The organism is Pedobacter sp. AC163, assembly GCF_979258665.1.
This window is the reverse complement of record NZ_OZ409872.1, coordinates 3,575,632-3,633,302: the sequence shown is the minus strand read 5'-3', so window position 1 is coordinate 3,633,302 and position 57,671 is coordinate 3,575,632. Positions and strand designations below refer to the sequence as shown.

Genomic DNA, 57,671 nt, shown 5'->3' with positions numbered 1-57,671 from the left:
TCAACTGGTTCAGGATCATGAGGTGGCGCATACCTATTTTCCTTTTTTCATGGGCATAAATGAAACCCGTTATGCTTATATGGATGAAGGCTGGGCAACTACTTTCGAATATTTAATCGGCATTGCCGAACATGGCAAAAAAGCTGCTGATGATTTTTACAAAAAATTTAGGGTTAACAGCTATATTAACGATAAATCTGCAGAAGAAGATCAACCCGTAATTTCGATGTCTGACCAGGTTTCTGGTGCCGGGTATGGAAATAACTCTTACGGTAAGGCTTCGTTAAGCTATCTTGCATTGAAAGATATGTTGGGCGATGATTTATTTAAAAAAGCACTTCATCATTACATGAACACTTGGAATGGTAAACATCCCATCCCGTGGGATTATTTTAATTCAATGAATACAGGATCAGGCCAGAATTTAAACTGGTTCTTTCAGAACTGGTTTTTCACCAATCACTACCTCGATTTGGCCCTGAGTAACCCGCAAATTTCATCAGGAAAAGTAACGTTTGTAATTAAAAATGTTGGCGGTTTTGCTATTCCATTTGATATTCTGGTTACCGATACGGAAGGTAAAACAGAAACCATTCATAAAACACCAGCAGTTTGGAAAGTGAATCAGAAAGAATTCACTATGACGATTAACACCAACCGTAAAATAAAGTCGATTACTTTGGATAATGGTATTTATGTAGATGCTACTCCAAATGATAACGTTTTTGTTGTAAAATAATTAACCGTTTAAAGTTGGCAGTTTAAGAGTGAAAACGGCCAACTTTAAACTTTTCACTATCTACTTTATACTTTCCACTAAATACTAGCTATTCTCCGCTTTACAAACAGGCTGGTGTTTAACAGGAAAATTTAATGAGTTGGCGATAAAACACATTTTGTTCGCTTCTACATGCAACGACTCTGCCAATTCAAAATGTTCCTTATCTGCTATTAATACCTTTGGATGTAGGGTTACTTCCTTAAACTTACCACTTCCATCTGCCGATTCTTCCATTGTGCCAACAGCCTCATCTTTATAATCGATAACTACTATTTCGTTTTTAGAACATAGGTGCAAATACCAAAGCATGTGGCAACTGGAAATAGAAGCCAATAACAAATCTTCGGGGTTATATTTAGATTTATCGCCAAGAAAGGCAGAATCTGATGAACCAGAAATATCGCTTTTTCCTTGGACAGAAATAACGTAATCGCGATCGTAAGAGCGGTAATCCATTGTTCCAGAACCCTTATTGCCCGTCCAGGTTACGGTTGTAGTGTATAAATGATCTTTCGGCATGATATAATTTAGTTAGAAATTGTATTCCAATTTAGGAAATAAGGGTGGAAACTACGAGAAGAAATCGCAATTGTTTCTTAATTTAGAATCAAAATGAAAAAATTTCCCGCCCAAAATTAGAAATTGAATAGACTTAATCACATCCCATGACCAAAACTCACACCACTAACTATTTCGATACTTTTATTGAGATAGCAGAAGATTGTCCGGTTAGCCACGGAGAAATACCAAAACCAAAAGGAAACAATAAAACGGTTGCCGAATTACAGTTTGAAATGATCTCAAAAAAGCCTTACAAATACTCATCTGATGATGTGTTATTTCAAGTTTTCGCAGAAAGAAACGATATCAGCGAAGCAGAAAAAGATGAAGCCAACAAAAGCTTTTTCTCGAAAGGACAACCTTGTTTTCGTGCTTCACCTTTAACAAAACGATATGGCTTTGGCGTTCACTCCAACCACGAAGGCAAAATTGCTATTTATGGAATGGAAACAGAAGAATACACAAAGCTATCGTCCGATTCTGGAATTAAAACAGTAAAAGCCATGCGTACCTCAAAAAAATAATTCTAGAGTCTAAAAAGAAAGTCCCTCCAGTTTTTGAGCCAAAACTTCCGATATCTTGCGATAAGAATCGAAGGTCCAGCCGCCAACATGCGGTGTCAAAATCACTTTTTCATTTTTGGCCAGTTCTTTATACCAATCTTGCTCACCCAGGGCCGGAAATTTTTCAGTTTGTAATACATCTAGTCCAGCACCTAAAATTTTACATGATGAGATGGCATTTAAAACGGCTTTTGTGTTTACAATTTCCCCTCTGGCGGTATTGATAAAGAAAATGGGCTTTTTAAAATGGAAAAAATATTCATCATCAACCATCTGTTTGGTTTCGGCAGTGAGTGGAATGTGCAAACTGAGCACATCGCTGTGCTTGACAATTTCTTCCATACTTACTTCACGGGCGAACGCATCAGAAAAGCCAGTTTTATATTTATCGTAAGCCATTACATCAACCTCAAAGCCAGCCAGTTTTTTAGCGAAAATTTGCCCCATAAAGCCATAACCAATAATGCCAACTTTTTTTCCTTTTAATTCGTACCCTCGGTTTCCTTCTCGATCCCAAACCCCGTTTCTGATCTCCATATCAGCCCTGCGGAAGTTATTCATCAGCGATAAAAGCAAACCTGTGGCATGTTCGCCCACCGCATCGCAATTACCTTCTGGGGCGTTAATTAACTCGATACCTCGTTCGAAAGCAATTTTATCATCGATATTATCTAAACCAGCACCGGCACGGGCCACAAATTTCAGGTTTGGAGCCGCCGCGAAAAGCTCAGCATCAATCCTGAATTTGGTACGAACAGCAATACCGACGTAGTCTTTTATTTTTTCTAACGTCTGCTGTCTGGTAATTTCAGGTTCATCATCAACCTGATAGCCCAATGCCACCGCCTGCTCTTTAAAAGCGGGATGTAAATCATCAACGATTAATATTTTTTTCATCTCGAACAAAAGTAACAATTTAGATATTGGCCATTTATAATATTGTTCAATTGTTTTCCTGTTTCACTAACAGAAATATGCCTGGCAACTTAAATGTGGACAAAAATTGCTCACAAAAATATTACTATAAAATGGCTGTAATAAAATAGTTACGCCTCCTTAATTAAACTTAGTTGCCGTTACTTTGTCTCCCTTTACAAAAACACACAACAAATAATATATTTTAATGAGAATTTTTAAATCAAGGACGATACAAATTACCCTTCTATTCTTAAGTTTATCCTTTAGCCTTTTCGCCCAAACTGGAGGCAAGGCAAAAATAATCGGTGTACTTAAAGATGCCAAAACACAAGAAACCATCCCATTTGCAACGGCTGTTTTAATTGATAAAGCAACAGCTAAAAATGCTAAAATAGCTCAAACCGATGCAAATGGCGCTTTTGTAATGGCCGATTTACCTACAGGAACCTTTACTTTCAAAATTAGTTTTGTTGGCTACCAAACCATGGTACGCGATAACGTAAACATTACCTCAACCACCGGAACTTTAAACTTTGGCGATATTAAAATGAATACCGCAAAAGGAAATATTTTGAGCGAGGTTACGGTAACCGGACAGAAACAGGGTATGCAAATGGGCATTGATAAAAAGATTTTTGCTGTAGATCAAAGTGTAATTAGCGAAGGTGGTTCTGCCGGCGATTTACTACAAAATGTTCCATCCGTTTCTACAGATATGGACGGAAATGTGAGCCTACGTGGATCGAGTGGCGTTAGGGTTTTAATTGATGGCAAACCTTCACTTATTGCCGGTGGTAACGTGGCGCAAATTCTCCAGTCTATCCCAGCAAGTTCTATCGAAAGTGTAGAGGTAATTACCAACCCGTCATCTAAATATGATGCGGAAGGCCAATCTGGTATCATCAATATTGTGCTAAAGAAAAATACTAAACTTGGGTTTAACGGTTCGGTGGCTTTAACTGCCGGTAACCGCGACAACTACAATGGCAATACCAATTTAAGTTTTCAAAATAGTAAAGTAAACCTTTACGGAAACTACAGCTATCGTTACGGCAATAGAATTGGTGGTGGCTTCCAGGATATTACTTATAAAAGCCCAACCACTTCAACTGCTTTTGCAAACCAAAATACTTCATCCACTTCGTTGGATAAGGGACATAATGCTAAAGCAGGTTTAGATTATTACATCACTCCTAAAAGCATTGTAAGTTTATCGGGTGGTTTTAACTCAAGGGAAAATGACCGCGATGAATTTGTTGACATCAGACAATTGCGCTCTAATTTGAGTCCGGTTTTACTAAGCAATAGAAGCAATACCAATAAAGGTGATGGAAGCAGTTATGATTTAAATTTGGATTACGTTCAAAAATTTAAAAAACCGAAAGAGGAATTAACTTTCAATTTTGGTTACTCATATGGAACGAATAATAATGATCAGGCATACAGCACAACTTTTACCAACCAAAATGGAAATGCGGTAAACATCAATCCAAGTTTACAACGCATTTTTAATACTGGCGATAACACAAATTATAACATCCAGGCTGATTACACTTTGCCAGTGGGTAAAGCAGGTAAAATTGAAACCGGTTACCGCAGCCAAATTCGTTTAGGAGATAACGATCAATATGCAGATTCGATTTTAACCAATACTGAAATTTACATTCGTAATAACAAATTGATTAATGATTTTAACAGCAAAGATCAGGTTCATGCGCTTTACCTAAACTATCAAAATCAGATAAAAGATTTTGGTTACCAAATCGGCTTAAGAGCTGAAGATGCCCGTTTAGATACCCATCTGGAAGGATATAACGGCAATAACCTAGTAGCAAGTGAAGGAAACATCCATTACAAAAGGTTATATCCAAGTGTATTTTTAACGCAAAAATTAAAAGGTGAGCAAACCGTTCAGTTGAGCTATACACGCCGTGTAAATCGTCCTCGCCCATGGGATACCAATCCATTTTTAGATGTATCCGATCCTTTAAATTACAGAGCAGGTAATCCAAATTTATATCCGGAAGATGTACACTCTTTTGAATTGGGTTACAGCAAATATTTCAAAAAGGTAACCTTAACATCCAGCTTATATTTCCGCCAAACTAACGACGTTATTCAAAGGGTAAGAAGTGTGCCCGATGCGAACGGTATTATCACCACAACACCACAAAACTTAACCCGCCAACAAAATAGTGGTTTAGAATTAATTGGTCGCTTCGATTTAATTAAAGCGTTAAACTTTACTACGAACGTAAATTTATATCAACAGAAATTTGAAGGTGATGAAAGATTTAACATTGCCAGCAGAAGTGGTTTTAGCTGGAATGGAAATATCACTGGAAATTTAACTGTTGCAAAAAACGTATCTATTCAGGTTCGTGCCGATTACAGAGCACCAGAAGTGATGGCGCAAGGTAAACGGAACGCGATGTACGGTATTGATGGCGGAGCTAAATACGATTTCCCTAATAAAAAAGCCTCGCTTAGTTTCAACATTAGAGACGTCTTTAATACCCGCAGATGGAGCATGACTACGGATGATAACTTTACGTATATCGATTTTGCCCGACGCATGCAAGGAACAATGGGTAACCTAACGTTTTCTTACCGCTTCGGAAAAACCACATTCAATTTAAATAAAACTAAGAAAAAGGACGATCAGCAAGACAATCGTCCTGATGAAGGCTCATTTTAATTTTGAAAAAGGCGTTTAAAAAGATATTTTTAAACGCCTTTTTTATAAACGCTAACCAAACATTGAAAAAACGTCTCCCTAAATTTTGTCTTACTTTCTTGATTCTATTTTCAGGAGTCATGGCTTTTGCCGCCGAAAAAGGAACGATTAGTGGCAAAGTGGTAGAAGAAGTTGGTGGTTTATCTATTCCCTCAGCTATCATTTCGGTATATCTTGGAGATGCAGAACAACCTTTGATTACTTCTACAAGTGATGATGACGGTTTTTTAAGCATCAAAAATCTGAAAAGCGGAAACTATCGCATTAAAATTAGTTTTGTTGGTTATGCACCTTTGGTGGTAAACGGGATCATCATCACCGACAAAGATTTTGATAAAAACTTAGGATCATTAAAACTCAGCTCAGAGCAAAATTCACTGCAGGAAGTAACCATTACCGTACAGAAACCTGCAATAGAATTTGGTGCCGATGGTGTAACCTATAACGTCGGGTCCACTTTGCTAGCAGAAGGCAGCACTGCGACAGATGTGTTAAAAAATGTACCCATGGTACAGGTTGATATCGATGGGAATGCAACTATTGCCGGCAAAAAAAGCACCCGTGTTTTTATTGATGGAAAGCCATCTGATTATATGACATCGAACATTGCCGATCTTTTGAATGTACTTCCATCAGATGCAATTGAAAAAATCGAAGTGCTCACCAACCCACCTGCAAAATACAGTGGCGACGGGGAAGGAATCATCAATATTGTGATGAAAAAAGGGTTTAAGGTAGGGTTTAATGGCAATATCGGCGTAGCAGGTGGTGTGCAAGGAAATGGAAATGCCAATACGAATGCTTCCTACCGTGGAAAAAATTATGCTATTAATGGAAGTGCAGCCTATCGTTATAACGTGGGCAAGGGTGAAAATAATAGTTATAGAGAAAACTTCTTTCCTGATACAACATTTTATTACGATCAAAGCGGTGCCAACAAAAGCAAAAGCAGAGGTGCCAATTTTAGGTTGGGTTTTGATTGGGACATTACGCCAAAGCAAAATATTCGCTTATCAACCAATTATAACGACAATACATCTTCATCCAATTCAGCAAACGAGCTGCGCTATTTAAGTGATCAACTCATTGAAAAACGACTGCGCAACCAAGCCAATACAGGCGATGGGAACAGCAACAACTTCGTAATTAATGCCGATTACAAGCTACAGACTGATACGAGTGGCGGAAACCTATCGATTGGGTTAACATTTAATACCAATGGGAGTTCAGATCTTCGAACCTATAATACCTCCTATTTACCCATTGGTATTTCGCGAGCAACCTTGCAAAAAAACAATAATGATATTGGAAATAATGGCATCACTTTTAACCTTGACTATGATAAACCGGTATTTAAAAAAAGAGATCGTGTTGAGTTAGGTCTTGCTTATAACTACAGAAAAAATGACAACGACTTATTGGTCGAAAATTTCAATTTTCAAACGCAGCAATTTGTAACCAATGATAGGTTGAGTAATCAATTTTTATACAATGAAAACATTCTGGCTGGATATGCATCATACAATTATCGTAATGCAGGTTGGGGCGTAAAAACGGGGGTTAGAACCGAATTAACAGACGTGGCTTTCGATCTTTCGACAGGAGAAAACTATAATGTAAAGCCTTATCTAAGTATTTTCCCCAACCTTTCGGTTAATAAATTTTTCCGCAAACGTTATAATTTTGGCGCAACATACAGCGTTCGTATCAACAGACCAAGAGAAAACACCTTGAATCCACAGGTTAATAATGTAGATACGTTGAATATTTCTTATTGTAATCCGAACCTTTCGCCCTCCTACACACACCAAATGGATATTAGTTTCGGGGCATTTGGGCAGAAATGGTCTTTTACGCCCCGCATTTCTTATTCCACTAGTCAGGGTGTAATTGAAAGATTTAGAACAGTTACCTTAATTCCAGGTTCTACTTCAGCTCGATCGGAAAGCACTTTCGATAACGTTGGGACAAACAATTCTCTGGCTTTGATTCTAATTGGAAATTATCGTCCTACGAATAAAATATCAGCCAATGGGAATTTCAGTGTGATTCAGAGTAATTATACTTCAAAATTAAATTCGGCCTTGAATAGAGATGGATTAAGCATTAGGGGAACTTTTGGCTTTTCTATGCAACTTCCACAGAAAATTGCTTTCGAATCAAATTTAAATTATGCCAATAACGTAAGTGCCCAGGGAAGAAACAAGGGTTCGGTAACTTCGAGTTTCTCTGCCAGAAAAATGTTTTTTAGCAACAGATTAAATTTCAGGGTTACACTAAACGATATTTTTGGAAATCGAAATAACACCATTTATAACGAAGGTGAAAACTTTAGATTGAAGAGTTTTTCTACGAATAATACGCAGAATTTCATATTCAGCCTAAACTATAGATTTACGAAGATTGCAAAAAAAAATCCACCACCTCCCCCAGCAACACCACGATAAATTTTATTTAGGATAGGATATTTGTAATTTGCGTAATGGAAGAAAAAAACCCCTGGAAAACGCTGGAAAGTGACTTAAAGTATGACAACAACTGGATTAGTGTCACCGAACATCAAGTGATCAATCCATCGGGTGGAGAAGGAATTTACGGTGAAGTACACTTTAAAAACTTAGCTATTGGCATTTTGCCGCTCGATGAAGATTACAATACCTGGCTGGTAGGCCAGTATCGCTTTCCATTAAAAGCTTATAGCTGGGAAATTCCCGAAGGTGGGGGACCACTCGGCGAAGATCCATTAGAAAGTGCCAGAAGAGAACTGCTGGAAGAAACAGGCATGAGCGCAAGCAATTGGAAAGAAATTCAACGCATGCATTTGTCAAACTCAGTGAGCGATGAATTAAGCATCATTTACGTAGCTACGGGCTTAATTCAAGGCATTGCAATGCCAGAAGAAACCGAAGAATTAGTGGTTAAAAAAGTCTCGTTTGATGAGGCTTTCGAAATGGTGATGAAAAATGAAATTACGGATTCAATGAGTGTGGCGGCAATTTTAAAAGCGAAGCTGATGATTATGGAAAACCTGATTTGATGTTTATTTTATCATAAAATGTTCCTAACGGAACATGAAAAATCACATTTTTTTTTCTACCGAGGAGACATCCCTACGGGATATGTGGGCGCTTAGAAAAAAGTGAAATTTACATATCGATTTTATGGAGGATAACCAACCCCGATTCATGGCAATTCAAAAATGAAAATTATGGTTCGATAATTATATCAAAAATGGATTCAACTTTTTACCACATGTTCCGTAGGAACATTTCCTCGGTAGAACAATTATGCACCATACATTTTCGTTCCGTAGGAACGTTTCATGAAGATAAGCATCAAAATATTAACCACAAGCTATCATGAAATGTTCCTAACGGAACATGAAAAAATCATATTTTTTTTTCTACCGAGGAGATATCCCTACGGGATATTTGGGCGCTTATAAAAAATGAAATTTACATATCGATTTTATCGAGGATCACCAACCCCGATACATGGGCAATTTAAAAAATGAAAATTATTGTTCTATAATTATATCAAAAATGGATTCCAACTTTTTACCACATGTTCCGTAGGAACATCTCCCCGGTAGAAATTATGCACCATACATTTTCGTTCCGTAGGAACGTTTCATGAAAATAAACATCAAAATATTACCCCAAGCTATCATGAAATGTTCCTTACGGAACATGAAAAACCACGAATTCTTTGTATCGAGGAGATATCCCTACGGGATATTTGGGCGCTTAAAAAAATGAAAATTTATGCCTTGATTTTAATGATATATATCAAAACCGGATGTCACATGTTCCGTAGGAACATCTCCTCGGTAGAAAATATGCGCCATACATTTTCGTTCCGTAGGAACGTTTCATGAAAATAAACAACAAAATATTATCCCAAGCTATCATGAAATTGGTTATATTCATTAAAAAATGATATGCCAAACACCTACACCCAAATACACATCCAATTTGTTTTTGCGGTGAAATACCGAGCGGCACTAATTGGGGCAGAATGGGAGGATAATTTGCAAAAATATATCACCGGAATCTTCCAGAACAATAACCACAAAATGATTCAGATCAATAACATGCCGGATCATATCCATATTTTGGTTGGAATACGTCCACATCAATCTATTTCGAGCTTAATTCAAAACGTCAAAACCGAAAGTTCAAAATGGATTAACGATCAAAATTTATCTAAATCGAAATTTTCATGGCAAGAAAGTTATGGGGCATTCTCTTATTCAAAAAGTGACTTACCAAACGTAATTCAATATATCCACAATCAAAAAGAGCATCACAAAAAAGAAAGCTTTCTAAGCGAGTACGCTAAATTTTTAAAAGATTTCGAAATTGAGTTCGAGGACAAATACATCTTCAAGGAACCAGAATAATTTATATTATCTTTGTTGCTTTATTTTAAAACCAGATGAGCAAATTTTTCGGCTATATACTTACTCCAATATTTTACATTTTCTTTGGTTTAATGCTGTGCATTTTCCATCCCATTCAATGGATTTGCTATAAATTATTTGGCTATAAAGCGCACAAAACGTCGGTTGATATTTTAAATTTCTTCTTAACCTATTGCCAGATATTTTTATTTAATTCCATCAGTTTCAAGAATGAATACGATCTCCCAACCGATCGGCCAATCATATTTGCGGCTAACCATCAAAGCATGTACGATATCCCATCGTTGATTTGGTTTTTAAGAAAGTACAGTGCAAAATTTATCTCCAAAATCGAACTCACAAAAGGGATTCCATCTATCTCTATTAACTTACGTTTAGGTGGCGGAGCCAATATCAACAGAAAGGACAATAAACAAGCCATATCAGAAATCATCAAACTTGGCCGTAGAATGAAAGAAAATAACTGGAGCACGGTTATTTTTCCTGAAGGTACCAGGGCTAAAGACGGGATGGTAAAGCAATTTCAATTCGGAGGAATCGCGACCATTTTGAAAGCAGTTCCAAATGCATTAGTAGTGCCAATAGCCATCGAAAACTCGTGGAAAATTGTTCGCTTTGGAATGTTTCCTTTAACAACTGGCCATGCGTTAAAATGGACGGTTTTGAAACCGATAGAACCAGGGCTAAAAACGCCAAACGAAATTACGCTGGAAGCCGAGACAGAAATTAGAAAAATATTAAATCAATCAATATAACATGAAAATTGTGAGATACTTTTTTATTATATTTCTTCTCATTGGATTACAATCTTCTGCACAAACCAGCAAGCTTTCTAACTCTTTATTTTGGGAAATAACCGGAAAGGATTTGACAAAACCATCTTATCTATTTGGAACTTACCATTTTGCTGGCAAAGACTTTCTGGATAGTATGCATAACGTAAATAATAAGCTCGATGCTTCTGATATGGTTATTGGCGAACTACTTTTTACAGACAGCCTTTTGGCAAAAAAGCTGTCAAAATATATGTTAATGAACGGCAATACCTTAGATAAAATTTTGACTGAGCAAGAGTATAAACTTGTCGGCGATTATTTAATAAAAATTGCCAAAGTTGATATTAATAGTCTAAAGTATTTAAATCCAATGGCAGTGAAAGTGATGATATTGCAGTTCACGTCGCCGGTTACATTTAGTAAAGAAAATACTGCAATTGATGCTTATTTTCAAGAATATGGAAATTTACACAATAAAGCCGTTATCGGATTAGAAACTATAGAAGAGCAAGGCAAAATCCTTTTCGGAGCAAGTATCGAAAGGCAAAAAAAGCAGTTGCTTGATAATGTCCTGAATTACGAAAAATACAAAAAGCTAGCCGAAGAGGGTTTTGAAGCCTTTAAAGCGCAAGACCTGAATAAGATTGAAAAATCGTTCCAGGAAACTGACGAATTTACACCAGAAGAATTTGAAGTGCTGCTTAAAAATAGAAATATAGCATGGATTAAAAAGCTACCTTCCCTAATAAAAAATAAAAGCGCCTTTATTGCTGTAGGCGTTGGCCATTTGGTTGGTGAGTGGGGTTTAATTAATCTCCTACAAAAAGAGGGCTATACAGTAACACCAATTAAAACAAACTAAATATTCTTGTTGCCAATAACTCTGAAAAATTCATCGCGATAAGTGTCTCCTACCGGAATTATTTTGGTGTTAATGGTAATCCTACTGCGCTCTATACTTTCAATTTTATCAACAGCCACAATGTACGATTTATGTACGCGAATGAACTGACTCTGTGGTAAAGCCTCTTCCATTTTCTTCATGCTTTGGAGCGTAATGATGCGTTCATCTTTGGTGAAGATCGAAATGTAGTCTTTCAACCCTTCGATATACAAAATATCGTGAAGGTAGATTTTCTGAATTTTATGCTCTGTTTTTACAAAAATATAATCCTGAACGGGATTGGCTGGAGCAGAGAAAGCTGCCGGGGTAATAATTGGCTGTGCTACACTGGCAGGCGCTTCTACTGGTTTATGCTGTTTGTGAACCTTCTCCACTGCTTTGTAAAAGCGATCGAAAGCAATAGGTTTCAGCAAATAGTCAGAAACATTTAAATCGTAGCTTTCTAACGCGTACTGTGGGTATGCTGTAGTTAAAATATAGTGGCATTTAGTCCCTGCGATTTTTAAAAACTGAATCCCCGTTAGCTCTGGCATTTGAATATCTAAAAACACCAGATCAATACCCCCACCCTGAACAACCTGTAATGCTTCAATTGGATTCTCGCATCGCTTCACCATCGTTAAAAACGGAACTTTGGAGATATAATCTTCCAAAATATCAAGCGCTAATGGCTCATCATCAACAACAATACAGTTTAAGTTCATTTTTAGGTTTAGTTTTAATTCAAGGATTCAAAAATGGTCAATTCGTCAAAGCCGGTTGGCAAATTAAATATCGATCATTAGTTCACAGGTGTAATGAGTAGCCGAATTTACAACATTTAATTTATATCTGTCTGGATATACCAGCTGTAATCGTCTTTCTACGTTAGGCAAACCAATTCCGCCTTGAGCATCCTTATTCTGCTGATTTTTCTTATTGATCACGCTAAAGTGTAGGATCTTTTGGTTCGCAATGATATTAATTTTAACCGGGTTTTCCGGATCATTCACCACGCCATGTTTAAACGCATTCTCTACAAATGAAATCAGCATCAGCGGCACTATTTTTTGATCGTCAATTTCTCCATTTAGGGTAAGTTCGATAAAAGCACCATCCTTAAATCTTATTTTTTGCAGTTCTATGTAGTTCGTTAAATAATCAACCTCCTTGCTTAAAGCTACCGTTGGGGTATTGCTTTCATAAATCATGTAACGCATAATCTCCGAAAGCTTCATAATCGCATCTGCTGTCTTATCTGATTTTTGATAGGCCAGTGAATAGATGTTATTTAGGGAGTTGAAAAGAAAATGCGGATTAAGCTGCGATTTCAAAAACTGCAGCTCCATTTCCCGACGCTCACTTTCCAGGTTACGTTGAATGCGTTCGTTAGAAAACCAATCAGCAGCAAATTTAATGAGGCAACTTGAGACCAAGAAGAATCCACACAAAAACAATTGTGCGAAAAAGTATTGATCTGCCTGCAGTGTTTTCGGCTTTCCTTCCATGATGTAATCCATCATATCTTTAGGATTTAAAACCGCTACAACAGTTTTAATTAATGCCGCAGCGCCTAACAAAAGAACAAACGCCAACATGTATAGAAAATATTTCTTCCTTTTTTTAATGAGCTGGGGAATAAGGATTAAATAGTTTATATAAAAGAGGGAAATATTTATTATACCAAATAGCACAAGGGAGAGTAAAAAATGTTTAACACTTTTTACCTGAGAATCAAAAAAGACATCTAACGCAATTATTAATATTATAAATGCCCAGAAAATTCCGTGAAGTATTAATGGTCCTTTGCTTTTTTTCATTTAATATACTTTGAAAGAGGAAGCAGCTTATTGCTAATCTTTCCGCATCCAAAATAAATAAACTTTCTTTTTAAACCGCACACAATCTACCAACAGGCATTTTTTTTCTACCAACAGGCAAACAGCCAAATTTTATCGACAAACTCCAAATCTCATCGATAAACGCCAAAAATGCCTGTTTATCTAGAATCTTGAACACTTGGTATAATACATTTTAGCAAGCAATTCGAATGCTGTTCCTTTGAATCATCAAAACGAAAACAAAATGAAAAAGTTAGTAAACACCTCGCCATTTTTACTTTTATTAGTTCCAGTATTCATGATGATTATTTTAACGCTTACGGTAAATACAAATCAAAATGATGCTGAAGTTGTGGTAAAACCTACATCAAGCACTAATACTATCGCAAAACAAGTATCAGCGGTTTTCAAATAAGGTAATGAGTAATTATGCAATCGAAACTGTAGGCTTAAACTTTAGCTTTGGTAACCAAACCATTATAAAAGATTTATCCTTACAAGTACCAAAGGGTAGTATTTATGGTTTTTTAGGCCCTAATGGTGCTGGTAAAACCACTACAATAAAAATCCTGCTTAATTTATTAAAATCGCCGGCAGATCAGGTTTTTATTTTTGGGAAAGAAATCAACAGTAATCGCATTGCCACACTTAAAAAAATTGGAGCCTTGGTAGAGCAACCTGCTATCTATGGCCATCTTTCTGGTAAAGAAAACTTAATTAATCGCTGCCTCCTACTCAGGATTCCAAAAAGCAAAGTCGCAGAAATGCTGGCTTTAGTAGGCTTAACCGATGCAGGTGATAAAAAGGCTGGTAAATATTCTCTAGGAATGAAACAACGTTTGGGCATAGCCCTGGCCCTGGTTTCAGACCCGGAATTACTACTGCTTGACGAACCAACCAATGGCTTAGATCCCAACGGGATTATCGAAATTAGAAACCTGATGATCGAATTAGCCACCAAACACAACAAAACTATTTTAGTATCTAGCCATTTATTGGCTGAGATTGAAAGAACTGCTACTCATGTAGGCATAATTAACAAAGGCCAATTATTATTTCAAGGCACGATTGATGAACTTCATCTGCTAAGCAAACCGATGGTCGAAATAGAAGTAGATCAAATTGAGAATGCAAGTGCTTTTTTGATTAAAGCAGGCTATGAAATCGCTTCCAAAACAGATAACAAAATAACCGTTCCTTTTTCTTCACCTGCCGATAGCGGAAAGCTCAATACACTACTCATCCAAAATGGATTCACAGTAAGCAGCCTCTCCAAGCAACGCAAAGATTTGGAAAACCTTTTTCTTGATATTACCAAAAACAACTAAAATGCGCTCCATCTACATTTCATTAGTTTCCGAGTTTTATAAATCCAGGAAAACCCTTGCCTTTTGGGCCGCAATTTTACTTCCGGTTGTAATATGCAGCTTGGTAAGTTTTGGTTTTTATTCAGGTGCTGATAAAATTCTGAAATTAAACGCACCCGGCATGATGCTTTGGATAAGATACGCCGGTGCCACCCTGAACGTTATGGGGATATTGGTAATGCCTTTTTATGTAATGTTTATGGCTTTTTCGGTTAATAATATAGAGCACAAAAACGATACATGGAAAAGCCTTTTCGCCCAACCGTTAAACAAATTCTCTATCTATACCGCTAAATACCTATTTGCGATTACGCTGATATTCATTTGTTTGTTTCTTTTTGCTACGCTAACCTATGGTTTCGGCCATCTATTGCAAGTTTTAGTTCCAAAATATACGTTCAGTCAATACAACCCATCCAACTTCCTCATTAACTCTTATAGCAAGTTATTTTTGTCATCCCTGGGCATTTTGTCCCTTCAATTTATCTTTAGCTTAATCTGGGGCGATTTTCTTAAACCCATTGGCATCGGTTTCGTAGGCACTATTATGGGCATTGTAGCAGGCATGGTTAACTGGACGTACGCCTATCTTATTCCATACAGTCTGCCTGCCTTGGCTTTGCAAGTTACACAGGTAAAAAAAGGAAAAGATCCATTAGATTTTGAAATTTTCGCTAGAGAAATTTGGGTAAGTCTAATTTATGCAGGGGTATTATTTATCGCGGGTTACTTTATTGTAACCAGAAAAAGTATTAAATAATATTTTTGAAAAGCAATAGCTGCATTTCATTTTAATGTTAGTCCTTCTTTACACTACAAGTCCGTTTCAAAAATTTTGTGCTTAGGTAAGGCATATGCATCGAAACCTCTATTAGTTCTCAATTGGAATACGGGCTTTCCGTTTCAATAAGGTTTAGATAATTCAGGCTGTTACTCTCAAGTTTGGCAACTGTTATGCCGCAAAAGCCCTTTGTAAAAATATCGGGAGATTCTAATTGTAGAAAAGCTAAAATGTAATTTAGCACTTAAACCAACCTACTTCTTAAAATGATCAAAAGATTTACAATCACAGCAATGGCTTTTAGCCTTTGCTTTTCTGCGTTTGCGCAAGATGCACCAGATGCTGCCATAGTACAAAAAATACGCAAGGCTGGCCTGGAGAATTCAAAAGTGATGGATATTGCCTTCAACTTAACTGATGTTTCCGGTCCTCGTTTGTCTAACTCTCCTGGTTTAAAACGAGCGCAAGACTGGGCAGTAAAACAACTTACGGAGTGGGGTTTGAAAAATGCACACCTCGAAGCCTGGGGAACATTTGGCAAAGGCTGGCAAGTAGATAAATATTACGCTGCAACCACCGCTCCTTTTTATCACCCGATTATTGCCTCTCCAAAAGCATGGACCCCAGGAACAAATGGCCCAATAAAATCAGAAGTAGTTTTAATCAAAGCAGATAGTGTTGCCGATTTAGCGAAATATAAAGGTAAACTCGCGGGCAAAATTGTAATGATGGATCAAGGTGCTCCACTTACAAGCGGATTGAAGCCAGATTTTTCACGATATGCCGATTCTACGCTGGCGCAGATGGCAGCGGCAAAACCTGCAACTGGCGCTCCTCGTCAACGTGCTGCCACCGGGCCAATGGCCGATCGTATGGCGCAAATGATGAAAATGCGTGAAGTGCGTGCAGCCATGAGCGCCATGTTAGTCGAAGAAAAAGTGGCTCTGATCTTAACTTATGCCCGCGGCGGACAAGGAACTTTCTTCACCAGCAATGGCGCCTCTTATGCCTTAGATGCTAAACCAGTTTCTCCTGAACTTGAAGTTGCTGCCGAAGATTTTTTACGTATTTTACGTTTGCTTCGTGCTGGCAAACCAGTAGAGGTAGAAGCTGATATCAAAACTTCATTTTATGCTCAAGACCCTCAGGGCTACAACGTAATAGCTGAAATTCCGGGAACCGATAAAAAATTAAAGGATGAAGTGATTATGATTGGAGGCCACTTCGATTCGTGGCATGCCGCAACTGGCGCTACCGATAATGCCGCTGGTTCTGCCGTAATGATGGAAGCCATGCGAATTTTAAAAGCCATCGATTTTAAACCTAAGCGCACCATCCGCATCGCACTTTGGAGTTCTGAAGAGCAAGGACTATTTGGTTCAAGAGGTTACGTAGCCAAACATTTTGGCGATCCGAAAACGATGGCTTTAACACCAGATCAGAAGAAAATTTCGGCTTATTACAATTTAGATAACGGTACAGGCAAAATTCGCGGTATTTATTTACAAGGAAACGCAGCAGCCGGACCTATATTCCAAAGTTGGCTAAGTCCGTTTAATGATCTTGGAGCTACAACGGTAACGATTAACAACACTGGCGGAACCGATCACCAGGCCTTTGATGCAGTGGGCATTCCGGGTTTCCAATTTATACAAGACCCCGCCGATTATAATACCCGTACGCACCACAGCAACATGGATACTTATGACAGATTGGTGGAAGATGATCTGAAACAATCGGCAACTATTGTCGCTTCTTTCGTTTATAATACTTCCCAACGTGATGCACAAATTCCAAGAAAAGAATTGCCAGTAGCACAAGCCGCAAAACCATAATTAATTAAAATGCAAAAGCCTGCTAATTTGACCATAAAGTCAAACGGCAGGCTTTGCTTTTTAGAGAGAGGGTGCGTTAAATATGTATATTTTAATCTTTAGTAAGATAATATCCGCTGCTTAAATGCCCACACAATAAGCTGATACGAGTTTCGCAGATCTAGCTTTCTAACCATGTTCCGCCTGTGTGTATTTACGGTATGCTCGCTAATAAAAAGCATATCGCCTATTTCTTTGCTGTTATAACCTTTTGATAATAGCTTTACTATTTCAATTTCCCTTTCCGTTATCAAGTTATTGCTTTCTTGAAGATGGATGTTGTTTGTCATTGTAAATTAAATTGTAGGGTGATCATTAATTCATCACAAAGAAGACTCCTGGTTACCCCGCAAAAATTCGGGATCTTTTTATTATGGGATAGACAACTTTGGGATGTGCAACACTAAATTCTCATTCTTTATTGCATTTCAAAAGTATGTCGACGTACCTATATATGAGTAGTATGTTTTACCCTAAATAAAAAGGTGTTTTTACGGTATTAAAATTCATAGTGGCTATTGCCAGAAACTATCTAAATAACGACTTTAGAAGACCAAAATCAAACCTACTGTAATAATGAGCAAAAATTCGAATTTCCAACCTATTGATAAGAAGGTTGCACAAGATATGGTTAACGCATATGCCGAACAGGCTAGCAAAGATCCAAAATCTTACACCAAAGCAATCTGGTTTCCTGCAGCACAAATCTTAGAAATGGCCAAAACAATTGCCGATGGAAAACACGATGGTTTGCGAATTTATAATGCTCAATACACAGCCAATTCCATAGAAGGATTGCCAAAAGAATATGAAGGAAGAAACACGGTATTACTAGTGCCAACCTTTGCTGCTGGCTACAGCAACCCACTTGGCGAATTAACCGAAGAACATGAAGATGATTTGGAAGATATTGAAAACAGAGGCGAACTTTGTCCTAACGTATGCCAGGGAACCGGACTTTAAAGAATGAATTTTACATCACCGATAGTTATAGCCGAAATAATGTGCCTTATAGGTGCAGTTATATTTTTAAGAAATGATAAAAGCATTTTTTGGAAATTAAATATTGCCTATCTTCTTCTGGCGTTATTAACGGAAGCTGCAGGAAGTTATATGTCCTCTAAAAGAGAAAACAATCTTTGGTTATTTAACTCTTTTGTGTTTTTCGAAATTAGCTTCATTTTTATTGGCATCTGGCATTGCCTGAAAAATTATTTAATCCCTAAGCCTATTATATATGTAGGGCTAGGGATCGTCTATTCGATTTATTTTGGCTTTATTGCCAAAGATTCGATTATGGTGTTTAACTCGACTGCTGTAACAGTAATGTCGGTAGTTTTTAGCCTCTACTGCCTTTATTATTATTATCTCCTGTTAAATGACGAAAAATTTATTGAAATCAAATATCATCCAGAATTTTGGTGGATAACAGGTGTATTGTTTTATTATTTTGGTGGAACGGTTTGTAATTTATTAAGTGATGTATTTGATGTTCGTTTCGGCAAAAGTTTCACCCTCAGGTACGCTATTACCATAGCATTGAATTTCATTTTATATAGCGTTTGGACTTATTCTTACTTATGCAGAGCGAAACAACAAAAATTGCGATCTTAGTTGTTCTTGCAACTTTGATTTTCTTACTAATGCCTGTTTTTTTGATTATGTACATCCGTTCGTATAATCGGCATAAGAAAAACCACATTTTAGAGAAACAACACATGCAACAGCAGTTTGAGGCAGAGATGCTTCAAGCCAGAATTGAAGTGCAAGATAATACCATGCAAGCTATTGCAACAGAACTGCATGATAATGTAGGACAACTATTAAGTTTAACCACATTGACCCTAAATTCAATTAATCTTGATCATAGCGACAAAGCCACTGTCAAAATAGAAAATTCCTTATCTCTGGTCAACAAATCTATCAAAGAGTTAAGAGAACTTGCCAAACTTTTACATGGTGAGCAAATAGTAGAAAACGGTTTAGGCAATGCTTTGCAACAAGAAATAAACTGGCTGGAAAAAACAGGTAGTTACGAATTGCAGGTGAGCAATCAACTTCATAATCTGCAGGAAAACTCCCCAGATAAAGACTTAATTATTTTACGCTTGCTACAGGAAATCATCAACAACATCATCAAACATGCAAACGCTACTTCAATCAGTTTTAATGCATACTATGAGGATAAAAAATTATATTTAAATGTTGAAGAAAATGGAGTAGGTTTCAATTACGAAAAGGCTAAAGCAAATAAAGCAGGGTTGGGATTAAGTTCTATTTCAAAGCGCATTGAAATGATAAATGGTAAATTGGCTTTAAATTCAACTCCAAATAAAGGCACTAACATCCTAATCGAAATCCCATATCCCTAAATCATGTTACCTCAACCTATATCCATTGCCATAGTTGATGATCATACCCTATTCCGTTCTGGATTAGCCAGCTTATTAGACGAATTTGACGAAATTAAGGTGGTATTTGAAGGGAAAAATGGTCAGGATTTACAACATAAAATTGTAAATCATCCAGATGTTAAACTCCTATTAATGGATATTAATATGCCAGTAATGGATGGATTTGCAGCCACCAAGTGGGTAAAGGAGCACCATCCTAATATAAATGTATTGGCATTGAGCATGCTAGAAGATGAAAAAGCCATTATTGGAATGCTAAGGGCTGGCGCAAGCGGATATATGCTTAAAGAGTCAACACCTAACGACCTTCTCATGGCCATTAAAGCTGTTGTTGAAAAAGGGTTTTACATCAACGACCTGGTATCGGGCAGGCTTTTGGTTGCTTTAAAAAATAGCGATTCAGGCCCAATCTTCAGCACAAGGGAACTTGCATTTTTGCAACATTGCAGTACCGAACATACCTACAAAGAAATTGCCGACATGATGAATGTAAGCCCGCGAACTGTTGACAACTACCGGGAATCATTATTTGCCAAACTCAATATCCGATCTCGTACAGGATTGGTGGTTTATGCGATCAAGAATAACCTAATTACCATATAATCAGCACCGCTGAAAATCTTTACCTATTAAAAACTTGATAAATAATTTGCATAACTAAATAATTAGTTTTAACTTTAGTTAAGGCATTTGCCTAAAGCTTATCTCTATTTATTAAATATTATGGAAATTAAAGATCTAACCAAAGCAGAAGAACAGCTTATGCAGGTATTGTGGCAGTTGGAAAAAGCATTTGTAAAAGAGGTTATCGATGAACTTCCCTTGCCAAAACCCGCCTATAATACAGTTTCAACAATTATCAGAATTTTAGAGACAAAAGGTTTTATTGGCCATGAGGCCTTTGGAAAAGCCCATCAATATTTCCCGCTCATCAGCAAAGAAGAATATAAACGCCACGCCACCGAAAAGTTACTCGGCAACTATTTCGAGAATTCAGTAGAAAGTATGTTTTCTTTCTTCGTGAAAGAAGAGAAGTTAGATTTAAGTGATGTGGATGAAATTTTAAAAATGATTGATAAAATTAAACATAAGCCAAAATGAGTTTTGCGCACTACCTACTTCAGGTGAACTTATACTTAATTGTTTTTTATGGCTTTTATAAATTACTTTTAGATAAGGAAACCTACTTTTTACTCAACCGAATTTACCTGGTAAGTGCTGGTGTATTATCATTATCTATTCCATTTATCCGACTGGAATGGCTTACTGAGCAAAAGGCGGCACAGCAGGTTTATACATCGGTAAATTGGGAAGCCGTATTGGAAAAAGCTACTATTGTAAGCGATAACAGCAATGGCTTTAATTGGGGTAATGCGTTTGTGTACATCTATTGTGCAGGTATAATCTTCTGCTTAGGCAAGCTTGCTTACAATTTACTCTCAGTACAGAAGCTGATAAAAAATGCGAAATCGGGTTCTGCTTTTTCTTTTTTTAGTAAAAAAGTCGTCGATCAGAATTTGCCACTAATGGCGGTGATTGATGTACATGAAGAAGCCCATATTAAACAATGGCATACCGCAGATATTTTGTTTTTTGAGATTATTGGAGTTTTTACCTGGATAAATCCAATCATTTATTTCTACAAAAAATCCATTAAAAATATTCACGAATTTTTAGCAGATGAGCATGCTGCAGCATTTCAAGGTGATAAAGCTGAATATGCGATGCTCATCTTAAGTCAGTCGTTCGGAATTTCTCCCAATCGCCTTACCAATGGTTTCTTTGATAAATCACTCATCAAGAAACGGATCTTTATGTTGCAAAAAGAAAGATCAAAGAAAATAGCCATTTTGAAGTATGGCTTCTTTATTCCGCTTTTTGCAATTCTCATTATTTTCTCCTCAGCAACGGTAAGAAAAAATGAAAAGCTGATTTCGATTAGCAATCAAATACCACTGGATAAACCTATTGAAATGGTTCAGGAAATAATTATTCCTGAGCCAGCATTTGCTCCAGAAAAATTATCTACCACTGAGATCATTCCTACAGCAGAAAAAGTAGCCGGAAATTGGAACAACTTTTACGCCTTCATGGCCAGATCGATAAAATATCCATCCGAAGCTCAGAAAAACAACCTTCAGGGCAATACTCAGATAAAATTCACCCTTCAAAACAATAAGGTAACAAACGTAAGCAGTGTTTTGAATTTGGGCGACGGCTGCGATGAAGAAGTAATGAAAGCCATTTTGTCATACAGAAAATTTGAAAATCTGCCTAATGGTAAATACACGTTGAAAGTAGGTTTCACGCTTTCCGGAAATAAGGCCCCGCTTATAAATAAAGAGACCATTAAACTGGCTACCTACCAAAAACTTTCTAATATTAATATTATTGGCTATTCTTCGCCTATAGAAAGTGGTAGTGAGGAGGATAAGTTAGACAAGGTTTTTGACTTCGTTTCTATAGAGAAACAGCCGGAGTTTCCCGGAGGGATATCTAAGTTTTATGAGTATTTAAGCAAGACCATAAAGTATCCAAAATCAGCACAAGAAAATAATGTACAGGGAAAAGTTTTTCTATCCTTCATCGTCGAAAAAGATGGTTCGCTTAGCGATGCTTTGATAACCCGCGGCTTAGGCAGTGGATTAGATGAGGAAGCCTTAAGGGTAATAAAAAGTTCACCAAGATGGAATCCTGGGATAACGGATGGTAAACCCGTTAGGGTAAAATACCACATCAACGTGAATTTCACACTAAATGTTGATGATGAGGTGAAGAAAGCAACTCGGATTAAAGGCCTTTCTACGAGCAACGTTTTTAACAACTCGAAATTTGATGGTGTTGTGGTATTAAATGGAAAAGTGAGCCAAAACGGTTTTGATTTTACCAAGATTGATAATCGCAATATTCAATCGGTTTCGGTACTAAAAGATGCTGCAGCAACAAGTTTATACGGAGATAAGGGAAAAAACGGCGTGCTCATCATTACGACAAAAAATAACGATTTTAGAAAAGCAAGTGACACGGAACTTAGGTTAGATACCAACACACCGACTCTTAAAATAAGATAATTAAGATCAACGGATATGAAAAGAATATTAACGATTGTTATAGCGCTGAGTTTGGCCTATAGTGTAAAGGCACAAACGAAACCTGATAGCACCAAAACACCAAGCATTACTTTACGTGGTACAGCTACATCTGTTACGGAGCCCCTTATTGTAATTGACGGAAATAAGCAATATCAACGGGGAACGGCATCGATGGCTGGTGTGGATCCAAATAATATCGAATCGATAAATATTTTGAAAGATGCTGCATCAACCACTAAATATGGCCCTGACGGATTTGCCGGTGTTATTGAAATTAAAACTAAAAACGGTTTAGCAGGAATTTATAATAAGAACATAGATTCAAATAGCGTCGGCCTTAAGGGCAAAATTACCGGACTAAGTTTTCGCCCGAATGCTACAGGTGTGATCCGAAATTACAAGAGAAAAGATTCTGACCCAAAAGTGATTATTAGAAATCTGTTGCAAAAAGATTCCGACCCAAAAGCTAATCCAATTTATGTGGTTGATGGCAAGCAAGTAGACGACATAGGAACACTTGACCCAAATACAATTGAATCAATTAATGTACTGAAAGATGCTGCTGGAAAATCACAGTATGGTGAATCAGGCGCAAATGGAGTAGTTATTATTACTACAAAAGTTCCTAAAAAAGAAGTTCAAAAGAAAAACTAAATAAAAACTTTAATACTATTTAACCATGAGAAAGCTAATGATTTTAGCCCTAACGAGCATTGCCATGCTTACCAATTCGGTAAAAGCACAAAAAATTTATGATTTTGTTTCTGTTGAGAAACAACCATCATACCCGGGCGGGATGGTAAAATTTTATGACTACTTAAGCAAAGAAATTAAGTATCCTAAGGTTGCTAAAGAACAAAAAACACAAGGAAAGGTCTTTTTAAGCTTCACAGTTGAAAAAGATGGCAAACTAGCTGATGTGACTGTTGTTAGAAGCCTATCAAAAGAAACGGATGCAGAGGCCGTAAGAGTGATTAAAAATTCTACGAACTGGAATCCTGGCGTACTTGACGGAAAGCCAGTAAGAGTGAAGTACAACATTGCTGTTAACTTCAATTTTTCGGAAGATAAAACAAATCAAAAAACAAGCAATAAATCAGGGTTGACACCTGAATTTCCTGGGGGAACAGAGAAGCTTTATAGCTATTTGGCTAAAAAAATTAAATACCCAAAAGAAGCACAGAAAAATAATGTCCAAGGAAAAGTTTTTCTTGAATTTAACGTAGAAAAAAATGGAACCTTAACAGATATTGTTGTAACCAGAGGGCTATCCAAAGAAACTGATGAAGAAGCATTGAGGGTAATGAAAGCAGCCCCAAGGTGGAATCCGGCAATTGGTACAGATGGCCATCCTGTTAAAACTAAATACCGCATGACGGTGAATTTCACGTTGTCTTAACATTTTATAACGCTCTCAACATCGCAAAGTCTTAATTTCAACATTAAGATTTTGCGATTTTTTATTTGTTATGAGTGGAAGAGATATATTTGCAAATGAAAAAATTCTCGTTAACGCTAATCACATTCATTTGCTTTGTAACCGCAGCATTGGCACAGCAAAATCAGCCTCCCGATCAAAATTTATTGTTTTTGGTTGACGGAACATTCATGAGCAAAAATGAAGCGGCAAAAATTAACAGAGATAGTATAGAAACACTCACTGTAATTAAAGAAAAACAGCATAAAAAAGTATTTGGTGTTAATGATGAGGGCGGGCTTGTAATCGTAATTACAAAAGCAAAAATTAATAGCGCTGAAAATGTATTGATAAAAGAAAAAATTTCTAAAATCGATTTCAAGACAACATCCAGTATAGTCAAAGCTCCTTCACTAGCAAAACCATCCAGAGACTCTATTCCTAATGGTGTTTTTGATTTTATTTCGATTGAAAAGCAGCCCTGAATTTCCTGGTGGATTAAAAGCATTTTACAGCTTTTTAAATGAAATATCAAATACCCTAAAGAAGCAGCAAAAAGGCAAATTCAAGGACGAGTATTCTTGTCTTTCATTGTTGAAAAAGACGGCAGCCTAACTAGCATTAAAGTAATTAGAGGTTTAAGTTTTGACATTAATGATGAAGCTGTAAGGGTGCTTTCATCCTCACCAAACTGGAATCCAGGTATTCATTTTGGAGTGCCTGTGAGGGTAAAGTATAACATCAATGTGAACTTTAGTCTTTGATTGGTGAACCAAATCTATTAACCACAAAACCCCAGCTAAAATAGTCGGGGTTTTATGTTTTCTCTCCTGTCTCGGAACACTAAATTTATAAAATATTTAATGTATATACAAATAATACAAAATAAAATTTCTAATTAGATATTTTTTTAATATGCTAACATAGAATATTTGCAACTTTAGCAAACTTTTATTTTGATGATCACATCCCATTTAAGAATTCGCCTCTTCAAATTTTTTACTCGTGCACCGCAGCGCACCGAAAATAATCGAATCTAATCAAGTTCTATCTTGGCAAAATTTACAAAATAAAAAGCCCCCATAAATATGGAGGCTTAAGAATCCGGTAACTAAACCGAACGCACAGTATAATTTTAAACCGTTTCTTCTGAAACAAATTTTGCAGATGCAAAATCACGATTCATCAAAGCAATATTTTCTAAAGAGATTCCTTTAGGGCATTCCGCTTCACATGCACCTGTATTGGTACAATTACCGAAACCTTCAGCATCCATTTGTGCTACCATGCTTTGTACACGACGATAACGTTCTGGCTGGCCTTGTGGTAATAACGCCAGCTGAGAAATTTTCGCAGAAACGAACAACATTGCCGAAGCATTTTTACATGTAGCCACACAAGCGCCACAACCTATACAAGCTGCCGCTTCGAAAGCAGCATCTGCTTTCATTTTTGGAATCGGTAAGTTGTTAGCATCTTGTGCGTTTCCTGTGTTTACAGAAATAAAGCCACCAGCTGCAATCACTCTATCAAATGCAGAACGATCTACAGTCAAATCTTTTACCACTGGAAAAGCTGCTGCTCTCCAAGGCTCCACAACGATAGTATCACCATCTTTGAATGAACGCATGTGCAATTGACAGGTAGTTACCAAGTCTTTCGGACCATGCGGACGACCGTTGATGAACATCGAACACATTCCGCAGATACCCTCACGGCAATCGTGGTCGAATACCACCGGCTCTTCACCTTTAGTAATCAGATCTTCGTTTAACACATCGAACATCTCCAAGAAAGACATATCCGGAGAAATACCAGACAATTTATAATCGACCAAAGCACCTTTGGTTTTGTTATTTTTCTGACGCCAAACTTTTAGCGTTAAGTTCATATTTCCTGTACTCATGATATTGAGATTTTAGGTAGTTAGTACTTAGTAGTTAGTATTTAGAAGGAAGTTATCTAAGTACTAAATACTAATATCTAAATACTATTTATAACTTCTTTGTGCTACTTTAATATTTTCAAACTTTAATTCTTCTTTATGAAGTTCAAAGTTTACACCTTCTTTAAATTCCCAGGCCGCCACGTAAGCAAAGTTTTCATCGTCACGTAAAGCCTCGCCCTCTTCTGTTTGATACTCTTCACGGAAGTGACCACCACAACTTTCGTTACGGTTTAAAGCATCAATACACATTAGTTCGCCCAATTCGATGAAATCAGCAACACGGCCTGCTTTCTCTAACTCCGGATTTAATTCTTCTGCTACACCAGGTACACGAACATTACTCCAGAATTCAGCACGTAAAGCTCTGATTTCCTCAATAGCTTCTTTCAGGCCTTTTTCATTACGAGCCATACCACATTTTTCCCACATGATGTGGCCCAAACGTTTGTGGAAATGATCTACTGATTTGGTTCCTTTAATGTTGATCAGCTTGTTAAGAATTCCTTTCGCTCGCTCTTCTGCTTCTACGAATGCTGGATGATCTGTAGGGATAGCTTTTACAGAAATCTCTTTAGATAAGTAAGCACCAATCGTGTATGGAAGCACGAAATATCCATCAGCTAAACCTTGCATTAAAGCAGAAGCACCTAAACGGTTCGCACCATGATCGGAGAAGTTAGCTTCACCAGTACAATATAAACCAGGTACAGAAGTCATTAAGTTATAATCAACCCAAAGCCCGCCCATTGTGTAGTGAACCGCTGGATAGATACGCATTGGCGTTTCGTAAGGATTCTCACCGGTAATCTGAGCATACATATCAAATAAGTTTCCGTATTTCTCTTTAATAACGGCTGTTCCTAAACGCATACAGGTTTCTTTATCAGGATTATGAATACCTGATTTAGAAGCTTCGATTCTACCGTAGCGTTCAGTATTCGCTTTAAAATCTAAATAAACAGCCAGTTTTGAAGCACCTACACCATAACCTGCATCACAACGCTCTTTTGCTGCCCTAGAGGCCACATCACGAGGCACAAGGTTACCAAAAGCAGGATAACGACGCTCTAAATAATAATCTCTTTCATCTTCAGGAATTTCTGAAGCTTTACGGTTATCATCTTTCTTTTTAGGAACCCAGATACGTCCATCATTACGTAAGGATTCAGACATCAGGGTTAATTTAGATTGGTGATCACCAGAAACTGGAATACAAGTTGGGTGAATTTGAGTGTAACACGGATTGGCGAAATAAGCACCTTGTTTATGTGCTTTCCATGCCGCCGTAACGTTACTGCCCATTGCGTTTGTAGAAAGGTAAAAGACGTTACCGTAACCACCTGTTCCCAAAACAACTGCATGACCAAAGTGACGCTCAATTTCGCCAGTGATTAGGTTACGGGCGATAATACCACGAGCCTTGCCATCAATTTTAACCACTTCAAGCATTTCATGGCGGGTATACATTTCTACTTTACCCATACCAATCTGGCGTTCTAAAGCAGAATAAGCACCTAATAATAATTGCTGACCAGTTTGACCGGCTGCATAAAATGTGCGTTGAACTTGCGTACCACCGAATGAACGGTTATCTAACAAACCACCGTATTCGCGAGCTAAGGGAACACCCTGAGCCACACATTGATCTATAATGTTAGCACTTACCTCAGCCAGGCGATGCACATTCGCTTCGCGGGCTCTGTAATCGCCACCTTTAATTGTATCGTAAAACAAACGATAGGTACTATCACCATCATTCTGGTAATTTTTTGCTGCGTTAATACCACCCTGAGCCGCAATAGAGTGCGCTCTGCGTGGTGAATCCTGAAAGCAAAAACACTTTACCTTGTAACCCATTTCAGCTAAAGTTGCAGCTGCAGAAGCACCCGCTAAACCAGAACCTACAATAATTACTTCAATAGTTCTTTTGTTCGATGGGTTAACCAAAGGCACAGAAGACTTATACTTGGTCCATTTGGAGGTTAATTCGCCTTCTGGAATATTTGAATTAATATCTGACATATCTCTTTTGTGCTAAAAACTTAATCAATTAAATGAGTATATACTGCAATCGGCATCAAAGCGAAAACAAGCGATATAATAATCGAATACCAAACACTTGTGCTTTTAATAATGCCGTTGTATTTTGAATGATTCCATCCCATAGTTTGAAATGCCGAAGCAAAACCATGAAGTAGGTGATAACACAATGAAATCATTAACAAAACATAGGCAACTACACGTACAGGATCCTGGAATTTTTCTCTCATTACCGCATAAAGATCTTCGTGACCGTTAGCATCTACCGTTGGAATACCCGTAAAGCGAGAAACTACCCAGAAATCTTTCAGGTGAATTACAAGGAAAATCAACAACAAAGTACCTAGCAAGCCCATAGAGCGGCTATACCATTTACTGTTGGCGCTTCCATTATAAACAGCATAGTTTTCTGGTCTTGCTTTTCTATTTTGAATAGTCAAGTTTACCGCCTGGTAAATGTGAACCAGTAAACCTATAAACAATATGTACTCCCCAGCTCTGATAATCCAGTTTGTCGCCATAAAATGGGCTCCAATATTGAAAGTCAAACCATTATCGTCAAGAAATATCAACGAATTAATACCAGCATGTACAATTAAAAAGAGTATCAGGAATATTCCTGTAACACCCATAACGTATTTTCTTCCTATTGATGAAGAAAGCGCATTTCCGAAACCACTCATTTGATTAGGATTTATATCTAAATTTCTTGCAAAAGTATCTAATTATGAGTTTAATTTATAAACGATTATGACAAAACGCCGATAAAACATTTATTTAGAAACATTCTAAAAGCATTGTAGATTTTTCTTCGGAAATTCAATAACAACTATCCTCACATCATTATCGGATAAGCAAAATTAATCCATCTTATAATTTAACAAAAGCTACAGCAAATAATCAAATCATCATTCTAAAAGAAATGTCAACGATTTTTTATCGAGAATCATTTTTTACCGCTAGATTCTTATATTCATTCATAAAATGTTTTTTTTATGAAACGTAACGCCATCTTGTTAGCTCCAATTTCTTTGATTTTATTCTCATGCGGAAGCATGAGGAAGCAAACAACGAATCCTCAGGCATTTAAATACAATTATTGTACTCCTACGCGTCCATACATTAATTCCACTGGATTTTTCGAGGAAAAAACGGCCACTGATCTATCTGCTATAGAAGCACTTTCTAAACACGATCAATTGCTGTGTCATTTGCTTGGCTTAAGTAATGAGATCAATGTGCTTCTACGCCTGAAAAAAGAAGGGACAAATAATGGCGATTATCTCAGGTTAAAACAAAAAATAAATAGCCGTATTGGTTTAGCGCAAGCACAACTAACGGCTGTTGCCGCAGAACTTGATTGTGAAGGCGAACGATCTGATATGGCAGCAGACTATCTGGATGGGCTAAACAGTAAACGAAATCGGCAGCTCACCGTCGGTTCGGTGGTTATAGGTGCCCTCACTACGGTTGTAAGTGCAGTAGCAAAGAATAATACGCAAACTATTGTGGGCATAAGTGGAGGCTTAGTTAGCGCTGGTCTTGGTGCAATGACTATTAATCCAAAGGGGAAAAAGGTGGAGTTTTACCATGAACATAACCTTTTAAGAACCATTTGGCGGGATGGAGAAAAGAATACTGATTACCCGGATTTTGTATGGAAAATGCTCAATGAAAAGCAATTCAGCTCAAGCGGTAACGTGACTTTAATTAATAGTATTAAAAACCGCTGGCTAAAGTTCGAGTTTAATGGGGGCGTAGATGTCGATGAAGAAAAATTGCTGTTTGGGGATGGTGGGCTTTACGGAGCTGATGATTTACACACACGCTCTGCGATGATTAACCAACTGCAATCTACCATAAGATCAATCCATCAGGATTTTATCAGCCTAATGAGTTTGGTCGATTCGATATAAAAACAAGAAGAAACAATTAATCCTCAAAGATCAATCCACCTTCCTGCAAATTATTTTGCACAAAAAAAGTCCTGATTTTCATCAGGACTTTTTACGATTTATGTGTTCGAGTTTTCTTAAGCTACTTTTACATTTACCGCGTTTAGGCCTTTTCTACCCTCTTCTACATCGTAGTTTACGGTATCATTCTCGCGAATGTTGTCAATTAAGCCTGAAGCATGAACAAAAATTTCGGCATCGCCATTAGATGGAGTGATAAATCCGAAACCTTTAGTTTCATTAAAAAATTTTACTGTTCCTTGTTGCATTATATTGTATTTTAATTTGTTTCAAAGATAATGTTAATTACCTATAAATCAATTTTTTATTTTTATTTATTCAAATAAAGCTAATTATATTGATTCATTGCTATTTAAACCACTATTTGGATGCATTAGCCTATTCAATCATTTGCCATATTTTCCATTTCAAACATCTATATCAACTAAAATAGCCTTTCAGATAATCAAATAGTTTGTTTTAACTGCACACCAGCTCATGCTTTTCGCAATAATCGATCCTTACCTCTTCAGTCATTTTGATCTTAAATATAGAATTGGATTTGCCTGCCGTTTCCTCACTCAAAACCAGCAGTTCATTATCAATCTCATGCAATAACATTTTTGGGCTAGTATAGGTTAATGAAACCACGTGAGCAGCCTTGTTTAACAAATCTGAATCTATTATTTCAAGTTCAGCCCATTCAAATTTGATTGCATTTCCATCTTCATCTTTTAAAATTGGAATCTGATGTTCTAATTTCTCAATAACATCCATTACCGAATAGTGGAGCTTCTGATGTAAGTCTTTGGCTTTTTTATTAGCCAAAATCATTTGAGAAAACGTATTTAACCGCTCGCCAGAAGTATATGGTTTAGATTTTTCTTGAAATTCTTTATAGGTATCGTGAAAAATTCGTCGTTCGAAATCCGATCGGCACATAAAATTAAAATACTGTTTAGCACTAATGTTGATATAAGCCAAAGCCATAATTATTCGGTTTTAATTCTGGTCAAATATGAAATCATAAAAATCTGATTGCTACAAATACTCCTTATTAATCGGTATATGCGAAACTAAATAGCAAAAATGAATTTAAAATGAACTGTCATTAGCTAAAACGAATAATCATTACTATTCGCTTCAATCATAAAAATAAAAATTCGAAAAGCAGGTTTCTATGCCTTTGGATAAGAATAGTCCTGCCATCCGCTTTACTCACCCGAAAAAAGGGGTTCGTGTTCGCTCTTGTCAGGTTTAGAAAACATAAAACAATACAATAAACCAAAAATGTAAGCTACAGAATGGCACTTTCACCACTGCAAGAGCGAATAGACATTCCGTTCTGCTAATCCCATTTTTATTAAAACTCTTTATATCCTCATGGGTTAATTACATACAATAATAGCTAACCAAAAAAATATGGAAACGAGAAACAACCACGCATTAATTCAGGCCTTATTAGATTGCGCTATGGCATGCGAACATTGCGGTTCTTCAAGCCTGAAGGAAGAGCAAGATATTGCAATGATGGTAGATTGCATTAAATTGAATAGAGATTGTGCGGACATTTGCACCCAGGCAGCACGATTGCTTCAACGCGATTCGGTAATCGGTAGACAATATCTTTTGTTATGTGAAGAAATTTGTCGTGTATGCGCAGAAGAATGCAGCAACCACGACCATGAACATTGCAGACAATGTGCGGTTGCTTGCGAAGAATGTGCCGATGCCTGCCATGCTAACCACCAACCTATTGAGCAAGATTAATTGCAAAAAAAAATGTCCCGATGATTAAATCGGGACATTTTTTATGTATCGCTCTGCCTGAATTATTGAGCTGGGAAACTAAAATTATAAGTTCCTTGTTCGCCCACACCAGAAATACTAATCATATTATTTCTACCCTGAGGTAGCGCCTTCTGAACATCGGCAACCGAATTTACTGGCTGACCATTCACTTTCGTAATGATTAAACCTTTTTCTACTCCGATGTTATCAAATGCCTTACCGGTAACAACCGATGTTACCACCACCCCGCTATTAATTCCAAACTTGGTTTTTTGAGCCTGGGTTGCCGGAGCAAACGTTGCACCTAACTTAGAAACCTCTACATTTTTAGTAGCTGCATTATTGGCTGTTAATCCGATGCTAGATTCCCCTTTTAAAGTAACGGTTATATCTTTCAAGGAACCATCTCTTAAAACACTTAGCTTCACTTTGTCTCCAGGATTCATACGGCCAATTCTTTCCTGCAAATCAGGAGAATCATTTATAACAACACCATCTACTTTTTTAATGATATCGCCTTTTTTAATTCCAGCAGCAGCACCACCGCCACCAGCTACCACATCACTTACATATAATCCGCTTACTTCTGATGTTGTAATACCTTCTGGTTTTTCATCACCACTTAGAGGGTAAAAATTAACACCAATGTATCCACGTTTTACCATTCCATATTTCATAAAATCATCAACGATTTTACGGGCTAAATTTACAGGAATAGCAAAGCCATAACCTTGATTGTATCCACTTTGTGAAGCAATTGCAGAGTTAATACCTACTAATTCTCCATTTGCATTTACTAACGCTCCGCCACTATTACCTGGGTTAATGGCCGCATCGGTTTGAATAAAAGATTCGATACTGGTGTTTGCAGGCGCCTGTGGCCTTTTACCAGTACGTTGATATTCGCGATATTCTTCTTCGGTAATCTCATTACCTTGTTGCTCACGACCGATAATGCCAATACTTCTATTTTTTGCACTCACGATACCCGCCGTAACTGTTGTCTGTAAATCGAGAGGGAACCCTACTGCCAATACCCATTCTCCTACCTGAACATTATCAGAATTACCCATTTTTACAACAGGTAAACCAGTAGCATTAACTTTAATTAAAGCTAAATCTGTGTTAGGATCGCGACCAATCACTTTGGCTTCTACTTTACGTCGGTCAGTTAATACTACCTCAACCTTCGATGCATTTTCTACCACGTGATTATTGGTAACAATATAACCATCCTGACTAATAATTACACCAGAACCTGATGCTGCTCGTGGTTGGCGTTGCATCTGGCGACCGCCGCCTCCAAAGAAATCATCGAACATATCAAATGGCGATGAGTTTCTCGATCCACCACCACTTTTGGCTTCATAAGTTGTTTTAATGTGTACCACTCCTGGTGCAACCGCGGCTGCAGCCTGGGTAAAATCAGCTGTGCCAGCCGATGATACTTTAAGTGGGTTATTGGCGAAATATAAATTCTGCTTTTCAGAAATCGTACTGCCAGTTTGATTGCGTTCAAATAGTTTGTAACCTCCAATTGCTGCTGCCCCACCTATAAAAGCAGCCAACACCGTAATACCTAATATTTTTTTCATGTGTTTGTATATTGTTTTTAATGGTCATGAAGCTATCAAAAGCAATTAATTACTTTTTTTATTCGTTTAGCTTTTGATGGTTTCATGTGTTTGTATATTGTTTTTTAAATCCCCTGATTATTACAAGCATTAATGCTAGCTAATTGTTTGCTTATAACATTCGTTGTTATTTTTAATGGTTGCTAGAGCAATATTCACTTTGTTTTAAGCAGATTGCCCCGGCAGTTTTTATCTGCTCAAATTTTCTTTAACAAGTTTATTCAAATTTAATACCATATAAACGATATTTGTATCAGTTAAGCACCACAAGCCATGTTAAAAAATGTTAAAACCTTTAACCCAGGCTTTGCGGTTACTAATTGCATCTCAAATATTGCATAAAAAAATGAAGGTTTCATGAAAATTAATTTCTTTAAATACCAGGGAGCGGGCAATGATTTCATTCTGATAGATCATACCATGAAACAATTAGAAGATATTGATAATGAGTTGATTGAACAACTTTGCGATAGAAGATTCGGCATTGGCGCAGATGGATTAATGTTTTTAACCCAACATGATGATTACGATTTTGAAATGCATTATTTCAATGCGGATGGTAAGTTAGGTAGCATGTGCGGTAATGGCGGCAGGTGCATTGTGGCATTTGCCAAACAACTCGGTATTATTCAAAATGAAACAAACTTTTTGGCAGTAGACGGACCGCATTATGCCAGAATTTCAGAATCAGGAGATTGGGTAGAGTTACAAATGATTGATGTTGACAGCATTACCAATGATGGTGAAGCATTTGTTTTAAATACCGGCTCTCCACATTACGTTGCTTTACAAAGTGATTTAAAAAATTTCGATGTTTTTACACAGGGAAAAAACATTAGATACAATGAAGTTTATAGCGAAAAAGGAATTAATGTAAATTTCGTTGAAGATAATGGCGATCATTTATTTGTGAGAACTTACGAACGTGGCGTGGAAGATGAAACCTATGCGTGCGGTACCGGCGTAACTGCTGTTGCAATGGCTATGGCGAAATACAAAAACCAAACCGGCCATATCAAAACCAATATAAAAGTTTTGGGTGGAGATATCAAAATAGAGTTTGATTACGATGGAAATGAATTTACAAACGTATTTTTATGCGGGCCGGCAAAATTGGTTTTTGAAGGAGAAGTTGGATAACGCCAATCGATTGATAATAACCTTTCGGGCACTAATCTACTCGCACTAGAGTAACCCGATTTTTCTAAAGTGTATATTTCACACTAAGGAAATAAAATAATGACTGTTTTTCCAAACAAAATCTTTAACAATTCTGCTAATAGAAGAGGGTTATTTAACATCGGTTAACATCTGTCTCAAGATATTTACACAATAATTTCGAAGAGAAAGTAACGATATCCCGCTTAAAAACAAGCATTTAACACCCAAAATAGCCCTTTGCAAATAAAAAATAAATCAATCGATTGATTAAATGACAGAAATTGGACAGACTTAAATTCTTTTAGGCTTTATTTTTGGGCAGAAATCGGCAAGTTGAAAACCACCATTCACTGCGCTTTCAAATCCGGAAATTAAAATTTAAATACACACAAAAATAGTCCATGAGAAAAGTAACAACTCTCGTTTTTGGCATGAGCATCGCTATTGTTTTAGCATCATGCGGAAATAATGATGAACAGAAGAAAGCCGCAGCAGCAGCAGCGGCTGGTCCCCAAGCCTACCCTGTTTTTACGGTTAACGCACAAACCACAGAACTAAATTCAGATTATCCAGCAACCATCGAAGGAATTCAAAATATCGATATCCGCCCTAAGGTTGATGGTTTCATTCAAAAAATATTGGTAGATGAAGGTGCAGTTGTTAAAAAAGGGCAATTACTTTTCACCATAATGGCACCACAATATGAGCAAGAGGTTAGAACGGCGAGAGCTGCGATTAGCAGTGCAGAGGCTGATGTAAATGCAGCCCAACTCCAGGTTAATAAAACACGCCCTCTAGTGGAGAAAGACATCATTAGCAAATACGATTTAGATGCAGCGCAGTTAACCTTGCAAAGTAGAAAAGCAGCGTTAGCGCAAGCAAGAGCTGCGTTAGCAAATGCTCAGGTAAATTTGGGTTATACTTCTATCACAAGCCCTGTTGATGGCGTGGTTGGTAGCCTTCCCTTCAGAACCGGAAGTTTAGTGAGCAGCTCAAGTACAGAGCCTCTTACTACAGTTTCAAATACATCTAAAGTGTATGCTTACTTCTCACTTAATGAAAAACAATTATTAGATTTTTCTAAAACATATAAAGGGAGCACATTGGCACAGCAGATGAAAAACATTCCGGCAGTTAGTTTGGTATTGGCTGATGGAACTGTTTATGCGCAAAATGGTAAGATCGAATCTATCAATGGCCAAATTAATACAGCTACCGGTTCTGCAAGTTTAAGAGCTACTTTCCCCAATCCAGTTTCTTTATTAAAAAATGGTGCAAGTGCTTCGGTTCGTGTACCGCAAAAAGTTGAAAATGCAATTCTTGTTCCTCAAAAATCAACAATCGATTTACAGGGAAAAAAATTCGTTTACGTGTTAGGCGATTCCTCAAAAATTATCAGTACCGAAATTCAGATTATGGATTTAGCTAAAGATAAATTTTATGTGGTAACGAAAGGTTTAAAAGCTGGCGATAAAATCGTTCTGGAAGGGTTTCAATCTTTAAAAGATGGAGCTAAAATTAAACCAGAAGAACAAAGTGCCGATTCAGTTTATGCTGATATAAAAAAATAAAGATATCATCACTGCAGTCAAAATATCAGTGTAATCAATATTAAATATGTTTAAGAAATTTATAGAAAGACCAGTACTATCTACGGTTATATCCATTATCATCGTTATTCTCGGTGTTTTAGGTTTAGCTACTTTACCGGTTTCGCAATATCCAGAGATAGCACCACCTACAGTACAGGTTTCCACTTCGTACCAAGGTGCCAATGCAGATGTGGTAATGAATAGCGTTGTTGTTCCGCTTGAAGAGCAAATTAATGGTGTGGAAGACATGACGTACATGACTTCAAGCGCCAGTAACGATGGTACTGCAACCATCACAGTTAATTTTAAATTGGGTACAAACCCCGATTTGGCAGCAGTAAACGTTCAAAACAGGGTGGCAAGGGCAACCAGTTTGTTACCTGCCGAGGTAACCCGATCGGGTGTAATTACAGCCAAAAGACAAGCGAGTAACGTTTTGATTTTTGGTTTGTACAGTGATGATCCATCTTATGATCAAAAGTTTTTACAGAATTACGCCAACATCAACATCATTCCGCAAATTAAGCGTATTAACGGTGTTGGTGATGCCAGCGCATTCGGAACGTTGGATTATACCATGCGTATTTGGTTGAAACCAGATATTATGGCCACTTACGGGTTAGTTCCAAGTGACGTAAATACGGCTTTGGCCGATCAAAACGTGGAAGCCGCTCCAGGGCAATTTGGTGAACAAGGCGATCAGGCTTTTCAATACACACTAAAATATACTGGCCGTTTAAAAGATGAAGCACAATTTGGCAACATCATTATTAAATCGACTGCCAGCGGACAAATTCTTCGCTTAAAAGATATTGCAAGAATTGAATTAGGTGCTCAAAGCTATGCCAGTTCTGTAAAATTTAATGGAAAGCAAGCTTTAGGTATTGCCATCAACCAAACAGCAGGATCGAATGCGAAAGAAGTAATTGAAAACTCCATTAAAACTTTGGATGAAGCTCAAAAATCTTTTCCTAAAGGGGTTCATTATTCTACCCTGGTTAACGTAAATGATTTCTTGGATGCCTCGATTGAAAAAGTAATCCACACGTTGATTGAAGCTTTTATCCTGGTATTCTTAGTGGTATTTATCTTCTTACAAGATTTCCGTTCTACATTAATTCCAGCGATAAGTGTTCCGGTAGCCATTATTGGTACCTTCTTCTTTTTAAGTTTGTTCGGTTTTACCATTAACTTACTTACGCTATTTGCACTCGTGCTCGCCATCGGTATTGTAGTGGATGATGCGATTGTGGTGGTGGAGGCGGTCCACGCCAAGCTTGATGAAGGTTACACTGATGCAAAAAAAGCCACGGTTGATGCAATGGATGATATTAGTGGTGCCATCATTTCCATCACATTGGTAATGGCTGCAGTATTTATTCCGGTAAGTTTTATACAAGGCTCATCAGGAGTATTTTACAAACAGTTTGGTTTAACACTGGCCATTTCGATTATTTTATCAGCTGTAAATGCGTTAACCCTGAGTCCGGCATTGTGTGCTTTGTTTTTAAAACCACACAAAGACGATCATGGGAAAAAGAAAAACTTTTTAGAGCGTTTTTATGCTGCATTTAATACTTCCTTTGATGCCGTTACCGGAAAATATAAAAAGTCTGTTAGCTTTCTATCCAGAACAAAATGGCTGGTTGGCGTAGGTATTTTGTTTTTCACAGGTCTTTTAATATGGACAATGAATACTACTCCAAAAGGTTTTGTACCAAATGAGGATTTGGGAACAATTATGTCTGATATTTCATTGCCTGCGGGAACTTCTCAAGAGGAAACCAATATTGTGATTGCAAAAATCGACAGCATCGCACATAAAATCCCTGAAATCAAAAACACTTTGAGAGTAGTTGGCCGAAGCATGATTAGTGGTTCTGGAAGTTCGTACGGGATGGTAATTTCACGATTAACCCCTTGGGATGAACGTAAAGGGCGTGATGTTAAAACCATTATTGGTGAATTATTTGCTAAAACGGCTACGATTAAAGGTGCTAAAATTATTTTTTTCGCACCGCCAACCATTCAGGGTTTTGGTACCAGTGGAGGTTTTGAGTTCCAATTGCAAGATAAAACTGGTGGTGATATTAAAAAGTTTAATGAAGTTGGTAACGGATTTTTAGCGGCTTTAAGTCAGCGTCCGGAAATTCAATATGCTTCTACCTCCTTTAACCCTAACTTCCCACAATATCAAATTGATGTTAACGTGGCAAAAGTAAAACAAGCAGGCCTGAACGTGAGTGATGTGTTGGGCGTAATGCAAGGTTACTATGGTGGGGTTTATGCATCAAACTTTAATAAATTTGGTAAACAATTTAGGGTAATGTATCAGGCTGAAGCGGCGTATCGTTCAAATGAACAAACGTTAACGCGTATTTTTGTTCGAAATCCTTCTGGCCAAATGGCACCAATTTCGGAGTTTATTACCCTTACCAAAGTTTACGGGCCACAAGCAATTTCCCGTTTCAACTTGTTTACATCAATTGCTGTTACAGGGAATCCAAATGCAGGTTATAGTTCTGGAGATGCGCTTGCAGCCGTTCAGGAAGAAGCTGCGAAACATTTACCTGCAGGATATGGATATGAGTTTTCGGGGTTATCTCGTGAAGAGATGAGCAGCGGTAGCCAGACCATATTCATTTTCTTACTGTGCGTAATTTTCGTTTATTTCTTGTTGGCAGCCCAATATGAAAGTTATATTTTACCGTTGGCAGTATTAATATCACTCCCAATCGGTTTGGCGGGAACCTTTATTTTCGATAAAATTTTCGGTATCGATAATAACATTTATACCCAAATTACACTCATTATGCTCGTTGGTTTGTTAGCGAAGAATGCAATTTTGATTGTAGAATATGCGGTGGATAGACGACGCAAAGGCATGAGTATTGTAAATGCGGCTATTGATGGCGCAACCGCTCGTTTACGGCCAATCTTGATGACTTCATTTGCATTTATCCTTGGATTACTTCCACTAATGCTTTCATCTGGTGTTGGTGCATCAGGAAATAAATCAATTGGAACGGGTGCCGTTGGGGGAATGTTAATCGGTACCATTTTCGGTATTTTTGTAATTCCGGCATTGTTCATTGTCTTCCAGTCGTTGCAAGAAAGAGTAAGCAATAAATCTCCTTTTGACGAAGGAATTGAAAAAGAGCAAACTCCTGAAGAATACGAATTAGCAACCGCTAACAGTAAACATTAATTTAATCCGAACATGAAATTCACATATAAGTATTCCTTTTTAATTGGTATTTCCATTCTTACCTTAAGCGCTTGCGTAACGCAAAAATACGAACGTCCGCAGGTTAAGAATGAAGGTTTATACCGGGATAATAATACAACAGATACAACAACCATGGCAGATTTGCCATGGAAAAGCCTATTTTCTGATACGACCTTGCAATCGCTGATTCAGCAGGGAATCAATCAAAATCTGGATCTTAAACAAGCCATTGAACGGATCAAAATTTCTGAAGCTACCTTACGTCAAAGTCGTGCAGCGTTTTTACCCAGCTTACAAGCTGATGTTTCCGTTACTGATGCAAAACAGTCTCAAGCGGCGCTGAATTTTCCAGCGGGAATCAACATTAACTTAGAAACCCAAACATACAGAGCTGCTTTAAGCACGGCCTGGGAAGCTGATATTTGGGGCAAACTGAGTAGCGCAAAACGGGCTGCCTTTGCAACCTTACTACAAAGCGATGCGGCAAAACGTGCCGTTCAAACGCAGTTAATAGCCACTATCGCAAATAACTATTATACTTTATTGGCTTTAGATAAACAATTGGCAATTACGGAGCAAACGATCAAAATCAGAACGCAGGATGTAGAAACCATGAAAGCGCTAAAAGAAGGCGCTGTTGTAAATGGTGCGGCTGTAGTTCAAAGTGAGGCCAATCTTTATGCCGCTCAGGTAACACTCCCTGATTTAAAAAGAAGCATTAAAGAAGCCGAAAATGCTTTGAACATTGTTTTAGCACAAGCACCTGGAACAATTAATCGCACCAATTTAGATCAGCAAATTCCTTATACCAATTTGCAAACTGGTGTTTCTGCGCAACTCTTGCAGAACCGTCCGGATGTTATTGCAGCAGAATTCGGATTTAGATCTGCATTTGAAAATACCAACGTAGCTAAAACTTATTTCTATCCGGCTTTAACTTTGACGGCTACAGGTGGCTTAACGAGTTTACAGCTGAGCAATTTTTTCGATAATTCTATATTCTATAATTTAGTTGGAGGATTAACCCAACCCATTTTTGCTAAAGGTGCCAATAAAGCCCGCTTAACAACTGCACAGGCAAATCAGCAAATAGCATTTTATGCTTTTCAGCAAGCACTTTTAACTGGTGGACAAGAGGTTTCAAACGCTTTGTATGCTTACCAAACTGCTGCTGAAAAAGAGGAAACAAGAGCAAAACAGATTGCTTCATTAACAAAAGCAGTTGATTTTACTAAAGAGTTATTGCGCTACAGTTCTGCAACAAATTATACCGACGTTTTGACCTCAGAACAGAGTTTGTTAACTGCTCAGTTAAGTGGAATAAATGATAGATTACAAAAACTTCAGTCTGTAGTTAATTTATACAGAGCATTAGGTGGCGGTTGGAAATAACCGATTGATTCTGGGTTTAAGAATTACGACTTAGATTTTCGAAAGTCTGCAACAATCGTAATTCTTAAACCCAAAATCTTAAATTAAAGGTTTATAAAAAGCGAAAAGGTTAAGCAATTGCCTATCATTCGTAATTCGTAAATCTAAAATCGTAAATCAACGATACATTCCTTTGCCATCAATAAAATCAATCACCTTATCTGGCAAAAAGAATTGAACGTTCTTTCCTTCTTTAATTGCTTTTCTGATAAATGTTGAGGAGATCTCCATTAAAGGTGTATCTGTGAACGTGATTGATGGATGATTTATCCACTCGGTAACATCAGCCCCCGGACGCGGGTAAACGTAAATCTGGTAGTTTTCCAACAGTACTTCGTAATTCTTCCATTTCTTAAAAGAAACCAGATTATCAGCTCCCATAATCAACACAAATTCTTTTGTTGGATAACGTTCATGCAAATAGGTTAACGTATCTATGGTATATGAGGGTTGCGGTAAGGAAAACTCAATATCGCTAACGCGAATGTGATCTGTATTTTCAGTAGCTAATTGTGCCATTTCCAAACGATCATACATGTTGGTTAGGCCTTTTTTATCTTTTAACGGATTATGTGGAGAAACCACTAGCCATACCTCATCAAGACCTGAATGATTAGCCATGTAATTGGCAATGATCAGATGCCCAGTATGAATAGGATTATAAGAACCGAAAAATAGGCCAGTTTTCAATTTGCAGTTTTCAGTTAGAGGGTTTACCAAATCGTCATTTTGAGACAGGAAGCAATTTTACCCGAGCATTTAAATTTAGGCCGTCAAAAGAGATTGCTTCGTTCCTCGCAATGACGACCGAAGATAGAGTTCGTTAACTCCTTATAAAATCGCCCACCAATTTCTCAGCCTCGGCACATGCTGTAGCTAAATCGTAATTTTTTAGTATCACATCGAACTTATCAGCGTAGGTTAATTCTTTTTCTGCTTTAATAAAACGCTCTTGCAGCTTTTCATGGCTATCCGTTCCTCTTCCGCTTAAACGTTCTTTCAATACTTCTAACGATGGTGGTTGAACAAAAATAGCCAATGCATCTTCCTCATATTTACGCTTTAAACGAATGCCGCCTTCTACATCAATATCAAAGATAACGTGCTTCCCATCATTCCAGATACGCTCAATTTCGGAGCGTAAGGTACCATAAAAAGTACCATTGTAAACTTCCTCAAACTCCACAAATTCCTGGCGTGCCACTTTATGCAAAAACTCTTCTTTCGAGATGAAGTAGTAGTCGTTTTCATGGGTTTCAGCACCCCTTAACTCACGTGTTGTTGCAGAAATTGAAAAGCTTAACTCCGGAAACTTGCTTAATAAATGGTGTACAATAGTGGTTTTGCCGGCTCCAGATGGCGCTGAAAATATGATTAATTTGCCTTGTTTCATGTTGTAAGCTGAAAGCAAAAAGCTGAAAGACCAAAGCTGCTTTACGCATTAGTCTCTAGTCTTTCTCCTTATAATACGTTTAATAACTGTTCTTTAATTTTCTCTAGCTCTTCCTTCATACCCACAACGTATTGCTGCATTTGAGCATCGTTTGCTTTTGCACCCATTGTGTTTATTTCTCTTCCAATCTCTTGTGAAATGAAACCCATTTTTTTTCCATTTGCTTCTTTACTTGCTAAAGTTTGCAAGAAATAATCGCAATGACTTTTCAAACGTGTTTTCTCTTCGGTGATATCAATTTTATCAATATAGTAGATCAATTCCTGTTCAAAACGATTTTGATCGATGTTTACCTTTCCAACTGCGTCGTCTAAAAACTGGGAGAATTTATCGCGTATGGCGGCAATTCTTTTTGGTTCCAGTTCTTCAACAGATTTGAAATAAGAAAGAATATTTTTTATCCTAAGCTCTAAATCGGCTTTCAAAACTGCTCCTTCATCTTCTCTAAACTTGTTGAAGTTAGCTAAAGCTTGATTAAAGATTTGATAAAGGTTGTTCCATTCATCCTCACTCACACTCTCCTCTTTATATGAAATTACATCAGGAAAGGTTAAAGCAGTTTGAAGTAGATTGGTACTGTTGGCTCCTAACTCGGTATTAACGGAAGTGAGTTGATTATAGTAATGCGCAAGTAATGCAGTATTAATAGTGGCACCAGTCACTTCCCCGTTGGCACGTTCTACATTAATACTCAAACTCACTTTGCCACGTTCGATATCTTTACTGCAAACATTGCGCAGTATTAATTCTTTATCAGAAAAAGCTTTAGGATATTTTAAGTTAAGCTCAAGAAATTTACTGTTGAGCGATTTGATTTCGACACTGTATTTTGCATTTGCATAATCGGCTGTTGCTAAGCCGTATCCTGTCATGGATTTTATCATGCGCAAAGATAGAAAAATTAGTTTAGAGTTTGCGATTGAGGTTTATGCTTTAAAATCATGACAATTAATTCTCAATTTTTTCTATTGATTTCGCCTTAACGTTTATTTAACAAATTAAAGGTTAACAAATGTTAATTTTACAAAAAATATCCAGTCGATGAAAGCATTCCTCATTCTACTTTCAGCATCCATATTCATGGCGATCGGTAGTAGAATCTATGCACAAGATATTTTAGTTAAAGGGGTTATCATAGAAAAAGGCACTAACATTCGGATAGCTTTAGGTGTTATAACTAATAAAAATACCGGCAAAGCAGTCGGCAGTAACGATTTGGGTTTTTTCGATATCAAAGCAAAATCGGGAGATACATTATTAATTGAAAAAAGAAATTTTGTATCCCAGCAATTTGTGGTTAATTACAATAAAGATGTTTTAATTTACTTAATCAGGGCGAGCACTACCCTTGAGGAGGTAACGATAAAGGGGAAAACAAAAATAGAAGACATGCAGGAAATCAGAAGAGAATTTAAGCGACAGGGATCTTTTTATGAAGGCAAACCTCCCTTAGCATTGCTTAACCCTTTAAGCGGAAGTCCGCTAACTTTTTTTTATGAGTTATTCGGCAAAACACCTGCGAAAGCACGACGTTTTAAACGTTATTATGATAATGAATTGAAATTGATGCAAGTAGATCATTTTTTTAATAAAACATTAATCAACAAGTATACTGATCTTGAAGGCCGAAATTTAGATAAATTTATACTTGATTATTTACCAACAGTTGAAATGATTAAAGGCTGGAACAATTACGATGCTGCAAACTATATAAAGCTATCTGCCAAAAAATTTACAGATACTTTGAAAAATTAATACCAATGAAATTTATAAAAATTAATGTCTTCCTAATATTTTTAATACTGATCAACTTTAGTGTAAAAGCACAAGACTTTATTGTTAAGGGTGTTGTTTTTGAAAAAGGAGCGAATATCCGGGTTGCCCTAGCAGAAATTACCAACCTACGAACCAATTTGGGTGTAGGAAGCAATGATTTAGGTTTTTTTCAGCTAAAAGCTAAAGTTGGCGACACTTTACTCATCACTAAAAGAAATTTAACAGACCAAAGAGTCATCATAAAAGGTACTCAAGATATTTTGATTTATTTAGTGAGAGAAAGCACCATGCTGAACGAAGTGACTATTGTCGGCAATACCAAAAAGCAAGATTTAGCAGAAATCAAGAGAGAATTTCAGAACAAGGGGGTTTATAATGGAGGGAAGTCTTCATTTTTGTCAGCCATTTTTCAACCGTTAAATGGTCTTTATAACTTAATTGGTAAAGAACCTAAGAACGCCCGAAGGTTTGGACGCTATGCAGATAATGAAATTAAACAATCGCAAATAGATGTTTATTTTAACCAATCTATCATCAAGAATAATACAGAATTGAGAGGTGATACGCTGGAACGTTATATGCTGGATTGCAGACCCGCTTTTGATAAGGCTCAATATTGGAACAGCTACGACTATATCAAGTACATTAAAGAGTCATCAAAGAAGTTTACCGATACGTTGGGGAAAGGGAAGTAGTTATCAGTTGCCAGTTTTCAGTTACCGGTTTTCAGATGCCAGTTACCGGTTGCCGGTAATAAGTTAGAGGTTGCCAGTTTTTAGTTCGTAGTTGGCGATTACAAATTAAATGACCAATCATTTTACCTTAAATAGATAATGCTTCGCAGGCTTTTTCTGCAGCAAGTTTCTCTGCATTTTTCTTATTGTAATCTCTACCGGTACCATGCTTTTCACCATCTACAATGGCGCTAATGGTAAATAGTTTTGCGCTTTCGCCTTCGCCATTCTGAGCAAGCTCAAAAGTAACATCCTTACCGTGGCGTTGACACCATTCAATAAGTTTACTTTTGAAATTGGTTTCCGTAAGTTCTAATGTATGAATATCGATATGAGGCTTAACTATTCTTCTAAGCAAAAACTCCTTAGTAAAATTGTAACCCTTATCCATATAAATGGCGCCGACGATGGCTTCGAAAGCATCGCCCAACATAGAATTGTGTTTAGTTTGGATACTAACCGAACGTTGATCGAATTGGATTAACTTATCAAAACCTATTTTTTTTGCCAATTGGTTTAGATTAGCTCGATTAACAATTTTAGAACGCATTTCAGTTAAGAAACCTTCTTCCTTATAAGGATAGTGCTTAAAAAGAAGTTCGGCTATAACCGAACCTAAAACTGCATCGCCAAGAAACTCTAATCGTTCATTGCTACTCCTGCTACCATTTTTTAAAACTTTGGCTACAGACCGATGCCTGAAAGCCATTTTATAAAGCGTAACATTGCCAGGAACAAAGCCTAAAATATTTTTCAGCTTTTTAACAAACTCCTTTTCAGGAGAGAGATAAAGTTTATATAATTTTAATATCGGCATTAAATAAATAACACAATTAGCGGCTAATAAGCATATTTAACTAAGTTATCTATTTTTAATTAGCATACAAAATTATATAGCAAAGCTGAATAAATTAATCTTCGTATTTCTTGAAAATTACTGAAGCATTATGACCACCAAAACCAAAAGTATTACTTAATGCAGCTCTAACTTCGCGTTTTTGAGCTTTGTTAAAAGTAAAATTCAATTTAGGATCAAAGGCAGGATCATCTGTGAAGTGATTAATTGTAGGAGGTACAATATCATTTTGAACAGACAGAATTGCGGCAATCGCTTCAATAGCTCCGGCGGCACCTAATAAGTGGCCCGTCATTGATTTTGTTGAACTGATGTTTAAGCGGTAGGCATCCTCTCCGAAAAGATCAGCAATGGCTTTAGTTTCACTAATATCGCCAAGTGGCGTAGAAGTTCCATGAACATTGATGTAATCGATATCAGCAGTAGTTAAACCTGCATCTCTCAAAGCGTTAGTCATTACCATTCTTGCACCTAAACCTTCCGGGTGCGGAGCAGTAATGTGATTTGCATCAGCACTCATCCCTCCACCCACAAGTTCTGCATAAATTTTTGCACCCCTTGCTTTGGCATGTTCAAGTTCTTCCAAAATAATAGTTCCTGCGCCTTCACCAGCCACAAAGCCATCACGGTCTTTATCAAAAGGACGCGAAGCGGTTTGAGGATCATCGTTGCGTGTAGATAATGCATGCATGGCGTTAAAACCACCCATTCCTGCTTCATTAATAATGGCTTCTGAACCACCACTGATGATCACATCTGCCATACCCAAACGGATATAGTTAAATGCATCAATCATCGCATTGGTAGAGGAAGCACATGCCGAAACAGTTGCAAAATTTGGCCCACGTAAGCCATATTTGATAGAGATATGCCCTGGAGCGATATCAATAATCATCTTAGGAATAAAAAATGGATTGTATCTTGGCGTACCATCTCCCTTGGCGAAATTCGAAATTTCATCAAGAAAGGTTTTCAATCCACCTATGCCAGCGCCCCAAATAACACCGATTCTGTTGGTATCTAATTTCTCGAAATCAAAACCACCATCTTTTACAGCCTCATCTGTTGCTACTAAAGCATATTGTACAAACGGATCTAGCTTGCGGGCTTCCTTTTTCTCCAGAAAATCTTCCGGATTGAAGTTTTTTACCTCACATGCGAATTTGGTTTTAAACTTTTCAGTATTAAAACCCACAATAGGAGCAGCGCCACTCACCCCGTTAGTCAATCCTTCCCAAAAATCAGGAACATTATTGCCTATAGGAGTGAGCGCACCCAACCCTGTTACTACTACTCTTTTTAATTCCATTTATACTGAAAAAGCGTAATTCTATTTAACGTTTTTTTCCAAATAAGCAATCGCTTGACCAACTGTACCGATGGTTTCAGCCTGATCGTCAGGGATAGCTACATTAAATTCTTTTTCAAATTCCATAATCAATTCTACGGTATCTAAAGAATCTGCACCCAAATCGTTGGTGAATGAAGCCTCTGGCGTAACTTCGCTTTCGTCAACACCTAGTTTTTCTACGATAATAGCCTTAACTCTTGAAGCAATATCAGACATAATTTTATAATTTAATGGTTAAATAATTCTGTGCAAAGAAAAATAAATTCTTACAATTTTCAAATGTTTTTATTTCGACACCTAAATTTGGCTCTCAAATAACAAGCGAATATAGAATTAGTTTTTTAATTTCGTTCTGTAAATAATTTATTTCGACTTGAATAGAACTTACCTGAAATTAACGTTAGACCTTGATTTTATACTAATTGCGATCACAGCACCCCTAAAAGACTATGTGCTATGCCACAAAATTAATACGAGGTTGAACACCGAATTTGAGAAAATTGAAGACCATGAAATATTTTTTAACATTGATGAACCGGCGTGGTCTTTCTCTAAATATTATTTTTTTGTAGAGCAAGGCGAGATTGAATATTACCTTATTAGTAACAGAAGTAGCGATGGTTTGCTGGTTCCTGAAATGGGAAATGTAGATTTTTTTATCATAATTAAGGAATTTATCGACAAGGAAGATCTTAATTATTTAATTAATGGATTAAACAAACTGCCTGATATTCAAGTTGCTGCAAAAATAGATCCAACCAAATTAAAGAGTAAAGAGAATTTGGTAATATAAAAATTATATACTTGGTGTATTAAATACACTATATTTGACGGTTATAAACAACGAACAAAAAACAAAATATATAAAATTTAATGCAGTTTAATTATTTTAGATAATTAATTAGCGTTTTCTGAAACTGCATTGCTAAAATCAAATAATTAAATGAAACCTTTTCATTCAAGAACTAAAATTGTTGCTACGCTTGGGCCAGCATCAGCAAAACCAGAAGTATTATATAGTATGTTTAACGCAGGTTTGGATGTTTGCCGTCTAAATTTCTCGCATGGTTCTCAAGCAGATCATCAGGCCGTTTTAGATACCATCCGCGATTTAAATAAAAAATACGATTATAATGTAGGTATCCTTGCAGATTTACAAGGCCCAAAAATTCGTATCGGTTTAGTAAAAGAAGGCGGGATTAACTTAATTAATGGTAAAACCACCGTTATCACTACACAAGAATGTATTGGTAACGAAGAACGTATTTATATAACGTATCAGAACTTTCCTCAAGATGTTCAGGCAGGTGAAATCATCCTTTTGGATGATGGAAAACTGCAAATGAAAGTTATCTCTACCAATCTTAAAGATGAGGTGCTTTGTGAGATCGTTCACGGCGGAATCTTAACTTCAAGAAAAGGAGTAAACCTTCCAAACACAAAGGTTTCTATCCCATCTTTAACTCCAGAAGATAGAGAAAACCTGGAATTCGTTTTAGAAAATGATGTAGAATGGATAGGTTTATCTTTCGTTCGTAAAGCTGAAGATATTATCGAACTGAAAAAAATTATTGCAGAACGTGGTAAAACTGCCCGTGTAATTGCAAAAATTGAAAAACCAGAAGCTATTGCCAATATCGATGAAATTATAGCGGTTACCGATGGTATTATGGTTGCCCGTGGAGATTTGGGTGTTGAATGCCCAATGGAAGAAGTTCCTTTATTACAAAAAATGATTGTTGCTAAATGTAGAGCAGCTTCAAAACCTGTAATTGTAGCCACTCAAATGCTGGAAAGTATGATCACTACGCCTCGCCCGACTCGTGCAGAGGTGAATGACGTAGCCAATTCAGTACTAGATGGTGCAGATGCGGTAATGTTAAGTGGTGAAACTTCAGTTGGAGAATTTCCTTTGATCGTTATAGAAACGATGCAGAAAATCATTCAAAACATTGAGCAAAACAATTATCCATTTAATCCAGATAAGTTTTTGAAACCAAAATCTGCATCTTTTTTAAGCGATGCAATTTGCGATTCTGCTTGTTTCTTAGCTAAGCAAACCAATGCTGTTGGTATTGTATCAATGACTTTAAGTGGTTATACTGCTTTTGAAATTTCTAGCCACAGACCGGAGGCTTTAACTTTCATCTTCACGAGTAATAGAGCACTTTTAAATGCAGTTAGCTTATTATGGGGCGTTAGAGGTTTTTACTATGATAAATGGGAAAGTACAGACAACACCATTATTGAGGTGAACGAATTCTTAAAAAGCAAAAAATTGGTTAAGCAAGGCGATATTTTAATTAATACTGCGGCAATTCCAATAGAAGCAAAAGGAAAAACCAATATGTTAAAAATTACAGTTGTTGATTAATTTAACAACTCATCAAATAAAAATGCTTCCTGTGAAAATTGGAAGCATTTTTTTTGAATAAAAAAATTACTTTTGCAAACCACTGAGGAGAGGTGTCAGTCCAAAGGACCCCTACGGGGAGTGGTCGATCGAGCACGCTTGGAAAGCGTGTGATAGTATTTAAATAGTTTGTATACTTATTTTAAAATATAGTATGTTTTATAGTTACATTCTAAAAAGCTTAAAAGATGGAAGATATTATTATGGCAGTACCGAGAATTTGGAAGCAAGACTGATTAAACATAATAAAGGAGATGTGAAATCTACAAAAGGCAGACGACCTCTTATTATTCATTTTCATGAAATGTTTAGTACAAGAGGTGAAGCTTTTAGAAGAGAACAATATTACAAATCGGTAAATGGTTACAGTTATTTGAAACAAGAAAAAATTATATAATCCGGAGAGGTGTCAGAGTGGTCGATCGAGCACGCTTGGAAAGCGTGTGTACTTAACGGTACCGCGGGTTCGAATCCCGCTCTCTCCGCAAAATGCTATCTTTTTTAAGATGGCATTTTTTATTTAAGCTGTTAGCGTAACCTAGCTTAAGCTTATTTTAGAAACCTTAATTTGTATTATTCTTGCTAAATTAATCTGATCTCACGAAACACTCTTAATTTTATCCCAAAGATTAACCAACTGACTATTATGAATAAATATTGGCTAACTGCAATTGCCCTGTCCATAATGACTTCGGCAGATGCGCAGCAGAAAGTTTTAACCGAAAAAGATTATGAACATGCGGAAAGCTTTATGGCTTACAACACTTCTAAATACATTGATAATGTAGGTGTTACACCCAATTGGCTTGAAGGTGATAACTTTTGGTTTACTATTAAAAATGCTAATGGTACACAAACCTTTTTGGTAAATCCTGACAAGAAAACGAAAACCTTAACTACAGAATATGGAAAAGGTTTGGCCTCGCCTCCTCCTACTGCAAGAAGAAGGGGCGGTGGCGATGAAGTACTTTCTCCTGATGGAAAAAAAGCCATTTTGATTAAAGATTATAATTTATATGTGAAAGATGTGGCATCAAGCAAACTCACTCAGTTAACTACTGATGGCGTGAAAGATTATGGTTACGCAACTGACAATGCTGGTTGGAGACATAGCGATGCGCCGATCTTACGCTGGTCGCCAGATTCTAAGAAAATTACAACTTTCCAGCAAGACCAAAGAAATTCGAAAGATATGTATTTGGTAACCACCAATGTTGGTGCTCCAAAATTAGAGACCTGGAAATATCCATTGCCGGGAGATAAAGAAATCCCTACCATCAGACGTGTGATTATCGATATCGAAACCCCAAAGGTAATTTCTTTAAACATTGCACCTGATCCGCACCGTGGTACTTTGAGTGATGACATTTCGAGCAGTGGAACTTTTGATGATATTGATTGGAAGGCTGATGGATCGGAAGTTGCTTTTGTATCTACCTCGAGAGACCACAAAAATGAGAAATTTCGCATCGCAAATGCAAGCACAGGTGATGTACGAGAAGTATTTGAAGAAACCGCAAAAACACAATTCGAATCGGGTCAAGGCACCATTAATTGGAGATACTTACCAGCAAGCAAAGAAATAATTTGGTATTCTGAACGGGATAATTGGGGTCATTTATATCTTTATGACGCCACTACGGGCAAAGTAAAAAATCAAATTACAAAAGGAGATTGGGTAGTTACAAGGTTGCTTAAAGTGGATGAAAAAACACGTATGCTTTATTTCATTGCCAATGGTCAAGATAAATTGAATCCCTATTTTGGCCACTTTTTTACGATTGGTTTCGATGGTAAAAACTTAAAAGATTTAACACCAGAACTAGGTAACCACATGGTTACTTTCTCCCCATCAGGAAAATTTTTCATCGATAATTATTCTCAACCTAACGTTCCAGCGAATGTTGTTTTAAAGGACATAAATGGCAAGGTAGTTAGCGAACTAGCTAAAACGGATGTTTCGAGATTAACAGCAACAGGCTGGAAAGCGCCTGCACCAATTACTGTAAAAGCCAATGATGGCAAGACTGACATTTACGGTTTGGTATTTACGCCATCAAAAATGGATGCCACTAAAAAATATCCGGTAATCGATTACATTTATCCAGGTCCACAAGGTGGAAGTGTGGGCAGCTGGTTCTTTTCAGCATCGCGTGGCGATAACCAAGCTTTAGCAGAATTAGGTTTTATTGTAGTGGTACTTGAAGGAACAAGTAACCCAGGTCGATCTAAAAGCTACCACGACATGAATTATGGCAATATGGCCGAAAATACATTGCCGGATCAAATCACTGCGATCAAACAACTGGCTACCAAATACCCAATTGATACGGCCAAAGTTGGTATCTGGGGGCATTCTGGCGGTGGGTTTGCAACAGCGGCAGCAATGTTCCGCTACCCAGATTTCTTTAAGGTAGGAATATCAGAATCAGGAAACCACGACAATAGAAATTATGAGGATGATTGGGGCGAACGCTACAATGGATTAGCAGAAAACGTAGATTATGCAGCGCAAGCCAATCAAACTTATGCCAAAAATTTAAAAGGAAAGCTGATGTTGGTTCATGGAATGATGGATGATAACGTACCACCTTATAATACTTTATTAGTTGTGGAAGCTTTACAAAAGGCTAATAAAAGTTTCGATTTAGTGATTTTCCCGAATAGTGCACATGGTTATGGTCCGTATTCTGCTTACATGATGAGAAGAAGATGGGATTATTTTGTACAGCATTTATTAGGAGCTGAGCCGCCTAAAGATTATAAAATGGTCGGCACAGTGATTAAGTAACACATACAAAAGGGTTTTGATAGTATCGAAACCCTTTTGTATTTCCAAACAAGGTTAATCTATGTTAAAATTTTAATAGACATTTAATTATCCTTTAGATTAGCTAGCAATGAAATATTTCTTCTTCTTTGTGCTAATCATGATCTCCAATCGCTTATTTTCCCAACAAATTAGCGGACAAGTGTTGGATCATATTTCCAGAATTCCGATCGAAAATGCGGTAGTCAAATACGGAAATGAAGTAAGCATAACCTCGAGTACCGGAAAATTTTCATTTCCGAAAAATCCGTCTATCCAAATTTTAAAAATTAATAAGTTAGGCTATGAAGAAAAGGAATTAAATCTAAATAACAACTTTAAAGATGTAATCGTCCTTTTGCGTTCGGTTGCTATCAATTTAAATGATGTTACCATTTATTCTAAAAGAGATTACCTTAAAGACTCGTTGCAGATACGGGAAGATTTCGCAAAGGTTTTCGCTTATAAAGACCCATCCATTAAAGATGTACTGGTTAAGAAAGGTTTGCGCTATAAAACGCCAGGATCAAACCTGGTTTCCAACTCCACTTCCTCTATTTTAAGTCTGGATGTTTTAAGAACAATTGGTTTACTCACAAAGAATAAAAATTCACTTTCAAAATTAAAGAAAGTGCAGTTAAAAGATGAGGAAACAAATTATATCAATAATCGTTTCTCACCAGAAAAAATAAGTTCCATCACTAAACTGGAAGATGATTCATTAAATAATTTTATTGAAATATATCGTCCTTCTGCTGCCGAAATTAGAAAAATGAATGATTATGAAATACTGATGTATGTGAAGCGAAGCTACGTAGATTTTATTAAGCCAAACAAAGATTAACTTTAAAAGTTAATTATTAAACATCAATTTAAATGGGAAAAACGAGATCACTTAACAACGTTATTATTACCGGAAGCACAGGTATGGTTGGCGAAGGTGTATTAATCCAGTGCCTAAATAACCCCGAAATAGATTCAATTTTGGTAATTAACCGGAAACCATGCGGTTATGTTCATGCTAAACTTAAGGAAATTGTTCACCAGGATTTTTTTAATTTCAAAGCTATCGAAGATGAACTGAAAGGTTACAACGCTTGCTTCTTCTGTCTTGGTATTTCATCAGTTGGGGTTGATAACGATACTTATTATCGCATGACTTATACACTTACGATGCATGTTGCAGATACTTTGGTTAAGTTAAATGATAATATGACTTTTTGTTATGTTTCTGGCAGTGGAACAGATATAAATGGAAGATTAAACTGGCAGAAGGTAAAAGGTAAAACAGAAAGCGAATTAACCAAATTACCTTTTAAGCAGGTTTATCACTTCCGCCCGGGTTTTATCAAACCACTTAAAGGACAAAAATTTGCCCACAATTTTTATAAGTATATCAACTGGATGTTTCCTATTGGAAGAAAATTTTTCCCGAATGGTTTTTGTACGATGACCGAACTCGGAGATGCGATGATTAATACATTATATTATCAAAGCGAAAGAAGAATTTTGGAAGGAAAAGATATTATTAAGCTGGCTAAAGAATTTTCTTGAAATCGAAAATTAATGAAGTAAAACGGAAGATGGTTTTGGGCTCTTAACCCGTACCAATCTTCCGTTTTGAATTTTACGCTATTTCTTATTATCAACTTTACGTTGATTATCTTTATTCGATGTTTGATCGGAACGCTGACCTCCACCATTCATTATTCCCTGCATTTTCTTGTCAACTTTTACATCGTGATTTGCTCTGTCTGCAATCGAACTTCCTTGGGTTGTAGGATTGTTCTTAGGTGTATTTACATTTTTCATGGCAATAAATTTTAAGTTAAACATTTATTCCGAGCGCCATTATATTAACCGACTATTACTGATTATGTTTTATTTTTTTTGAGGATGGAGTCGGCAATCCAACTTCCGATAAGTATACTATTATATTTTAATGTTGAAAAAATTGATCAATAATGGATTTAACTTTTGCTTCCCGTTGCTGATAATTTCCACTAATTAGATTATAATTTATCCCTCGGCTTTCTAATTCGGCCTTAAATAAATTGAACATTTCTTGCCTTCTATCGCCGAAATCCCTTAAATCATCGGCTACCCATTCCACATCAATATCCAACAAAAAATATAAATCGTAAACAATTTCATTTTCAAGCACCGTTAAAACTTCTGGCACAACACCTAAATAATGCTGCGAATAAATTTTGGTAGTGATTAAATCTGTATCGCAAAAAAGTACTTTGTTAGCAATTTTTGTTTTTCCCTTTACTCTTTCCGTTTGTGCAAAGCCAATCTTAATTATATCATCAACAGAAATATCATTCGATGATATCAGCTCTCTTGCCACTTCAGGAACAAATTCTGTTTGATAATGTAGTGCCATTTTTTCTGCCAATGTTGATTTTCCGGTACTTTCAGGTCCATAGAAGCAAACTCGTTTTACAAAATGCGGCTTAACTACATCAGGAATGAATCTCCAATATTTAAAAGGATTGGTTCGAATCATCGTTGCCGAAACTGGAATCTCCATTCGTTTAAAATCGCATAAAATATGCACAGCTTCCAGATTAAAGGCAAAGGGTTCTCCGTATTCTTCTGAACTAATAAGCACATCAATTTTCGGATAAACCTCCCTCATGCGATTTGCCCAAATTTTAGTACGAGGCATAAGTGCTAATGCTTCATCATCAAAATCATCAGCAATTATGCAAGGCTTGATTTTAGGTTCTGATTTAAAAATTTCTTTGATCCAACTAAATCTTTTTTCAGCATCAATGGGATCTTGGTGAGTAAAGCTCATGGAAACAATAAGTTCATCGCAATGCGATGCGGCAAATTGTATTAACCGAATATGTCCATTGTGAATAGGCATAAATTTTCCAATTACCAAACCTCTTATCATTCGGTTTTACTGTAGCTTTTATATTCTTTAATCCAATTCCATAAAGCAAAGGCTGCAATGATGGTGAAAAGAATATATTCGACACCAAAAAACATTGCGCCTTTCAAAAAGTATAAATAGGTCGCTACAACATCAATCATTAGCCAAATAATCCAACATTCTATTCGCTTTTGAATCATTAAAAATGTAGTAATTACACTCATCACTAGAATAAATGAATCGACAAAGGGATAGGCGCTTGGCAGGTTAAAAACAAATGGGAACCAGTTATGTAACTGTCCGGCCAGTGTACCGATTAATACTGTTCCAACTATACCGACAGCTAAAAAGATCAGAAACTGCTTTCTGGGCATAAAGCTTATCTTCAACTGTTTCTTTATGTCTTCTTCTTCCGGCTTCGGATTGGCCCATCGCCACCAGCCGAGAATGTTGGTAACGAAAAAGAAACCCATTAAAAACATATCAGGATAAAGCTGTATCTGGTAATAAAAAAAAGCTGATAAAAACACATTGACAATACCTGCCGGCCAACTCCAGATGTTTGCCCTTGCAGATAAAATAACCGAAATAACCCCTGTAACTACTGCAAAAAATTCGAGATAGCTCATCGGGTAATCAAGAACTGTAAAAAAGATGCTTTTGGTACTAAAAAAATCCATCCTCAAGTTAGATAAGTTTCAATCTAAATTAGAACATAATATTGTAGTTAGATACTGAAGGTTAAACAAAAATTGAAAACCAAATGTTGTTCAAACTAATTAACCGATAAGTTCTAACCGAATCCTTAATCAATTTCGAGATTATAATTCAATTAAATGGCAAACGGGCTTAAGCTATTGCTTTTTACCAGACTTATTGTTTGAATGTAAGTTGTTGCCAGCTGTGTATGCTTAGCCAATTTTCAATTTGCAAAATTTGTATCTTTGTACATATTACATGGGAAAACAAAAATTTTATGATACTGCGATTAAGCAGGAACGAGCCGTTTTGGTTGGCGTTGTTACTCCAGGAGAAAAGGAAGAGCAAACAAAAGAATATTTAGATGAATTGGCTTTTCTTGTTGATACAGCAGGAGGACAAGTAGAGAAAGTATTTACTCAAAAAATGCTGAAGCCTGAGCGGGCAACATTTGTGGGTACAGGAAAGCTAGAGGAGATTAAAGCTTATGTAAAATCGGAAGAGATTGATACCGTTGTTTTTGATGACGAACTTTCACCCTCACAGTTGCGGAATATTGATCGTGAGTTGGGTGTAAAAGTTTTAGATCGAAGCAATCTGATCCTCGACATTTTTGCCAGCAGAGCCCAAACGGCACAAGCAAAAACGCAGGTAGAATTAGCTCAACTTCAATATGTATTGCCACGACTAACGGGTATGTGGACTCACTTAGAGCGCCAAAAGGGTGGTATTGGTATGCGTGGACCTGGAGAAACGCAAATTGAGAGTGATAGACGTATTATTTTAAATAAGATTTCGCTACTGAAGGAGCGGTTAAGAAATATAGATAGACAAAACGAAACTCAGCGAAAAAATCGTGGTCAGCTGATTCGCGTAGCTTTAGTAGGATATACCAACGTGGGCAAGTCTACTATCATGAACATGCTTTCCAAATCGGAAGTATTTGCCGAAAATAAGCTTTTTGCCACGCTGGATACTACGGTTAGAAAAGTGGTAATTGAAAACTTGCCTTTCTTACTTTCAGATACTGTTGGGTTTATCAGAAAACTACCCCATCATTTGGTAGAGTGCTTTAAATCGACCCTTGATGAAGTTCGCGAAGCTGATTTATTGATTCACGTTGTAGATGTTTCACATCCAAATTTCGAGGATCAGATTAACACTGTAAACGAAACACTAAAAGATATCGGCGCCATTGATAAGGATATGATTTTGGTGTTTAATAAAATTGATGCCTACGTTTCGCCAGAAGTGGAAGATGAGGACGATGATGGTAAATTAAGCATTGATGAATTTAAGAAAAGCTGGATGAGCCATGGAAAGGTCCCAGTGTTATTTATATCGGCTACAGAAAAAGAAAACATTGAAGAGTTTAAAACATTGTTATATGATAAGGTAAAAGCGGCACATGTAGCCAGGTATCCTTACGATAGCAATTTGTTATATTAATTAAGAATCCGTCGTTGCGAGCCATCAGCAATCTA

57 protein-coding genes and 1 tRNA gene (1 of these 58 running past the window's edge) are annotated in these 57,671 nt (G+C 37.0%); 38 read left to right on the top strand and 20 right to left on the bottom strand.

Features of this window, described 5'->3' with window-relative positions:
* On the top strand, positions 1-739 hold the 3' end of the coding sequence (locus tag ACZZZK_RS15760; protein WP_463484968.1) for a M1 family metallopeptidase. The gene continues 1,142 nt to the left of window position 1, outside the view; only the last 739 of its 1,881 coding nucleotides appear in the window; its start codon lies off the left edge, out of view; the stop codon is at positions 737-739.
* Between the two features lie 84 nt (positions 740-823).
* On the opposite strand, the gene ACZZZK_RS15755 is transcribed toward ACZZZK_RS15760, so the two are convergent.
* Positions 824-1,300: an OsmC family protein gene (locus ACZZZK_RS15755; RefSeq protein ID WP_463484967.1), complete on the bottom strand. Its 477-nt coding sequence runs from the start codon at positions 1,298-1,300 to the stop codon at positions 824-826.
* 146 nt (positions 1,301-1,446) lie between these two features.
* Between ACZZZK_RS15755 and ACZZZK_RS15750 the strand changes: the two genes are divergently transcribed.
* Positions 1,447-1,866, top strand: coding sequence for a DUF6157 family protein (locus ACZZZK_RS15750; RefSeq protein WP_463484966.1), 420 nt, complete (start codon positions 1,447-1,449; stop codon positions 1,864-1,866).
* Between the two features lie 9 nt (positions 1,867-1,875).
* Here the strand turns inward: ACZZZK_RS15750 and ACZZZK_RS15745 are convergent, their stop codons facing one another.
* The gene (locus ACZZZK_RS15745; protein ID WP_463484965.1) at positions 1,876-2,802 is read right to left on the bottom strand and encodes an NAD(P)-dependent oxidoreductase; all 927 of its coding nucleotides are present in this window, start codon (positions 2,800-2,802) and stop codon (positions 1,876-1,878) included.
* Positions 2,803-3,028: 226 nt separating this feature from the next.
* Between ACZZZK_RS15745 and ACZZZK_RS15740 the strand changes: the two genes are divergently transcribed.
* From ACZZZK_RS15740 to ACZZZK_RS15715, 6 genes are all read left to right on the top strand, one after another.
* Complete coding sequence (locus tag ACZZZK_RS15740; RefSeq protein WP_463484964.1) at positions 3,029-5,521, top strand: TonB-dependent receptor; 2,493 nt, start codon at positions 3,029-3,031, stop codon at positions 5,519-5,521.
* A gap of 119 nt (positions 5,522-5,640) precedes the next feature.
* Positions 5,641-8,007, top strand: coding sequence for a TonB-dependent receptor (locus ACZZZK_RS15735; protein ID WP_463484963.1), 2,367 nt, complete (start codon positions 5,641-5,643; stop codon positions 8,005-8,007).
* A gap of 35 nt (positions 8,008-8,042) precedes the next feature.
* Positions 8,043-8,597 (top strand): NUDIX domain-containing protein, encoded by a 555-nt coding sequence (locus ACZZZK_RS15730; protein ID WP_463484962.1) that lies wholly within the window; start codon positions 8,043-8,045, stop codon positions 8,595-8,597.
* 903 nt (positions 8,598-9,500) lie between these two features.
* Positions 9,501-9,962, top strand: coding sequence for an IS200/IS605 family transposase (gene tnpA, locus ACZZZK_RS15725; protein WP_463484961.1), 462 nt, complete (start codon positions 9,501-9,503; stop codon positions 9,960-9,962).
* Positions 9,963-9,997: 35 nt separating this feature from the next.
* Positions 9,998-10,738 (top strand): lysophospholipid acyltransferase family protein, encoded by a 741-nt coding sequence (locus tag ACZZZK_RS15720; protein WP_463484960.1) that lies wholly within the window; start codon positions 9,998-10,000, stop codon positions 10,736-10,738.
* A gap of 10 nt (positions 10,739-10,748) precedes the next feature.
* Entirely contained in the window at positions 10,749-11,621 is an 873-nt protein-coding gene (locus tag ACZZZK_RS15715) for a TraB/GumN family protein (protein WP_463484959.1), read from the top strand.
* Here the strand turns inward: ACZZZK_RS15715 and ACZZZK_RS15710 are convergent.
* Together ACZZZK_RS15710 and ACZZZK_RS15705 are read right to left on the bottom strand one after the other, a co-directional pair.
* Complete coding sequence (locus ACZZZK_RS15710) at positions 11,618-12,367, bottom strand: LytR/AlgR family response regulator transcription factor (protein WP_463484958.1); 750 nt, start codon at positions 12,365-12,367, stop codon at positions 11,618-11,620. The two genes, ACZZZK_RS15715 and ACZZZK_RS15710, sit on opposite strands and share 4 nt — an antisense overlap.
* 63 nt (positions 12,368-12,430) lie before the next feature.
* Positions 12,431-13,462, bottom strand: coding sequence for a sensor histidine kinase (locus tag ACZZZK_RS15705; protein WP_463484957.1), 1,032 nt, complete (start codon positions 13,460-13,462; stop codon positions 12,431-12,433).
* Between the two features lie 265 nt (positions 13,463-13,727).
* Here ACZZZK_RS15705 and ACZZZK_RS15700 point away from each other — a divergent pair, with 265 nt between their 5' ends.
* The 4 genes from ACZZZK_RS15700 (at position 13,728) to ACZZZK_RS15685 (ending at position 17,466) form a co-directional block, all read left to right on the top strand.
* Positions 13,728-13,898 (top strand): hypothetical protein, encoded by a 171-nt coding sequence (locus tag ACZZZK_RS15700; protein WP_157255605.1) that lies wholly within the window; start codon positions 13,728-13,730, stop codon positions 13,896-13,898.
* Between the two features lie 4 nt (positions 13,899-13,902).
* Positions 13,903-14,811 carry an ABC transporter ATP-binding protein gene (locus ACZZZK_RS15695; protein WP_463484956.1) on the top strand — a complete coding sequence of 303 codons (909 nt, stop codon included), beginning with the start codon at positions 13,903-13,905 and terminating at the stop codon, positions 14,809-14,811.
* Position 14,812: 1 nt separating this feature from the next.
* Positions 14,813-15,610, top strand: a complete 798-nt coding sequence (locus ACZZZK_RS15690; RefSeq protein WP_463484955.1) for an ABC transporter permease — start codon at positions 14,813-14,815, stop codon at positions 15,608-15,610.
* 287 nt (positions 15,611-15,897) lie between these two features.
* The gene (locus ACZZZK_RS15685; RefSeq protein WP_463484954.1) at positions 15,898-17,466 is read left to right on the top strand and encodes a M28 family metallopeptidase; all 1,569 of its coding nucleotides are present in this window, start codon (positions 15,898-15,900) and stop codon (positions 17,464-17,466) included.
* Between the two features lie 98 nt (positions 17,467-17,564).
* On the opposite strand, the gene ACZZZK_RS15680 is transcribed toward ACZZZK_RS15685, so the two are convergent.
* Positions 17,565-17,795: a response regulator transcription factor gene (locus ACZZZK_RS15680; protein ID WP_056848321.1), complete on the bottom strand. Its 231-nt coding sequence runs from the start codon at positions 17,793-17,795 to the stop codon at positions 17,565-17,567.
* Positions 17,796-18,081: 286 nt separating this feature from the next.
* On the opposite strand from ACZZZK_RS15680, the gene ACZZZK_RS15675 reads away from it, so the two are divergent.
* From ACZZZK_RS15675 to ACZZZK_RS15630, 10 genes are all read left to right on the top strand, one after another.
* On the top strand, positions 18,082-18,468 hold the full coding sequence (locus tag ACZZZK_RS15675) for a hypothetical protein (RefSeq protein ID WP_463484953.1): 387 nt from the start codon (positions 18,082-18,084) through the stop codon (positions 18,466-18,468).
* A gap of 3 nt (positions 18,469-18,471) precedes the next feature.
* Complete coding sequence (locus ACZZZK_RS15670) at positions 18,472-19,119, top strand: hypothetical protein (protein WP_463484952.1); 648 nt, start codon at positions 18,472-18,474, stop codon at positions 19,117-19,119.
* Positions 19,086-19,877, top strand: coding sequence for a sensor histidine kinase (locus tag ACZZZK_RS15665; protein WP_463484951.1), 792 nt, complete (start codon positions 19,086-19,088; stop codon positions 19,875-19,877). Before ACZZZK_RS15670 ends, ACZZZK_RS15665 begins: the two co-directional genes overlap by 34 nt.
* A 3-nt stretch (positions 19,878-19,880) precedes the next feature.
* A complete protein-coding gene (locus ACZZZK_RS15660) occupies positions 19,881-20,522 on the top strand; it encodes a response regulator (RefSeq protein WP_463484950.1) in 642 nt (213 codons plus the stop codon).
* 120 nt (positions 20,523-20,642) lie between these two features.
* Positions 20,643-21,020, top strand: a complete 378-nt coding sequence (locus ACZZZK_RS15655) for a BlaI/MecI/CopY family transcriptional regulator (protein ID WP_463484949.1) — start codon at positions 20,643-20,645, stop codon at positions 21,018-21,020.
* Positions 21,017-22,990 carry a TonB family protein gene (locus ACZZZK_RS15650; protein ID WP_463484948.1) on the top strand — a complete coding sequence of 658 codons (1,974 nt, stop codon included), beginning with the start codon at positions 21,017-21,019 and terminating at the stop codon, positions 22,988-22,990. The genes ACZZZK_RS15655 and ACZZZK_RS15650 overlap by 4 nt, the downstream gene beginning before the upstream one ends.
* A 15-nt stretch (positions 22,991-23,005) precedes the next feature.
* Positions 23,006-23,665, top strand: a complete 660-nt coding sequence (locus ACZZZK_RS15645) for a TonB-dependent receptor plug domain-containing protein (protein ID WP_463484947.1) — start codon at positions 23,006-23,008, stop codon at positions 23,663-23,665.
* 25 nt (positions 23,666-23,690) lie between these two features.
* On the top strand, positions 23,691-24,410 hold the full coding sequence (locus ACZZZK_RS15640) for an energy transducer TonB (RefSeq protein WP_463484946.1): 720 nt from the start codon (positions 23,691-23,693) through the stop codon (positions 24,408-24,410).
* A gap of 149 nt (positions 24,411-24,559) precedes the next feature.
* The gene (locus tag ACZZZK_RS15635; protein WP_463484945.1) at positions 24,560-24,913 is read left to right on the top strand and encodes a hypothetical protein; all 354 of its coding nucleotides are present in this window, start codon (positions 24,560-24,562) and stop codon (positions 24,911-24,913) included.
* A gap of 45 nt (positions 24,914-24,958) precedes the next feature.
* Complete coding sequence (locus ACZZZK_RS15630) at positions 24,959-25,192, top strand: energy transducer TonB (RefSeq protein ID WP_463486298.1); 234 nt, start codon at positions 24,959-24,961, stop codon at positions 25,190-25,192.
* Between the two features lie 371 nt (positions 25,193-25,563).
* On the opposite strand, the gene ACZZZK_RS15625 is transcribed toward ACZZZK_RS15630, so the two are convergent.
* The 3 genes from ACZZZK_RS15625 to ACZZZK_RS15615 form a co-directional block, all read right to left on the bottom strand.
* Positions 25,564-26,334, bottom strand: coding sequence for a succinate dehydrogenase/fumarate reductase iron-sulfur subunit (locus ACZZZK_RS15625; protein WP_056848311.1), 771 nt, complete (start codon positions 26,332-26,334; stop codon positions 25,564-25,566).
* Between the two features lie 84 nt (positions 26,335-26,418).
* Positions 26,419-28,398, bottom strand: a complete 1,980-nt coding sequence (locus tag ACZZZK_RS15620) for a fumarate reductase/succinate dehydrogenase flavoprotein subunit (RefSeq protein ID WP_463484944.1) — start codon at positions 28,396-28,398, stop codon at positions 26,419-26,421.
* A 20-nt stretch (positions 28,399-28,418) separates the two neighbouring features.
* Positions 28,419-29,099: a succinate dehydrogenase cytochrome b subunit gene (locus tag ACZZZK_RS15615; RefSeq protein WP_056848309.1), complete on the bottom strand. Its 681-nt coding sequence runs from the start codon at positions 29,097-29,099 to the stop codon at positions 28,419-28,421.
* Between the two features lie 312 nt (positions 29,100-29,411).
* On the opposite strand from ACZZZK_RS15615, the gene ACZZZK_RS15610 reads away from it, so the two are divergent.
* A complete protein-coding gene (locus ACZZZK_RS15610; RefSeq protein ID WP_463484943.1) occupies positions 29,412-30,332 on the top strand; it encodes a hypothetical protein in 921 nt (306 codons plus the stop codon).
* Between the two features lie 116 nt (positions 30,333-30,448).
* On the opposite strand, the gene ACZZZK_RS15605 is transcribed toward ACZZZK_RS15610, so the two are convergent.
* Both ACZZZK_RS15605 and ACZZZK_RS15600 read right to left on the bottom strand, forming a co-directional pair.
* Entirely contained in the window at positions 30,449-30,640 is a 192-nt protein-coding gene (locus ACZZZK_RS15605) for a cold-shock protein (RefSeq protein WP_010599638.1), read from the bottom strand.
* A gap of 211 nt (positions 30,641-30,851) precedes the next feature.
* Positions 30,852-31,361, bottom strand: coding sequence for a hypothetical protein (locus tag ACZZZK_RS15600; protein WP_463484942.1), 510 nt, complete (start codon positions 31,359-31,361; stop codon positions 30,852-30,854).
* Between the two features lie 432 nt (positions 31,362-31,793).
* On the opposite strand from ACZZZK_RS15600, the gene ACZZZK_RS15595 reads away from it, so the two are divergent.
* Positions 31,794-32,141, top strand: coding sequence for a four-helix bundle copper-binding protein (locus tag ACZZZK_RS15595; RefSeq protein ID WP_463484941.1), 348 nt, complete (start codon positions 31,794-31,796; stop codon positions 32,139-32,141).
* Between the two features lie 62 nt (positions 32,142-32,203).
* Here the strand turns inward: ACZZZK_RS15595 and ACZZZK_RS15590 are convergent, their stop codons facing one another.
* Positions 32,204-33,757, bottom strand: coding sequence for a trypsin-like peptidase domain-containing protein (locus ACZZZK_RS15590; RefSeq protein WP_265798540.1), 1,554 nt, complete (start codon positions 33,755-33,757; stop codon positions 32,204-32,206).
* A gap of 396 nt (positions 33,758-34,153) precedes the next feature.
* Here ACZZZK_RS15590 and dapF point away from each other — a divergent pair, with 396 nt between their 5' ends.
* The 4 genes from dapF (at position 34,154) to ACZZZK_RS15570 (ending at position 41,170) form a co-directional block, all read left to right on the top strand.
* The gene (dapF, locus tag ACZZZK_RS15585) at positions 34,154-34,936 is read left to right on the top strand and encodes a diaminopimelate epimerase (protein ID WP_463484940.1); all 783 of its coding nucleotides are present in this window, start codon (positions 34,154-34,156) and stop codon (positions 34,934-34,936) included.
* A gap of 422 nt (positions 34,937-35,358) precedes the next feature.
* The gene (locus ACZZZK_RS15580) at positions 35,359-36,528 is read left to right on the top strand and encodes an efflux RND transporter periplasmic adaptor subunit (protein WP_056848304.1); all 1,170 of its coding nucleotides are present in this window, start codon (positions 35,359-35,361) and stop codon (positions 36,526-36,528) included.
* Positions 36,529-36,574: 46 nt separating this feature from the next.
* The gene (locus tag ACZZZK_RS15575; RefSeq protein ID WP_463484939.1) at positions 36,575-39,757 is read left to right on the top strand and encodes an efflux RND transporter permease subunit; all 3,183 of its coding nucleotides are present in this window, start codon (positions 36,575-36,577) and stop codon (positions 39,755-39,757) included.
* A 12-nt stretch (positions 39,758-39,769) separates the two neighbouring features.
* Positions 39,770-41,170, top strand: coding sequence for an efflux transporter outer membrane subunit (locus tag ACZZZK_RS15570; protein WP_463484938.1), 1,401 nt, complete (start codon positions 39,770-39,772; stop codon positions 41,168-41,170).
* 156 nt (positions 41,171-41,326) lie between these two features.
* On the opposite strand, the gene nadD is transcribed toward ACZZZK_RS15570, so the two are convergent.
* The 3 genes from nadD to ACZZZK_RS15555 all read right to left on the bottom strand — a co-directional run bounded on the left by nadD (position 41,327) and on the right by ACZZZK_RS15555 (position 43,534).
* Entirely contained in the window at positions 41,327-41,899 is a 573-nt protein-coding gene (gene nadD / locus ACZZZK_RS15565) for a nicotinate (nicotinamide) nucleotide adenylyltransferase (RefSeq protein WP_463484937.1), read from the bottom strand.
* Positions 41,900-42,032: 133 nt separating this feature from the next.
* Positions 42,033-42,602 (bottom strand): guanylate kinase, encoded by a 570-nt coding sequence (gmk, locus tag ACZZZK_RS15560; protein WP_056848300.1) that lies wholly within the window; start codon positions 42,600-42,602, stop codon positions 42,033-42,035.
* 68 nt (positions 42,603-42,670) lie between these two features.
* Positions 42,671-43,534 (bottom strand): YicC/YloC family endoribonuclease, encoded by an 864-nt coding sequence (locus ACZZZK_RS15555; RefSeq protein ID WP_463484936.1) that lies wholly within the window; start codon positions 43,532-43,534, stop codon positions 42,671-42,673.
* 169 nt (positions 43,535-43,703) lie between these two features.
* Between ACZZZK_RS15555 and ACZZZK_RS15550 the strand changes: the two genes are divergently transcribed.
* Together ACZZZK_RS15550 and ACZZZK_RS15545 are read left to right on the top strand one after the other, a co-directional pair.
* Positions 43,704-44,417 carry a hypothetical protein gene (locus tag ACZZZK_RS15550; protein ID WP_463484935.1) on the top strand — a complete coding sequence of 238 codons (714 nt, stop codon included), beginning with the start codon at positions 43,704-43,706 and terminating at the stop codon, positions 44,415-44,417.
* Between the two features lie 5 nt (positions 44,418-44,422).
* A complete protein-coding gene (locus ACZZZK_RS15545) occupies positions 44,423-45,133 on the top strand; it encodes a hypothetical protein (protein WP_463484934.1) in 711 nt (236 codons plus the stop codon).
* 127 nt (positions 45,134-45,260) lie between these two features.
* Here ACZZZK_RS15545 and rnc read toward each other — a convergent pair whose 3' ends face one another.
* From rnc to ACZZZK_RS15530, 3 genes are all read right to left on the bottom strand, one after another.
* The gene (rnc, locus tag ACZZZK_RS15540) at positions 45,261-45,989 is read right to left on the bottom strand and encodes a ribonuclease III (RefSeq protein WP_056848297.1); all 729 of its coding nucleotides are present in this window, start codon (positions 45,987-45,989) and stop codon (positions 45,261-45,263) included.
* Between the two features lie 94 nt (positions 45,990-46,083).
* The gene (fabF, locus tag ACZZZK_RS15535; RefSeq protein WP_463484933.1) at positions 46,084-47,337 is read right to left on the bottom strand and encodes a beta-ketoacyl-ACP synthase II; all 1,254 of its coding nucleotides are present in this window, start codon (positions 47,335-47,337) and stop codon (positions 46,084-46,086) included.
* A gap of 21 nt (positions 47,338-47,358) precedes the next feature.
* Entirely contained in the window at positions 47,359-47,595 is a 237-nt protein-coding gene (locus ACZZZK_RS15530) for an acyl carrier protein (RefSeq protein WP_008508386.1), read from the bottom strand.
* A gap of 157 nt (positions 47,596-47,752) precedes the next feature.
* On the opposite strand from ACZZZK_RS15530, the gene ACZZZK_RS15525 reads away from it, so the two are divergent.
* The 7 genes from ACZZZK_RS15525 to ACZZZK_RS15495 all read left to right on the top strand — a co-directional run bounded on the left by ACZZZK_RS15525 (position 47,753) and on the right by ACZZZK_RS15495 (position 54,155).
* Entirely contained in the window at positions 47,753-48,172 is a 420-nt protein-coding gene (locus ACZZZK_RS15525; protein WP_056848295.1) for an IPExxxVDY family protein, read from the top strand.
* A 150-nt stretch (positions 48,173-48,322) separates the two neighbouring features.
* A complete protein-coding gene (pyk, locus tag ACZZZK_RS15520) occupies positions 48,323-49,753 on the top strand; it encodes a pyruvate kinase (RefSeq protein WP_265798551.1) in 1,431 nt (476 codons plus the stop codon).
* A gap of 193 nt (positions 49,754-49,946) precedes the next feature.
* Positions 49,947-50,189, top strand: a complete 243-nt coding sequence (locus ACZZZK_RS15515; RefSeq protein ID WP_463484932.1) for a GIY-YIG nuclease family protein — start codon at positions 49,947-49,949, stop codon at positions 50,187-50,189.
* 3 nt (positions 50,190-50,192) lie between these two features.
* Positions 50,193-50,277: transfer RNA gene (locus tag ACZZZK_RS15510), tRNA-Ser, on the top strand.
* 161 nt (positions 50,278-50,438) lie between these two features.
* A complete protein-coding gene (locus tag ACZZZK_RS15505; protein ID WP_463484931.1) occupies positions 50,439-52,583 on the top strand; it encodes a S9 family peptidase in 2,145 nt (714 codons plus the stop codon).
* A 109-nt stretch (positions 52,584-52,692) separates the two neighbouring features.
* The gene (locus tag ACZZZK_RS15500; protein WP_463484930.1) at positions 52,693-53,445 is read left to right on the top strand and encodes a peptidase associated/transthyretin-like domain-containing protein; all 753 of its coding nucleotides are present in this window, start codon (positions 52,693-52,695) and stop codon (positions 53,443-53,445) included.
* A gap of 32 nt (positions 53,446-53,477) precedes the next feature.
* Complete coding sequence (locus tag ACZZZK_RS15495; protein WP_463484929.1) at positions 53,478-54,155, top strand: Rossmann-fold NAD(P)-binding domain-containing protein; 678 nt, start codon at positions 53,478-53,480, stop codon at positions 54,153-54,155.
* A gap of 78 nt (positions 54,156-54,233) precedes the next feature.
* Here the strand turns inward: ACZZZK_RS15495 and ACZZZK_RS15490 are convergent, their stop codons facing one another.
* The 3 genes from ACZZZK_RS15490 to pnuC form a co-directional block, all read right to left on the bottom strand.
* Positions 54,234-54,413: a hypothetical protein gene (locus ACZZZK_RS15490; protein ID WP_463484928.1), complete on the bottom strand. Its 180-nt coding sequence runs from the start codon at positions 54,411-54,413 to the stop codon at positions 54,234-54,236.
* A 127-nt stretch (positions 54,414-54,540) separates the two neighbouring features.
* Positions 54,541-55,509, bottom strand: coding sequence for an AAA family ATPase (locus ACZZZK_RS15485; protein ID WP_463484927.1), 969 nt, complete (start codon positions 55,507-55,509; stop codon positions 54,541-54,543).
* A complete protein-coding gene (gene pnuC / locus ACZZZK_RS15480) occupies positions 55,506-56,168 on the bottom strand; it encodes a nicotinamide riboside transporter PnuC (RefSeq protein ID WP_463484926.1) in 663 nt (220 codons plus the stop codon). The genes ACZZZK_RS15485 and pnuC overlap by 4 nt, the downstream gene beginning before the upstream one ends.
* A 277-nt stretch (positions 56,169-56,445) precedes the next feature.
* Between pnuC and hflX the strand changes: the two genes are divergently transcribed.
* The gene (gene hflX, locus ACZZZK_RS15475; protein ID WP_056848287.1) at positions 56,446-57,636 is read left to right on the top strand and encodes a GTPase HflX; all 1,191 of its coding nucleotides are present in this window, start codon (positions 56,446-56,448) and stop codon (positions 57,634-57,636) included.
* Positions 57,637-57,671 lie beyond the last annotated feature (35 nt).

Bases quoted from the DNA above. Each gene is read 5' to 3' on its own strand.
- ACZZZK_RS15610 (WP_463484943.1), top strand. From the start codon at position 29,412: ATGAAACGTAACGCCATCTTGTTAGCTCCAATTTCTTTGATTTTATTC.
- ACZZZK_RS15615 (WP_056848309.1), bottom strand. From the start codon at position 29,099: ATGAGTGGTTTCGGAAATGCGCTTTCTTCATCAATAGGAAGAAAATAC.
- dapF (WP_463484940.1), top strand. From the start codon at position 34,154: ATGAAAATTAATTTCTTTAAATACCAGGGAGCGGGCAATGATTTCATT.
- ACZZZK_RS15690 (WP_463484955.1), top strand. From the start codon at position 14,813: ATGCGCTCCATCTACATTTCATTAGTTTCCGAGTTTTATAAATCCAGG.
- ACZZZK_RS15680 (WP_056848321.1), bottom strand. From the start codon at position 17,795: ATGACAAACAACATCCATCTTCAAGAAAGCAATAACTTGATAACGGAA.
- ACZZZK_RS15650 (WP_463484948.1), top strand. From the start codon at position 21,017: ATGAGTTTTGCGCACTACCTACTTCAGGTGAACTTATACTTAATTGTT.
- ACZZZK_RS15730 (WP_463484962.1), top strand. From the start codon at position 8,043: ATGGAAGAAAAAAACCCCTGGAAAACGCTGGAAAGTGACTTAAAGTAT.
- ACZZZK_RS15550 (WP_463484935.1), top strand. From the start codon at position 43,704: ATGAAAGCATTCCTCATTCTACTTTCAGCATCCATATTCATGGCGATC.
- ACZZZK_RS15685 (WP_463484954.1), top strand. From the start codon at position 15,898: ATGATCAAAAGATTTACAATCACAGCAATGGCTTTTAGCCTTTGCTTT.
- tnpA (WP_463484961.1), top strand. From the start codon at position 9,501: ATGCCAAACACCTACACCCAAATACACATCCAATTTGTTTTTGCGGTG.
- ACZZZK_RS15655 (WP_463484949.1), top strand. From the start codon at position 20,643: ATGGAAATTAAAGATCTAACCAAAGCAGAAGAACAGCTTATGCAGGTA.
- ACZZZK_RS15750 (WP_463484966.1), top strand. From the start codon at position 1,447: ATGACCAAAACTCACACCACTAACTATTTCGATACTTTTATTGAGATA.
- ACZZZK_RS15530 (WP_008508386.1), bottom strand. From the start codon at position 47,595: ATGTCTGATATTGCTTCAAGAGTTAAGGCTATTATCGTAGAAAAACTA.
- ACZZZK_RS15575 (WP_463484939.1), top strand. From the start codon at position 36,575: ATGTTTAAGAAATTTATAGAAAGACCAGTACTATCTACGGTTATATCC.
- ACZZZK_RS15545 (WP_463484934.1), top strand. From the start codon at position 44,423: ATGAAATTTATAAAAATTAATGTCTTCCTAATATTTTTAATACTGATC.
- ACZZZK_RS15675 (WP_463484953.1), top strand. From the start codon at position 18,082: ATGAGCAAAAATTCGAATTTCCAACCTATTGATAAGAAGGTTGCACAA.
- ACZZZK_RS15665 (WP_463484951.1), top strand. From the start codon at position 19,086: ATGCAGAGCGAAACAACAAAAATTGCGATCTTAGTTGTTCTTGCAACT.
- ACZZZK_RS15485 (WP_463484927.1), bottom strand. From the start codon at position 55,509: ATGATAAGAGGTTTGGTAATTGGAAAATTTATGCCTATTCACAATGGA.
- pyk (WP_265798551.1), top strand. From the start codon at position 48,323: ATGAAACCTTTTCATTCAAGAACTAAAATTGTTGCTACGCTTGGGCCA.
- ACZZZK_RS15580 (WP_056848304.1), top strand. From the start codon at position 35,359: ATGAGAAAAGTAACAACTCTCGTTTTTGGCATGAGCATCGCTATTGTT.
- ACZZZK_RS15555 (WP_463484936.1), bottom strand. From the start codon at position 43,534: ATGACAGGATACGGCTTAGCAACAGCCGATTATGCAAATGCAAAATAC.
- ACZZZK_RS15570 (WP_463484938.1), top strand. From the start codon at position 39,770: ATGAAATTCACATATAAGTATTCCTTTTTAATTGGTATTTCCATTCTT.
- ACZZZK_RS15515 (WP_463484932.1), top strand. From the start codon at position 49,947: ATGTTTTATAGTTACATTCTAAAAAGCTTAAAAGATGGAAGATATTAT.
- ACZZZK_RS15495 (WP_463484929.1), top strand. From the start codon at position 53,478: ATGGGAAAAACGAGATCACTTAACAACGTTATTATTACCGGAAGCACA.
- ACZZZK_RS15620 (WP_463484944.1), bottom strand. From the start codon at position 28,398: ATGTCAGATATTAATTCAAATATTCCAGAAGGCGAATTAACCTCCAAA.
- ACZZZK_RS15500 (WP_463484930.1), top strand. From the start codon at position 52,693: ATGAAATATTTCTTCTTCTTTGTGCTAATCATGATCTCCAATCGCTTA.
- rnc (WP_056848297.1), bottom strand. From the start codon at position 45,989: ATGCCGATATTAAAATTATATAAACTTTATCTCTCTCCTGAAAAGGAG.
- ACZZZK_RS15700 (WP_157255605.1), top strand. From the start codon at position 13,728: ATGAAAAAGTTAGTAAACACCTCGCCATTTTTACTTTTATTAGTTCCA.
- ACZZZK_RS15640 (WP_463484946.1), top strand. From the start codon at position 23,691: ATGAGAAAGCTAATGATTTTAGCCCTAACGAGCATTGCCATGCTTACC.
- ACZZZK_RS15745 (WP_463484965.1), bottom strand. From the start codon at position 2,802: ATGAAAAAAATATTAATCGTTGATGATTTACATCCCGCTTTTAAAGAG.
- ACZZZK_RS15735 (WP_463484963.1), top strand. From the start codon at position 5,641: ATGGCTTTTGCCGCCGAAAAAGGAACGATTAGTGGCAAAGTGGTAGAA.
- ACZZZK_RS15645 (WP_463484947.1), top strand. From the start codon at position 23,006: ATGAAAAGAATATTAACGATTGTTATAGCGCTGAGTTTGGCCTATAGT.
- ACZZZK_RS15490 (WP_463484928.1), bottom strand. From the start codon at position 54,413: ATGAAAAATGTAAATACACCTAAGAACAATCCTACAACCCAAGGAAGT.
- ACZZZK_RS15710 (WP_463484958.1), bottom strand. From the start codon at position 12,367: ATGAACTTAAACTGTATTGTTGTTGATGATGAGCCATTAGCGCTTGAT.
- ACZZZK_RS15670 (WP_463484952.1), top strand. From the start codon at position 18,472: ATGAATTTTACATCACCGATAGTTATAGCCGAAATAATGTGCCTTATA.
- ACZZZK_RS15605 (WP_010599638.1), bottom strand. From the start codon at position 30,640: ATGCAACAAGGAACAGTAAAATTTTTTAATGAAACTAAAGGTTTCGGA.
- ACZZZK_RS15595 (WP_463484941.1), top strand. From the start codon at position 31,794: ATGGAAACGAGAAACAACCACGCATTAATTCAGGCCTTATTAGATTGC.
- hflX (WP_056848287.1), top strand. From the start codon at position 56,446: ATGGGAAAACAAAAATTTTATGATACTGCGATTAAGCAGGAACGAGCC.
- ACZZZK_RS15755 (WP_463484967.1), bottom strand. From the start codon at position 1,300: ATGCCGAAAGATCATTTATACACTACAACCGTAACCTGGACGGGCAAT.
- gmk (WP_056848300.1), bottom strand. From the start codon at position 42,602: ATGAAACAAGGCAAATTAATCATATTTTCAGCGCCATCTGGAGCCGGC.
- ACZZZK_RS15590 (WP_265798540.1), bottom strand. From the start codon at position 33,757: ATGAAAAAAATATTAGGTATTACGGTGTTGGCTGCTTTTATAGGTGGG.
- ACZZZK_RS15705 (WP_463484957.1), bottom strand. From the start codon at position 13,462: ATGAAAAAAAGCAAAGGACCATTAATACTTCACGGAATTTTCTGGGCA.
- fabF (WP_463484933.1), bottom strand. From the start codon at position 47,337: ATGGAATTAAAAAGAGTAGTAGTAACAGGGTTGGGTGCGCTCACTCCT.
- ACZZZK_RS15505 (WP_463484931.1), top strand. From the start codon at position 50,439: ATGAATAAATATTGGCTAACTGCAATTGCCCTGTCCATAATGACTTCG.
- pnuC (WP_463484926.1), bottom strand. From the start codon at position 56,168: ATGGATTTTTTTAGTACCAAAAGCATCTTTTTTACAGTTCTTGATTAC.
- ACZZZK_RS15695 (WP_463484956.1), top strand. From the start codon at position 13,903: ATGAGTAATTATGCAATCGAAACTGTAGGCTTAAACTTTAGCTTTGGT.
- ACZZZK_RS15740 (WP_463484964.1), top strand. From the start codon at position 3,029: ATGAGAATTTTTAAATCAAGGACGATACAAATTACCCTTCTATTCTTA.
- ACZZZK_RS15625 (WP_056848311.1), bottom strand. From the start codon at position 26,334: ATGAGTACAGGAAATATGAACTTAACGCTAAAAGTTTGGCGTCAGAAA.
- ACZZZK_RS15660 (WP_463484950.1), top strand. From the start codon at position 19,881: ATGTTACCTCAACCTATATCCATTGCCATAGTTGATGATCATACCCTA.
- ACZZZK_RS15600 (WP_463484942.1), bottom strand. From the start codon at position 31,361: ATGGCTTTGGCTTATATCAACATTAGTGCTAAACAGTATTTTAATTTT.
- ACZZZK_RS15720 (WP_463484960.1), top strand. From the start codon at position 9,998: ATGAGCAAATTTTTCGGCTATATACTTACTCCAATATTTTACATTTTC.